The sequence below is a fragment of the Methylobacterium sp. A49B genome (genome assembly GCF_053346215.1).
This window is the reverse complement of the sequence record NZ_JBKFBO010000127.1, coordinates 110,732-158,116: the sequence shown is the minus strand read 5'-3', so window position 1 is coordinate 158,116 and position 47,385 is coordinate 110,732. Positions and strand designations below refer to the sequence as shown.

General features: G+C 69.8%; 46 protein-coding genes and 1 pseudogene (1 of these 47 running past the window's edge). 23 read left to right on the top strand and 24 right to left on the bottom strand.

All coding sequences use genetic code 11. The features are described 5' to 3' along the window. Positions 1-1,251 precede the first annotated feature (1,251 nt). Positions 1,252-1,416 (top strand): hypothetical protein, encoded by a 165-nt coding sequence (locus tag ACLBX9_RS26335; protein ID WP_447720978.1) that lies wholly within the window; start codon positions 1,252-1,254, stop codon positions 1,414-1,416. Between the two features lie 665 nt (positions 1,417-2,081). Continuing rightward, positions 2,082-2,255: pseudogene (locus ACLBX9_RS26330) on the top strand (IS630 family transposase); the annotation flags it as partial. A 119-nt stretch (positions 2,256-2,374) separates the two neighbouring features. On the opposite strand, the gene ACLBX9_RS26325 reads toward ACLBX9_RS26330, so the two are convergent. The 5 genes from ACLBX9_RS26325 to ACLBX9_RS26305 all read right to left on the bottom strand — a co-directional run bounded on the left by ACLBX9_RS26325 (position 2,375) and on the right by ACLBX9_RS26305 (position 7,078). Next, positions 2,375-2,749 (bottom strand): hypothetical protein, encoded by a 375-nt coding sequence (locus ACLBX9_RS26325; RefSeq protein WP_447720977.1) that lies wholly within the window; start codon positions 2,747-2,749, stop codon positions 2,375-2,377. Positions 2,750-2,871: 122 nt separating this feature from the next. Next, entirely contained in the window at positions 2,872-3,237 is a 366-nt protein-coding gene (locus ACLBX9_RS26320; protein ID WP_447720976.1) for a hypothetical protein, read from the bottom strand. A 161-nt stretch (positions 3,238-3,398) separates the two neighbouring features. Next, a complete protein-coding gene (locus ACLBX9_RS26315; RefSeq protein ID WP_447720975.1) occupies positions 3,399-4,607 on the bottom strand; it encodes a hypothetical protein in 1,209 nt (402 codons plus the stop codon). A gap of 564 nt (positions 4,608-5,171) precedes the next feature. Continuing rightward, positions 5,172-5,837, bottom strand: coding sequence for a hypothetical protein (locus ACLBX9_RS26310; protein WP_447720974.1), 666 nt, complete (start codon positions 5,835-5,837; stop codon positions 5,172-5,174). Further along, on the bottom strand, positions 5,834-7,078 hold the full coding sequence (locus ACLBX9_RS26305; RefSeq protein ID WP_447720973.1) for a tyrosine-type recombinase/integrase: 1,245 nt from the start codon (positions 7,076-7,078) through the stop codon (positions 5,834-5,836). The genes ACLBX9_RS26310 and ACLBX9_RS26305 overlap by 4 nt, the downstream gene beginning before the upstream one ends. A 632-nt stretch (positions 7,079-7,710) precedes the next feature. Between ACLBX9_RS26305 and ACLBX9_RS26300 the strand changes: the two genes are divergently transcribed. Together ACLBX9_RS26300 and ACLBX9_RS26295 are read left to right on the top strand one after the other, a co-directional pair. After that, positions 7,711-8,475 (top strand): histidine phosphatase family protein, encoded by a 765-nt coding sequence (locus tag ACLBX9_RS26300; protein WP_447720972.1) that lies wholly within the window; start codon positions 7,711-7,713, stop codon positions 8,473-8,475. Further along, a complete protein-coding gene (locus ACLBX9_RS26295) occupies positions 8,472-9,356 on the top strand; it encodes an NAD(P)H-hydrate dehydratase (RefSeq protein WP_447720971.1) in 885 nt (294 codons plus the stop codon). Before ACLBX9_RS26300 ends, ACLBX9_RS26295 begins: the two co-directional genes overlap by 4 nt. Before the next feature lie 111 nt (positions 9,357-9,467). Here ACLBX9_RS26295 and ACLBX9_RS26290 read toward each other — a convergent pair whose 3' ends face one another. Further along, the gene (locus tag ACLBX9_RS26290; protein ID WP_010684915.1) at positions 9,468-9,707 is read right to left on the bottom strand and encodes a hypothetical protein; all 240 of its coding nucleotides are present in this window, start codon (positions 9,705-9,707) and stop codon (positions 9,468-9,470) included. Between the two features lie 6 nt (positions 9,708-9,713). Beyond that, a complete protein-coding gene (locus ACLBX9_RS26285; protein ID WP_010684916.1) occupies positions 9,714-10,226 on the bottom strand; it encodes a DUF892 family protein in 513 nt (170 codons plus the stop codon). 311 nt (positions 10,227-10,537) lie between these two features. Here ACLBX9_RS26285 and ACLBX9_RS26280 point away from each other — a divergent pair, with 311 nt between their 5' ends. Both ACLBX9_RS26280 and ACLBX9_RS26275 read left to right on the top strand, forming a co-directional pair. Next, positions 10,538-11,623: a DHH family phosphoesterase gene (locus tag ACLBX9_RS26280; RefSeq protein WP_447720970.1), complete on the top strand. Its 1,086-nt coding sequence runs from the start codon at positions 10,538-10,540 to the stop codon at positions 11,621-11,623. Then, complete coding sequence (locus ACLBX9_RS26275; RefSeq protein ID WP_447720983.1) at positions 11,551-12,291, top strand: SDR family NAD(P)-dependent oxidoreductase; 741 nt, start codon at positions 11,551-11,553, stop codon at positions 12,289-12,291. Before ACLBX9_RS26280 ends, ACLBX9_RS26275 begins: the two co-directional genes overlap by 73 nt. 18 nt (positions 12,292-12,309) lie before the next feature. Here ACLBX9_RS26275 and ACLBX9_RS26270 read toward each other — a convergent pair whose 3' ends face one another. From ACLBX9_RS26270 to ACLBX9_RS26255, 4 genes are all read right to left on the bottom strand, one after another. Further along, complete coding sequence (locus ACLBX9_RS26270) at positions 12,310-12,984, bottom strand: L,D-transpeptidase family protein (protein ID WP_447720982.1); 675 nt, start codon at positions 12,982-12,984, stop codon at positions 12,310-12,312. A gap of 214 nt (positions 12,985-13,198) precedes the next feature. Beyond that, complete coding sequence (locus ACLBX9_RS26265; RefSeq protein ID WP_010684920.1) at positions 13,199-14,092, bottom strand: NAD(+)/NADH kinase; 894 nt, start codon at positions 14,090-14,092, stop codon at positions 13,199-13,201. 11 nt (positions 14,093-14,103) lie between these two features. Further along, on the bottom strand, positions 14,104-15,081 hold the full coding sequence (locus ACLBX9_RS26260) for an SPFH domain-containing protein (RefSeq protein ID WP_447720969.1): 978 nt from the start codon (positions 15,079-15,081) through the stop codon (positions 14,104-14,106). 10 nt (positions 15,082-15,091) lie between these two features. Then, the gene (locus tag ACLBX9_RS26255) at positions 15,092-15,823 is read right to left on the bottom strand and encodes an NUDIX hydrolase (RefSeq protein WP_447720968.1); all 732 of its coding nucleotides are present in this window, start codon (positions 15,821-15,823) and stop codon (positions 15,092-15,094) included. 251 nt (positions 15,824-16,074) lie between these two features. On the opposite strand from ACLBX9_RS26255, the gene ACLBX9_RS26250 reads away from it, so the two are divergent. The 4 genes from ACLBX9_RS26250 to ACLBX9_RS26235 all read left to right on the top strand — a co-directional run bounded on the left by ACLBX9_RS26250 (position 16,075) and on the right by ACLBX9_RS26235 (position 20,421). After that, complete coding sequence (locus ACLBX9_RS26250; RefSeq protein WP_447720967.1) at positions 16,075-18,264, top strand: marine proteobacterial sortase target protein; 2,190 nt, start codon at positions 16,075-16,077, stop codon at positions 18,262-18,264. Then, positions 18,261-18,851 (top strand): class GN sortase, encoded by a 591-nt coding sequence (locus ACLBX9_RS26245; RefSeq protein ID WP_447720966.1) that lies wholly within the window; start codon positions 18,261-18,263, stop codon positions 18,849-18,851. The genes ACLBX9_RS26250 and ACLBX9_RS26245 overlap by 4 nt, the downstream gene beginning before the upstream one ends. A 385-nt stretch (positions 18,852-19,236) precedes the next feature. Next, complete coding sequence (locus tag ACLBX9_RS26240; RefSeq protein WP_447720965.1) at positions 19,237-19,995, top strand: helix-turn-helix domain-containing protein; 759 nt, start codon at positions 19,237-19,239, stop codon at positions 19,993-19,995. Positions 19,996-20,262: 267 nt separating this feature from the next. Continuing rightward, a complete protein-coding gene (locus ACLBX9_RS26235) occupies positions 20,263-20,421 on the top strand; it encodes a hypothetical protein (protein ID WP_010684926.1) in 159 nt (52 codons plus the stop codon). A 27-nt stretch (positions 20,422-20,448) separates the two neighbouring features. Here ACLBX9_RS26235 and ACLBX9_RS26230 read toward each other — a convergent pair whose 3' ends face one another. Together ACLBX9_RS26230 and ACLBX9_RS26225 are read right to left on the bottom strand one after the other, a co-directional pair. Then, positions 20,449-20,754 carry a hypothetical protein gene (locus tag ACLBX9_RS26230; RefSeq protein ID WP_447720964.1) on the bottom strand — a complete coding sequence of 102 codons (306 nt, stop codon included), beginning with the start codon at positions 20,752-20,754 and terminating at the stop codon, positions 20,449-20,451. Positions 20,755-20,914: 160 nt separating this feature from the next. Beyond that, positions 20,915-21,202, bottom strand: coding sequence for a hypothetical protein (locus ACLBX9_RS26225; RefSeq protein ID WP_447720963.1), 288 nt, complete (start codon positions 21,200-21,202; stop codon positions 20,915-20,917). A gap of 381 nt (positions 21,203-21,583) precedes the next feature. Between ACLBX9_RS26225 and gpmI the strand changes: the two genes are divergently transcribed. From gpmI to ACLBX9_RS26210, 3 genes are all read left to right on the top strand, one after another. After that, positions 21,584-23,095 carry a 2,3-bisphosphoglycerate-independent phosphoglycerate mutase gene (gene gpmI / locus ACLBX9_RS26220; protein ID WP_039893791.1) on the top strand — a complete coding sequence of 504 codons (1,512 nt, stop codon included), beginning with the start codon at positions 21,584-21,586 and terminating at the stop codon, positions 23,093-23,095. A 326-nt stretch (positions 23,096-23,421) separates the two neighbouring features. Further along, positions 23,422-24,837, top strand: a complete 1,416-nt coding sequence (locus ACLBX9_RS26215; protein ID WP_010684930.1) for a lipopolysaccharide biosynthesis protein — start codon at positions 23,422-23,424, stop codon at positions 24,835-24,837. A 9-nt stretch (positions 24,838-24,846) separates the two neighbouring features. Further along, the gene (locus ACLBX9_RS26210) at positions 24,847-26,064 is read left to right on the top strand and encodes a GNAT family N-acetyltransferase (protein ID WP_447720962.1); all 1,218 of its coding nucleotides are present in this window, start codon (positions 24,847-24,849) and stop codon (positions 26,062-26,064) included. A 304-nt stretch (positions 26,065-26,368) separates the two neighbouring features. On the opposite strand, the gene ACLBX9_RS26205 is transcribed toward ACLBX9_RS26210, so the two are convergent. Both ACLBX9_RS26205 and ACLBX9_RS26200 read right to left on the bottom strand, forming a co-directional pair. Next, positions 26,369-26,596, bottom strand: a complete 228-nt coding sequence (locus ACLBX9_RS26205) for a hypothetical protein (RefSeq protein ID WP_447720981.1) — start codon at positions 26,594-26,596, stop codon at positions 26,369-26,371. 495 nt (positions 26,597-27,091) lie between these two features. Next, the gene (locus tag ACLBX9_RS26200) at positions 27,092-28,519 is read right to left on the bottom strand and encodes a protein adenylyltransferase SelO (protein WP_447720961.1); all 1,428 of its coding nucleotides are present in this window, start codon (positions 28,517-28,519) and stop codon (positions 27,092-27,094) included. 304 nt (positions 28,520-28,823) lie between these two features. Here ACLBX9_RS26200 and ACLBX9_RS26195 point away from each other — a divergent pair, with 304 nt between their 5' ends. From ACLBX9_RS26195 to ACLBX9_RS26185, 3 genes are all read left to right on the top strand, one after another. Next, positions 28,824-29,510, top strand: coding sequence for a collagen-like protein (locus tag ACLBX9_RS26195; protein ID WP_447720960.1), 687 nt, complete (start codon positions 28,824-28,826; stop codon positions 29,508-29,510). Between the two features lie 593 nt (positions 29,511-30,103). After that, on the top strand, positions 30,104-31,648 hold the full coding sequence (locus ACLBX9_RS26190) for an aspartate ammonia-lyase (protein ID WP_447720959.1): 1,545 nt from the start codon (positions 30,104-30,106) through the stop codon (positions 31,646-31,648). Between the two features lie 565 nt (positions 31,649-32,213). Further along, the gene (locus tag ACLBX9_RS26185) at positions 32,214-33,374 is read left to right on the top strand and encodes a FecR domain-containing protein (RefSeq protein ID WP_039893717.1); all 1,161 of its coding nucleotides are present in this window, start codon (positions 32,214-32,216) and stop codon (positions 33,372-33,374) included. 202 nt (positions 33,375-33,576) lie between these two features. On the opposite strand, the gene ACLBX9_RS26180 is transcribed toward ACLBX9_RS26185, so the two are convergent. Further along, positions 33,577-34,047, bottom strand: coding sequence for a tRNA (cytidine(34)-2'-O)-methyltransferase (locus ACLBX9_RS26180; RefSeq protein WP_010684938.1), 471 nt, complete (start codon positions 34,045-34,047; stop codon positions 33,577-33,579). Between the two features lie 189 nt (positions 34,048-34,236). Between ACLBX9_RS26180 and ACLBX9_RS26175 the strand changes: the two genes are divergently transcribed. Next, on the top strand, positions 34,237-34,740 hold the full coding sequence (locus ACLBX9_RS26175) for a PRC-barrel domain-containing protein (protein WP_010684939.1): 504 nt from the start codon (positions 34,237-34,239) through the stop codon (positions 34,738-34,740). Between the two features lie 96 nt (positions 34,741-34,836). Continuing rightward, positions 34,837-35,418 carry an SCO family protein gene (locus ACLBX9_RS26170; protein WP_010684940.1) on the top strand — a complete coding sequence of 194 codons (582 nt, stop codon included), beginning with the start codon at positions 34,837-34,839 and terminating at the stop codon, positions 35,416-35,418. Between the two features lie 36 nt (positions 35,419-35,454). Here the strand turns inward: ACLBX9_RS26170 and ACLBX9_RS26165 are convergent, their stop codons facing one another. Both ACLBX9_RS26165 and ACLBX9_RS26160 read right to left on the bottom strand, forming a co-directional pair. Beyond that, positions 35,455-36,093, bottom strand: coding sequence for a PilZ domain-containing protein (locus ACLBX9_RS26165; RefSeq protein ID WP_010684941.1), 639 nt, complete (start codon positions 36,091-36,093; stop codon positions 35,455-35,457). Positions 36,094-36,311: 218 nt separating this feature from the next. Then, positions 36,312-36,911, bottom strand: coding sequence for a PAS domain-containing protein (locus ACLBX9_RS26160; RefSeq protein ID WP_010684942.1), 600 nt, complete (start codon positions 36,909-36,911; stop codon positions 36,312-36,314). A gap of 365 nt (positions 36,912-37,276) precedes the next feature. Here ACLBX9_RS26160 and ACLBX9_RS26155 point away from each other — a divergent pair, with 365 nt between their 5' ends. Both ACLBX9_RS26155 and ACLBX9_RS26150 read left to right on the top strand, forming a co-directional pair. Beyond that, the gene (locus ACLBX9_RS26155; RefSeq protein WP_010684943.1) at positions 37,277-38,098 is read left to right on the top strand and encodes a rhomboid family intramembrane serine protease; all 822 of its coding nucleotides are present in this window, start codon (positions 37,277-37,279) and stop codon (positions 38,096-38,098) included. Between the two features lie 130 nt (positions 38,099-38,228). Beyond that, entirely contained in the window at positions 38,229-38,660 is a 432-nt protein-coding gene (locus tag ACLBX9_RS26150; protein WP_010684944.1) for a CBS domain-containing protein, read from the top strand. A gap of 282 nt (positions 38,661-38,942) precedes the next feature. On the opposite strand, the gene ACLBX9_RS26145 is transcribed toward ACLBX9_RS26150, so the two are convergent. The 4 genes from ACLBX9_RS26145 to folE all read right to left on the bottom strand — a co-directional run bounded on the left by ACLBX9_RS26145 (position 38,943) and on the right by folE (position 42,837). Continuing rightward, a complete protein-coding gene (locus ACLBX9_RS26145; protein ID WP_447720958.1) occupies positions 38,943-40,514 on the bottom strand; it encodes an alkaline phosphatase D family protein in 1,572 nt (523 codons plus the stop codon). A gap of 61 nt (positions 40,515-40,575) precedes the next feature. Then, complete coding sequence (locus ACLBX9_RS26140; protein ID WP_447720957.1) at positions 40,576-41,559, bottom strand: patatin-like phospholipase family protein; 984 nt, start codon at positions 41,557-41,559, stop codon at positions 40,576-40,578. Further along, the gene (hisI, locus tag ACLBX9_RS26135; RefSeq protein ID WP_010684947.1) at positions 41,556-41,978 is read right to left on the bottom strand and encodes a phosphoribosyl-AMP cyclohydrolase; all 423 of its coding nucleotides are present in this window, start codon (positions 41,976-41,978) and stop codon (positions 41,556-41,558) included. The genes ACLBX9_RS26140 and hisI overlap by 4 nt, the downstream gene beginning before the upstream one ends. 40 nt (positions 41,979-42,018) lie before the next feature. Beyond that, positions 42,019-42,837: a GTP cyclohydrolase I FolE gene (gene folE, locus ACLBX9_RS26130; protein ID WP_039893719.1), complete on the bottom strand. Its 819-nt coding sequence runs from the start codon at positions 42,835-42,837 to the stop codon at positions 42,019-42,021. Between the two features lie 260 nt (positions 42,838-43,097). Here folE and ACLBX9_RS26125 point away from each other — a divergent pair, with 260 nt between their 5' ends. Further along, entirely contained in the window at positions 43,098-43,541 is a 444-nt protein-coding gene (locus tag ACLBX9_RS26125) for an iron-sulfur cluster assembly scaffold protein (protein ID WP_447720956.1), read from the top strand. A gap of 4 nt (positions 43,542-43,545) precedes the next feature. Beyond that, on the top strand, positions 43,546-43,878 hold the full coding sequence (gene yidD, locus ACLBX9_RS26120; RefSeq protein ID WP_447720955.1) for a membrane protein insertion efficiency factor YidD: 333 nt from the start codon (positions 43,546-43,548) through the stop codon (positions 43,876-43,878). Between the two features lie 300 nt (positions 43,879-44,178). Here yidD and pdxA read toward each other — a convergent pair whose 3' ends face one another. Together pdxA and ACLBX9_RS26110 are read right to left on the bottom strand one after the other, a co-directional pair. Continuing rightward, positions 44,179-45,207 carry a 4-hydroxythreonine-4-phosphate dehydrogenase PdxA gene (pdxA, locus tag ACLBX9_RS26115; protein WP_447720954.1) on the bottom strand — a complete coding sequence of 343 codons (1,029 nt, stop codon included), beginning with the start codon at positions 45,205-45,207 and terminating at the stop codon, positions 44,179-44,181. Next, complete coding sequence (locus ACLBX9_RS26110) at positions 45,204-46,307, bottom strand: four-carbon acid sugar kinase family protein (RefSeq protein ID WP_010684952.1); 1,104 nt, start codon at positions 46,305-46,307, stop codon at positions 45,204-45,206. The genes pdxA and ACLBX9_RS26110 overlap by 4 nt, the downstream gene beginning before the upstream one ends. A gap of 274 nt (positions 46,308-46,581) precedes the next feature. Between ACLBX9_RS26110 and ACLBX9_RS26105 the strand changes: the two genes are divergently transcribed. After that, positions 46,582-47,385 carry the 5' portion of a 2-keto-3-deoxygluconate permease gene (locus tag ACLBX9_RS26105; protein WP_010684953.1) on the top strand. It continues 207 nt past the right edge of the window, so the window shows 804 of its 1,011 coding nt (coding positions 1-804); the start codon lies at positions 46,582-46,584; its stop codon lies beyond the right edge, outside the window.

Below are 47,385 nucleotides of genomic sequence, written 5' to 3'. Positions count from 1 at the left end.
GTTGGCAAAGGGCGTTGCTGAAAAGCTACGGTTTCAGACAATATGTTTCTGAGATTTTCTCAGTCGCTAGGTGGCTAATCACTTCGAACTATCTTCACGAAAACGTGAGCGCTCATATCAAAGGCTTTTTACGGTACGAATTGCTACAATACTAGGCAGTATGACGGCTTCGGCCATCAAACGAGAAGCCGCAATGCTTCAAAGTGCGGCGTCTTGAGCTCTCCTCAGCCTCGGCCGGGCGGCCATACCACTACGGCTCGCCCGGCCTTGCGCACCCCGACCGCGTCCGCGGCTGGTAGAAACCTAAATCGGCAGGACCGTGTAGGTACGGCTATGGCCCCAGCGTCGTCTATGTGGGCCGTGGCTGCGACTACGGCTTCCACTTCAGCAACTCCTGGGGACGCTGCATCCCGAACGACTGAACGCCGAACTGCACGTCACGCGATACGATCAGTTCAGATCTGATTTCTTTCGCTGACCCGCCGCTCGGTGAGCCCCTGATGGCGGAGGTCTGGATGGCCCCCGCAGAAACCCACATTGTTGCCGCAGTGTTGCTCAAGCTTGGCCATAAGCGTTGCCGTGTTTTCAACGTGTTGCGTAACGGGGGCGCCACACCCAGGAGAGCCAATGTTGGTCAACCACGAGCGCCGCCTGCTGAACAAAGCCGCGCAGTCCACCGACGGACGTATCTCCGTCAAACGTCAGCCGGACCGAGCATGGCCCGGTGATCACAGTCGGTTGCGCGGCCTCGAAAGCCGAGGCGACCTCGTGTGGGTTGGAGAGCAGGCGGGCCCTCATCTGGGTGGCACCTTCTCAACGTGGCAGATTACTGCAGCGGGGCTACAGCAGCTGGAAGTAATCGAAGGCCGAAGTGTCTGATGGCCTCGGTCAAGATCCGCATCTGCGACGACGGCACCTTCGCGGTTTACCGCAACGGGGCCGCTGTCGCTTCGGGCCTCACCCGCGACCAAGCTCAGCGTTGTGCAACCGTGCTTAGTTGGATCGCATAGCAAGCTTGGATCGTCGTCCGCGCCGGATACGCAAGCGGCGTTCGTGGGTGGTGCTGGATAGCAATAAAATTTCAGTCACAAAGAGTTGATCTCTGGTCGAAATCTGACTTTCGCGCTCTAAAGCATCTAGTATGCCACGCGTAAACTTGCGTTGATCAGATGCGCGTACCTCATTTGGGGGGAAGTCTGGTTACGCTTCCAGGAGTACAGTTTCCGCGCCCGCCAAAGAGGAGTGACGGAAATGGACAACGATGGTCCTCCAATCAAATTCGTCGCGATCTGGGGCATGTTCGCCCTCCTGATGTTGCTGGGGCAGGCGCAGCTCCTCGGCCGCGGCGTCAACATTGCGATGTCCTATCAGTTTGATCAGGGCGCCGAGCCTTTCATGGTGGCCGCGCTGAACTGACCTGCGAAGCTCCGGAAATGGAAGCAGTTTCCGTGGGCGGTCGTGGATGCCTCGCGCCGCTGTCGGCACGTGCCAATGGCGTTCCTGAGGGCACGGAAACGTGATCGAACGCTCTGACTGAGTGCAACATTGCGTGGCGGTCGACTTCGGTCGACCGCCACGCCCCTCCCTCCATCCTGGTGTGCCCCTCCAGCCACCGGAGGGCGGGCGTGGTTGCAACGGTAAGCGCCGCCGGTCCCGGCGGCTGCACCAGAGGAGAGGTTCCTTGCGCACATCGATGATCACCGCGGCTCTGCTGGCCGCGTTCGGCGCCGCCACTCTCACCACACCGGCTTCTGCGGCCCCGCTCAGCCCGGCTCCGGCCGCAACTGTCGCCGGCGCTCAGGCCAACATCACTGACGTTCGCTGGCACCCGATCCGCCGCATGCACCGCGCGGAACGTCGCTTCGTGCGTCGGCACTTCCGCCGCCACCGGTAACTGCCCGGCAGTCGCTACTAGCGACCCCGCTGAAGGCTCGGCCGCGGATGACACCGCAGTCGGGCTTTTCCTCTAGTCATGACCGGCCCGTGAGCCTTCGAGGGTGAGTCCCTCCAGGCCCAAACCAGGGCCTAAGCCGCTGATCTGACTAACTCTAGGTCCGAGTCCCTTCACGGCCGACTCACACTTCAACCCAATCGAACTCGCCTTCGCCAAGCTCAAGGCCATTCTCCGTGCTGAGGCCGCTCGCACGATCAGCGACCTCTGTGACACCATCCAACGAGCCTTCAGACACTTCACGTCAGCCGAATGCCGCCGCTATCTCGCCGCTGCAGGCTACGACGCATATGATCCAACATAATCGGATTCCACTCTAGCACCACCAAGAACAGCGCCGCTGCTTCAAGCGGGTCGGATATCGCTGATAGACCTGTGGGGATCGAAGCTCGAGCTTCATTTAGTGAAGCGCAGCACTGCTCATTAGTGAAGCGTCGTCTCGCCAAAATCTTCGTCGGGCAAGCACGTTCGCTCTCCAGCCTCTCTCAAGCGAACAACGAGATCGAGCGCCTTGTACTGCATAATAGGAAACTGATCGCCAAATATCTCCGTAGCGGCGCGTTGGAGGGCCATGGTGACGACTTTCAAGGCCCCTTCTGTTATGAACATGCCGCTCTCTTCGTCGATAAGTGTGTTTTTGATCTCGGAGAAGGCCTGGTATTCCTTCAGCATCAATTCCACCAAGCTACGCTCGTCTTCGGAGGAGCATTTGTTCGCGAAGTAGGCCAATGACTCTAATGCGGTTTGGATGATCTCACCGCATTCCATTGCCAAGTTGCTGCTGTTAGCGCTCGTCACAGCTGTATCTCTCTTCAAAGTGCATCACAGAGGGTGAAGTCAAATTGATCGCCAACAACGTCAGCGAGGTGAGCAGTCGCCATTGGTGTAAAGATTGGGCAGAGCACAGCTCGGTTGACTTCTTAGCGGCCACGGCAGCGAGCGAAACGCTCCTCCTTACGCATGAAGTACTCGCGCTGGAAATTAAGCATGAACTCGAACAGCTGTCGGTCACGACTGCGATCCAATTCCAGACGACGCCGCGCTGCGTTACGGATCTCTTGCGTAACTCGACCCGGTTCGGGAATCTGAGTGATGGCACACAGTTCATCGTCCGAACATTCAGAAAGCATACGCACGAACCTCACAGGAACAATACGCGTCAACTCGTCACGAAGTGTGGATAAGAGTTCATGATCGTCTGGAATTCGCAACGATACAGAATTGATGGCATCAGCCAGATCTTGACAGGCATTGATCTGGTTCCACCACTTATAAGCGTGCAGCATGGTCGCTCCGTTAATCAAGGATCCTTGGAAAATAGGCATAATGTACAAATGGCAGCCATAAGATATGTTACCTAGAGCGCCTATTAAAAAAAACAGAGGGGCGGATGAGGACAGACGGCGCTATCGATATTACCATATGTAATCCCGATTACGGCATATTGTCAGATAACAGCGAATGTGCCGAAGCGATCGGCCCAGGATTGCATCATCATGTCCTCTACGGTGCAGGCATACTGGCGCTGAACGATGAGCTCATCATGGATGGGCAAGCAAAGGATGCCTCGCTGACGTGCTAGCCTCATGACGGAGGTTAGGACTTCGGCTTCGTGATACTGGAGATGAACTCCTACGCCGGAGCAGAAACTGTCCGCAATGACGCGATGTCGGGCCTTGATCGCCCTGAGCACGTTCCCCGCCCGGATGCGGTATGGCCCTGGGGGGAAGCTGTCGGTCGGCAATCCATCCTTCAGGGCGAACTGACCGGCCAGAGCCATCATCGCCCTTCGGGGGCTAGCGGCGTTGATCGCAATCAGCAATCCGAGCTTAGCGTCGCTGCGCTCAATGCCAGGCACGTCATACGGGTCTCCGTCCAGCGGCACGCCGACCCAGGCGTAGAGAATACTCAGGTGAGATGCACCGAAGTCCAGCAACTCGACTGGGTCACCGCCGATAGTGATCTGCCGCCGCCGCTTCTTGTTCAGACCTTGGGACCAATGCCCATACCAGCGTCCACCCTGTTCAAATGACCTATTGTTGAAGATGCGCGACATGTGCTTGGCATCTGGGCGGAATGTCCGGGCCGCGACAGTCCCATCAGCGAGCTTCATCGCGTCAGGAACGCTGACGAAGCCGTCCTCCGCCCACACGACGTCGGGCGCTGTGAGGCGGATCTCGGTGCCGCCGATCGCCTCGTTCTGTTCTCGCAGGTCGCACCGCATAGCTTGCGTCCGATCCGTATCGACGTAAGAAACCAACTGCTTGGTCTCGTCCTTTAGGATGACCAGTTCCGTCGGCGCATTGCGGAGCAGCTGCGGTTCATCGCCAGCGAGTGACGCCAGCAGCGGGCTCGCCCGGAAGGAAGTCTGCCGCCCTCGACCAGCCGGCCAGCGGAGGCCTTTTTCGACCTGCAGCAGGACGCGTGCCTCGAGCTGAGCCAGCGCCCTCCTGACGATGGAATACCGCATCGCTGGGTGATAACGAGTTAAGCCTCTGTACTTGTTCTTATTCAGAGAAGCCGAGACTGCACATCCGTCGCGTTGGCCAAGCAACGCGTCGGCCACCATCGAAGTCATGGCTCCGTCGATCAGCGACCCAGAGCGAGGCGGAAGTCCGATACGCGCGGCAAGATCCGGGTCGAGATCGTGTCCCATTAAGAGCGGGCGATCACGGGTACGTACAGCCGAACCGTGTTGGACTTCGCTCAAGATAAAATGAGCGTTAGAATAGACAAGCACCTTCGTTCCCCTCAGATGTAATCTGCTGGAGCTTGATCAAGGCGAAAAATTGTGATGCTGGGGCAGTGTTTCGCGCTAGCGCGCGGCGATAACCGAGACGCAGCGCAATCGATCGGACGAGATCCGGCCCTTTTCCGCTTCAGAGACCCGCCTTGTCCTGCGCCGAGCGCAAGTTTTCACCTGCACGGCTCAGACGTCCTCCTTCTGCTTCGTGCCGAGACTCGAAGGCCTGCAGATCGGCGAGTCGCCAGTAGCGACGGCGTCTTATGCGGAGAGGCTGCGGAAAGCCGAGAGTTGGGTCGGCGAGCCACCTGAATATAGTCATGCTGGACACCCCGTAGCGGACGCGGACGGGTGTGGCTGGCAGTAAGTCGTCGTATGGCCTTGAGAGAGGATGTGGCATCACGTGATTCCCTGTTAGAGCACGCTTACCGTGCATCGCAGAGAAGGCTGCCGATATTTGTTATTGGATAAAGTTTGTCACCATTCTTTCGTCGTGTGCTCTGACAGAACCGCGTCTCTCGCTTTGGAGCATGTGCCGCGAGAAGCCTTGAATTCCTCGGCCATGGCGACTTGTTTAAGAGATCTGAGCCTTTCAGGATTCCATGCTTCCATTTCTCTTATGACTCTTTGAAGCTGCACAGGCCGTGGGCCACGAGTTGCTCGCGGGTGGCCTTCTTGTGACGCCGGTAGCAGGACGCGATTAAGGGCGCGTCGCTCGACTAATACGGTTGCAGTTCCGATATGATGTATGGCATTGCTGTACTGCCCATGATAAAGTATATCTTCGGCTGATCGACTGGCCCATTCTGCTTTAGATATGTAATAAGGATTTTCTGATCTAACTTGATCAGGAAAATAGAATGCTTTGATTTCTTCGTCGAAAAGTTTATCTCTAAACCTGCCAATGGTTTTCTCCCAAATGGGCCTTAGTTCGCGCAAGTCAAGATCGATTTTAAGCTTATTGAACTGCACTTCAATAAGATCATTGTGGGTCGATCCTGGATTTATTTCGGACTGCAGCCGTTCTGCTAGGGATTTTAGGCTTTTTTCATACTCAGCCAGTTCGGTCGAATACCAAATCTTCATAGCCATCGTGCAAGCATGCCGGATGCTGATGTAGCCCTTCGGAATGTAGTCGCTCATCCGATTACTCCAGCGATTGCTAGATGCCTCGCCCACTTCTCCAGGACGACACGTTTCTCATTGAAGTACTGGTAGCGATTATAAACAGCTGCGATGCCACTGACAGTGCCAGAGGCATGATTCAATACAGCCTCAGTGACCTGGATGGGGGATTCAAGGCGCGCCATTCCGGTGCTTACCGTCCGACGCAAATCGTGTAGGCGCCATGGCAACAACTCCACTGATCCAGGATCGCAGCCGGCGGCGGTCGCTTCTTTGCGAGCAATTGCTAGCATTCCCGTGTCAAGCTTCGCCTTGTTTTTCGCGAAGTTGCTCGACGCGGTAACGCCATCGGTGGTCAGAACGAAGCCGGCCCGGCCGGCGATGCGCGGTACGGACGCCAGAATCGAGCGCGCAGCGGAGGAGAGGGGCACCAAGTGTTCGCGGCTATTTTTCGTCCGCGCAGCCGGCAGCGTCCATAGGCCGTCCTCGTCGACTTCAGCCCACGTCATGCGGGCGACTTCGTCACGACGCTGGGCGGTAAGTAGCAAGAGCTGGACGAGCGTGCCGAAAGGGTAGCCGACTTGTTCCGCCGCCAGCCACACAAGGCGCACCTCGGCGTCACTCAGCACGCGTTCCCGGCTCACTTCGGCCAGCGGCGGCTTAAGCCGCAGGAATGGTGTCGTCTCGATAACCTCTCGTTCGAGCGCCCAGTTGAAGAGGGCTCGGGCCGCAGAGAACACCCGGTTGGCCCCAACGCCCATGCCGGCGTCCGTGAGCGCGTCGGTGAGCGCAATTGCGTCCTTGCGGGTGATCTCACCCATCCGCTGGTCGCCCCAGCGTACGACGACATGGTTGCGCAGCAGCGCCTCGGCCTCTGCGGCGTACCGAGGTTTTCGTTTCGGCTTCAGATGCCGCTCGACGTACTCCGCAGCGACCGCCCGCACGGTGTCACACTTGGCCTTCTGGGCGGCCTCCACGGCGGCTCGCTTCTCGAGGATCGGATCTCGGCCGCGCGCCGCCATCTGCAGCGCCTCGCGAGCCGCCTCGCGCGCTGCCGCCAGATCGAACATCGGGAAAGGGCCGATCGTGAACTTTCGGGTTTTGCCGCCGAATCGGTAGCGCACCGCCCAGGACTTCGCGCCGCTCGGTTGCACGACGAGGTAGAAGCCGGGCAGCGCGGCATCGGGGATCTCGACCCGGCCGCCGGGCTGCGGCTTGTGGCGTTCGACGCTCTGCACGGTCAGAACTTTCGCGACCATCAGGCTTCGCCCTCCGGGTAACACTGGGGTACCGCGAAACGCCGGTTAAGCAGCGTTCCAGGCTGTTAGCCATTGTGGGTCTATATGACTGGAAAGCCAAGCGGCGACAGCGCTTTAAGGCCGAAAAACTGTTCTAGATCGTTTGGGATTGTTATACCCGTCTACGAGACTACGAATCTGGGGGTCAGAGGTTCGAATCCTTTCGGGCGCGCCATAGGCTTCCACAATCACGTTCAGATCGTCGGCGCCGCTGCATCCCGTGATGGTGGCTGGCGAGCGGCACGACCGATTCAATCGCCGACCGCGATGGCGTGACCGCAGGGCGCCGCAGCCCCCAAGGCGGTGCCGTCGGCATTGCGAGCTGGGGGCGGTGCACGAGTCCTGGGCGAAAGTTCCTGATCCGCCCCTGCCCCCGCGCGGATCAAGCCTTGATCCCGCGCGCATCCTGTCGCCCGGCTGACGCCCAACGCGCCGGTGACGGCGCGAGCCGCGCGGCGGCTCCGGGTCCGGTTGATGGCTCCAACTGCCGCCAGTGGGTGCGGCGGATGACCCGGCAGGCCGAGGCCTTCAGTCCCGGTGCGAACCGGCGGGCCCGGCAGGCGTTGCCCGACACGACGGGGGGATGACGCCACATGCAGCAGCGCTGGCCGAGCCGGTTGTGGATCGTGCGGCACGGCGAGAGCGCCGGCAACGTCGCGGCGGAGGCCGCCTCCGGGGCGAGCCGCACCCACATCGACATCGCCGAGCGCGACGTGGACGTTCCCCTCAGTACGCGGGGCGAGCGCCAGGCCGACGCGGTCGGACGCTGGTTCGCGGGCCTGCCGGCGGACGACAGGCCCGAGATCGTGCTGACGTCGCCCTACCTCCGAGCCCGGCAGACGTCGGACCGCATCCGCGCCGCGGGCGGCCTGATGCAGGACGCCATGGACCCGCTCGCCGACGAGCGCCTGCGCGAGAAGGAGCTCGGCCTCCTCGACCGGCTGACACGGACCGGCGTCGAGCAACTGCACCCCGAGCAGGCCGAGATGCGCCGCCGCCTCGGCAAGTTCTACCATCGGCCGCCGTCCGGCGAGAGCTGGTGCGACGTCATCCTGCGCCTCAGGAGCGCCCTGGACACGGTCTCGCTGCATCACGGCGAGCGGCGGGTCCTCATCGTCGCGCATCAAGTCGTGGTGCTGTGCCTGCGCTACCTCATCGAGGACATGACCGAGGCGGAGATCCTGGCCATCGATGCCGCGGGCGACGTCGCCAACTGCTCGGTGACCGAGTACGCCTTCCGCAGCCAGGCGGGGAAGGACGGCGTCCTGGCGCTGGAGCGCTACAACTTCGTCGCCCCCATCGCCGAGGCGGGCGCGCCCGTCACGTCCGAGCCCGACGCAAACGTGGCAGCCCGATGACCCACTCGAGCCTCACCGCCGCCGCGCTCAAGGCGCATCCGCTCCCGGTTCCCCACGAGGGCAGCAAGGACGAGCGCGGCAGCGCCCTGGTGATCGGAGGCTCGGCCTCGGTCCCGGGGGCGGCCCTACTGGCCGGGGTCGCGGCCCTGCGGGCGGGTGCCGGGAAGCTGAAGATCGCCACCGTCGGGTGCGCGGCGACCGGCTTGGCGCTGGCGGTGCCCGAAGCCATGGTCGTCGGCCTTCCCGAGACCCCGGAGGGCGGCGTCGACGCTGCGCGCGCGGCGGAGGGTCTGCGCAGGATCGCGACAGGCTGCGATGCGCTCCTGGTCGGGCCCGGCATGGTGGAGGACGGGCCGACGGCGGCGCTGGCGCTCGAACTCCTGGATGCCCTGCCGTCCGCCACCTTCATCCTCGACGCGTCCGCGATCTGCGGGCTGGCCCCGCACGCCGCCGAGGTCGCGCGGCATCAGGGACGCGCGGTGATCACGCCCCATGCGGGCGAGATGGCGCAGCTGCTGGATCGGAGCCGCCAGGCCGTGGAGGCGGATCCCCTCGACGCCGCGCTCGCGGCGGCCGAGCTGCTGCGGGCCGTGGTCGTGATGAAGGGCGCGCGGACCTGGATCGTGGACCCGCAGGGCGAACGCTGGCTCTACGAGGGCGGCGGCGTCGGCCTCGCGACGTCGGGCTCCGGCGACGTCCTGGCTGGGATCGTCGTCGGCCTGCTGGCGCGCGGCGTGGGCCCGCTGCAGGCCGCCCTCTGGGGCGTGTTCCTGCACGGCGAGGCCGGCAGGCGCCTGACCGCCACGGTCGGTCCGGTCGGCTTCCTCGCCCGGGAGTTGCCGGGCGCGGTGCCGGGCCTGCTGCGCGAGGCGGCGGACTGAGCCTGTGTTTCCGGACGGCCTCCTGCCCTGACGCCTCCGGACTCCCGCGAGTCCAGAGGTCGATACCGGTCGGCGCACGGCCCATCGGCGGGGCGCCGACCCGACACGGTATCAGGCCGGGAACGCCGCCCCGAACGCATCCAGCGCGGCGCGGCCGGCCGCGTCCGCGTCCTGGGACGAGGCATAGGTTTCCGGCGACACCCGGATCGAGACGCCGTCGGCGTCCGTCAGGTGCCAGCGGAATCGGGCCCGGTCCTCGCCGCAGGCCTCGACCGTGACGGCTATGGGCGTGGGATCGTCCATCTCATCGGCTCCGGGGCGCAGGTGGATCAGGTCGTCGGGGCGGACCACCCCGTCTCAGCTGTCGGCCTTGGCGCCGCTCAGCGTCAGATCGAGGTAGGTCCGGGTCACCGGCTCGATCAGCGCCGCGATCTCCTCGGCACCCCTGGTCTCCTCTTCGACCGCGGCCCGGAAGTCGGACGCGTGGTCGGACTTGCCGGCCCGCTCGGCGATGACCGCCAGGGAGCGGTAGGCGGCGATCTGGTCGTACTGGTAGGCGTAGCCCGCGTAGAGATTCTTGAGCGTCTCGTCCTGGGCGGTCGCGTGGACGGCGGCACCGATCGAGCCGGCGACGCTCGTGACCGTCTCCTTCAGCGTCGACGGGCTCTCGCCGACCGCCGCCAGCGCCTTGTCGAGGCGGTCGAGCTGCGATCGCGTGGTCTCGACATGCCGGCGCAGGACGGCGGCATAATCCGGATAACGCCCGAGGCCAGACAGCTGACGCTCCATCTGCTCCAAGCCCTGCTTCTCCAGGGCACGGGTATTGCGGAGGGCGCTCGCGTAGATCGAAGCGATATCTGTGCTGGCCATGCAGTCGTAGCTCCAAGTTGTATTGGGTTCTGCCGGCAAACGCCACCATGATACTGCTGTTCCTGCTTCGGACTGCGACGTAACCGCCGCACCATGCGGGCGTTGCGCGCTCAAGATCTTTGGGTCGCGCTCGCGTCGCAGCCCGCCTGCGACAAGGGGCGCGGCAACCCGGCCGCGCGTAGGGCGGTTGCCGCCCGGAACCGACCCCGACATCCGAGGCGATGGATGCAGGCCCGAGAGCAGTCACAGCCGGTCCGCGCGGACGCAGCAGGCCGACGGGGTTTGAGCCGGATCGCACGGGGCCGGCCGTCGTGACCGCCCTCGCCGCGCACGGGGCCGCCTTCGCCCGGGCGGTTGCGGGCTTCGGACCCGGCGCTCCGGTGGTGCTCTGCCACGACGACGCGGATGGTCTTTCGGCGGGCGCCCTCCTGGGCCGGGCCCTGGCGCGCGCCGGGCGGTCGCCCGGCCCGGTCCGGGTGATCGGCCGCGGCGAGTCGCCCTGGTCGGATGCCCTCCGTCGCGAACTCGCGAGCCAGGGGCCCGGAGGCCTCGTGGTCACCGACCTGGGCGTGCAGGCCGGTGCCATCCTTCCCGGCGTGCCGACGGTGCTGGTGGATCACCACGTGCCGCGCTCCTGGCCCGACGCGTCCGAGGTCACCGTGATCAGCGGCCATGCCGACACGCCAATCCCCACTTCCAGCCTGCTGGCGCTCGCCTGCGCGGAAGCCCTGGGACCGGCGGACGACCTCGCGTGGCTCGCGGGAATCGGACTCGTCGGCGATCTCGGCGAGCGCGGCGCGGGCTGCGACTTCCCCGAGGTCATGGCCGCGCTGCGAAAATCCCATACCGCCAAGGCGCTGCGCGAGGCCGTGAGCCTCGTCAACGCGCCGCGGCGCTCGGCCTCGGGCGACGCGGGGCCGGCGCTGCGCCTGCTGCTCCGGGCATCCGGGCCGGCCGACATCCTCGCCGCCGCGGATCCGGAGGCCGAGGCGCTGCACGCGGCGCGCGCCGAGGTGAAGGCGGCGCTGGATGCCGCCCGCAAGCTGCCGCCCCATTTCGCCGGGCCCGTGGCGCTGGTCCGCTGCGACTCACCCTGCCAGATCCACCCGCTCGTCGCGCAGTCCTGGACCGGCCGCCTGCGCCGGCAGGTCGTGATCGGCGCCAACGCGGGCTTCCGGCCGGGCTTCGTGCATTTCGCGGTCCGCAGCGCCTCGGTGCCGGACCTGATCGCGTTCCTTCAGGACCGTGCGCCGCCGCTGGGCCCGGACGATCACTTCGCGCAGGGGCACAGGCGCGCCACCGGCGGCCAGGTGCGGGTCGAGACCTGGAACCGCTTCGCGTCCGGCCTCGGCTTCGGCGCGGAGGCCCGGGTCCCGCGAGCCGGCGCCGTGCCCTGATTGTCGGAGCCTCGCGCGGCCTCGGCCTCGGCCTCGTCGCCCGGTTCCTCGCGCAGGGCTGGGATGTGACCGCCACCGTGCGTCACCCCTCGGCGGCGCTGGCCGATCGCGCCCAGGCCGGTCCCCTGCGGATCGAGGCCGGCCTCGATATCGACGACGACGAGGCCGTGGCCCGTCTCGGAACCGCCCTGTCCGATGCGCCGGACTTCGACCTCATCTTCGTCGTCGCCGGCGTCGCGACGCAGGCCGGCACCCCGGCCGGCCTCATGCCCCGTGACGTCGCCGGGGCGGTGTTCCAGACGAACGCCCTGAGCCCGATCCGCTTCGCGCAGGCGTTCCACGCGCGCGTCGCCCGGGATGGCCTGATCGTGCTGATGACGTCGAAGCTGGGCTCGGTCTCCCTGAACCGCGGCGGCGGCTGGGGAAGTTACCGGGCCAGCAAGGCGGCGCTCAACACCCTGGCGCGGTCCTTCGCGGGCCAGCATGCCGGAGCGCCCTGGGGTGTCCTCCTCATGCATCCCGGCTGGGTGCGAACGGATCTCGGCGGCCGACGGGCGACGCTCGATGTCGAGACCAGCGCGCGCGGCATGGTGGCGGTGATCGAGGCGCGGCTGGGCCAGCGCGGCTGCGCGTTCCTCGACTACACGGGCGCGACGGTACCCTGGTAGCGGGCCGACGGCGCCTCCCTAGGCGGGCAGGACGACCACCTTCGTCTTCACCGGCGTCCGGGCGTAGAGGTGGATCATGTCCTGGGTCAGCAGGCCGACGCAGCCGCTGGTGATGCCCGACCCGATCGTGTCGGGCTCGCTGCTGGCGTAGATCGTGTACAGCGTATAGGCGCCGTTCTTGTAGAGGTGGAGGGTGCGGGCGCCCAGGGGGTTGTCGAGGCCGCCCGGCATGCCGCGGGCGTATTTCGCGGCCTCGGGCTGGCGCCGGATCATCTCCTTGGGCGGGGTCCAGGTCGCCCATTCGGACTTGCGGCCGACATAGGCGTCGCCGCTCCACAGGAACCCGTCGCGGCCGACATTGGCGCCGTAGCGCGTGGCCGTCCCGTCGCCCTCGACGCGGTAGACGTAGAACTTGCCGGGATCGACGATGATCGTGCCTGCGGCTTCCTTGGTCTCGTAGCTCACCGTCCGCCGGTAATACTTCGGATCGACCTTGCTGATGTCGACCGCCGGAATCGGGAACTTCTCGTTCGGCATGGGCCCGTAGGTCTTCGACGCCTCGGCGAGGAGCAGGCTGTCGGAGGTGCCGCAGCCGGCCAGGCCGAGCACGCCGACGCCGGCGGCCGAACCGGCCAGGAACGACCGGCGGTTGAGGAACGCCGCCCGGCGCCGGAACGCGGCGGTCCCGTCCATCGCGCCGCCGGCGGCCCTCTCATCGTCCCTGTTCATGAGCCCGGCCTTCCCACATCGTGCAGCCCAATGAGAATACGCTGCGGCCTGTACCGGTCGCCCGTACGGCTAAGCTGAGACTGACAAGCCTCGGCTCCCCTGGCAAGCTCGGCTTTTGCGTCGAGAGTGTGGCCGGACCTTCACGACATCCGGATCTGGCGAGCCCACCAACACCGCCTCAGGCGTCCACGAGGTTCAGGGTTCGCGCCGCGGGTGAGAGCTCCACGCGCCGTCCCCAGTCGAAGGCGATGAAGTCCTGCTCGATCCCGTCGGCGAACACCACGCCGCCCTCGTTCATCCGCGAGACCACGGTGAGGGGCGCGCCGGCGAACTTGCCCGCGCGCAGGTCCGTGCCCGTGGCGACGCTCGGGAATGGCTCGCGCACCCAGTAGCCGAAGGCCGCCTCCTCGACGCCCACCGCCAGCGTCAGGTGCGTCGCGTCGCTGATCGAGCGCGCCCACCCGGTCAGGCCGGTCCCCGTGGCCACGATCAGCCCGCTCGACGATTGATCCTCCGCCCGCGCGCCGTCGTCGATCCGGTAGCGCGCAGATTGATGGCTGCGGTGGCCGACGAAGATCTCGTTGAGGGCGAGCAGCCGCGCGCCGCCATCGAGCACGGCCTGCACCATGGTGCGCCGCTGGAGCGGGACGGCGCCGGCGGCGCTGGCCGGGAGAAGGGCGGGCAGATGCTCCACCCGGGCCCGGGCCAGGATGCCGTCGTAGAGGTCGGGCGCCGGATTGACGCCGACCACCGGCTGCCCGTCCAGGTACTTGGCGACGTTGGCCACCAGCCCGTCCTGCCCCACCGCCACCACGACGTCCTCGGGGGCGAAGAGGAAGCGGTCGAGATCGGGGCGCCGCACCAGCGCCTGACGCCACTCCGGGGGCACGGCCGTCCGCGCCTGGGCCAACGCAGCGTGGAACTGGGCGTGGCGCGCCTCGACCGCGTCGATCGCCTGCCCGCGGCTCTCCAGGAAGAACCGGACCTGTCCGCGGGTGGCGTGGCGGGCGAGAAGCAGCTCGTAGTCGGTGTCGCGGACCACGAAGACCGCGCGGGGCGTCACGGCGGGCATCGGGTGCTTCCTCAGCGCGGCGCGGGCAGCGCGTCGCGGACCTGACCCAGGAAAGCCGCGAGCAGGTCCGGCGTGACGTTGACGTGCTCGATCGTCTCCAGCTTGCCGGCGAGTTCCCGGGCCGCCAGCCCGAGCAGGACGGCGGGCGGCATGTCCCGGTAGACGGCGGCGCGGCGCTGCTCCGCCTCGGCGCGCGCCCCCTCGACCAGCCGGATCCGCTCGGCCTCCGCGGCCGCCTCCAGGCCCCGCGCCTCCGCGACGCCGGCGGCGCGGTCGCGGGCGTTCTCGGCTTCCTGCGCGATCAGCACGGTCTCGCGCCGGGCCAGCTCGGTCTTCGTGGCCAGCTCGTTCTCCGCGATGGCGCGCTCCTTCTCGACCGCCAGGGCGCGCCGCGCGAAGGTCGCCTCGTCGGCCTTCTGCTGCAGGGCCTCGAAGGTCGGCGTCTGCAGGGCGCGCTCCAGCTCGCTGGTCGGCGCGAGGTTGGTGAGCCGCACCGACACCGCCGCGACGCCGATCTCGGCCAGCGCCGGGGCGTCGGACAGCACCCGTTCCAGCACGGCGCGCAGCGGCTCCGGCCCCGCGTCGAGGAGGGCGCCGATCGGGCTCGCCCCGAGATACTGGAGGGCCGCCTGGCTGGCGATGCCGCCGAGGCGCGCCTCGATCCGCTCGATCGGCTCGCCCTGCAGGCGTCCGGTCCGGAGATTGATCGAGAAGTCGACCCGGCTCGCCAGCAGCTCCGGATCGACGACGTGCCAGCCGATCGTCCCCTGCACCACGACGGTCTGGAAGTCCCGGCTGCGGCCGCGGACGAACAGGGTCATCTCGCGGTCGTCCACCGGGACCTCGCTGACGCTGGCGGTCTCGGGCCGGAACCAGAAGACCAGCCCGCGCCCGCTCTGCCGGACGCGGCCGTTGCGGAAGCGGATGATGTGGCTGCTCGCCTCGCTCCGGAGCTGGGCGAGCACGCCGATGTTGCGGACCGTGGCCATGGTGGTCTCCTCAGAATGAACCCGACCTGTCGAAGCGGAAGAGTTCGGCGGGGCGGAACGCCGTCCCGGCCTCGCGGGCGCCCGTCGGCGCGATCCAGCCCCGGTCGCGCATGCGGCGGCGGAAGGCGGATTTGTTGTGGGGCGCGCCGCGGATCGCCGCGTGCACGTCCTGGAGCTGCCGGAGGGTGAAGTGCTCCGGGAGCAGCGCGAAGCCGACATCCGTGTAGTCGAGCTTGCCGCGCAGCCGCTTCACGGCGAGCGCCAGGATGTCGGCGTGGTCGAAGGCGAGGGTGAGGGGGGCGCCGTCCTCCGTGACCGCGGAGACCGGGCCGCCGGCCTCGCCCGCCCACGGCACGACCAGCGTCGCCGCCGCGAGCCCGGCGCCGCCCGCCAGGGCCTCGGCGAAGGCCGCCTCCGGCAGCAGCGCCAGGTAGGCGACCGAGACGATCCGCATCCGCGGATCCCGGTCCACGGCGCCGAAGGTGTAGAGCTGCTCGAGCCGCGCCCGCCCGATCCCGGCCTTGTCGCGCAGGACGCGCTCCGCGGCGGCGTCGAGGGTCTCGGCGATGCCCGCGAATCCGCCCGGCAGGGCCCAGAGGCCGGCCTGCGGCTGCTGGCTCCGCCGCAGCAGCAGGGCGGCGAGCCGGCCCTCATGGATTCCCAGCAGGACGAGGTCCACCGCCAGGGTGGGCCGCTCGTAGGCCGCAGGATCGTAGCCTGCCAGGAACTCGGATTCGGTCATCAATCTTTTCTGCTCACATTGAGCATAACTAAGACGCAGATTGCGCATATGTCAAGGCGGCGGCGCGTGCCGTCACGGGCCGCCGCCGGGCGCACAGCGCCGCACCGGCTCCGCACAGATCCGCCCGGGCGCGGCCGGCCCGTGCGGTCCGCGCCCGGAAAAGGGCGAAGCTTCTCGTGGCGGCGCGGCGGTGGGCGCGGGAGCTTCAGCGGCGAGCCGGCCTCGATCCGCCGGCGCAGGAGGTTTCCCCGATGCCGTTCTTCGCTCCACGATCCGCGGTCGAGCCCCCCCGCAACGCCGCGCTGCCGCCGCTCTTCCTCGCGTTGCTGGCGCTCGTCGTCACGCTCGCCTCGGCCCACGCGGCGCCTGGGCCGGCGCGAGTCGGCCTCACGCTGCGCGGGCCGGCCGGCACCGCGCCGGTCGAGGCCGTCCAGCTCGCGACCGACATCAGCGTCGACGTCAGCGGCCCGACCGCCCGGGCCACCGTCACCCAGGCCTTCCGCAACGTCACGGCGGACTGGGTCGAGGGCACCTACGTGTATCCCATGCCGGAGGACGCGGCCGTCGACGGGATGAAGCTCGTCGTCGGCGCCCGCGTGATCGTCGCCGACATCCGCGAGCGAGCGGCGGCCAAGCGCGCCTACGAGGCCGCGAAGGCGGCCGGGCAGTCGGCGGCGCTGACCGCGCAGGAGCGCCCCAACGTCTTCACCAACGCGGTCGCCAATATCGGCCCCGGCGAGACGGTGCTGGTCCAGATCACCTACCAGCAGACGATCCCCGTCTCCGGCGAGACGCGGACGCTGCGCCTGCCGCTGGTGGTCGCGCCCCGCTACAATCCCGCCCCCGCCCCGGTAGACGCGGTCTCCCTCGACGGCGCGGCCGAGGCGGCCCGCGACCCGGTTCCGGATCGCGCCCGGATCAGCCCGCCGGTGCTCGACCCAGCCCTGTCGTCGCCGACCAACCCGGTCGCCGTCATCGTGCGGCTCCGGGCGGGCTTCGCCGTCGGCGCCGTTCGGAGCGCCACCCACGCGATCCGCGTGACCGAGACCGGCCCGGAGGCACGCACCGTCACGCTCGCCGACGGCGTCGTGCCGGCCGACCGCGACCTCGAGTTGACCTGGGCGCCGGTCCCGAGCCGGGTGCCCGGCCTCGGCCTGTTCCGCGAGACCGTGGCGGGCCGGACCTACCTGCTGGCCGCCGTGAACCCGCCGGCGCTCTCGGCCGACGCGTCCGCCCGGCCGGCGCGCGACGTCACCTTCGTCATCGACAATTCCGGCTCGATGTCGGGCGCCTCGATGCGTCAGGCCAAGGCCGGGCTGCTGGAGGGCCTCGCCCGCCTGACCCCGCAGGACCGCGTCAACGTCATCCGCTTCGACGACACCTGGGACGCGCTGCATCCCGAGCCCGTTCCGGCGACGCCGGAGGCGTTGGCGGGGGCCGAAGCCTTCGTCGCCGCCCTGGAGGCCCGCGGCGGCACCGAGATGCTGGCGCCCCTCAAGGCGGCGCTCGCCGATCCGCATCCGGAGGACGGGCGCGTGCGCCAGGTCGTGTTCCTCACCGACGGTGCCGTGGGCGACGAGGAGCGGATCTTCGCGGCGATCCACGCCGGTCTCGGGCGCACGCGCCTGTTCATGGTCGGCATCGGCTCGGCGCCCAACGGCCACCTGATGCGCCACGCCGCCGAGATCGGCCGCGGCAGCTTCACCGAGATCCACGACCTCGCGCAGGTCGGCGAGCGGACCCGCGCGCTCTACGAGAAGCTGGAATCCCCCGCCGTCACCGATCTGACCGCGACCTTCTCGGTCCCGGGCGTCGCGGTCACGCCGGGCGCGCTGCCCGATCTGTATCGCGGCGAGCCGCTGGTCTTCGCCGCGCTACTGCCGCAGGCGGCCGCGGGCACGTCCCACGGCACCGTGACCGTCTCGGGACGGGTGGGCGGCCGGACCTGGACACGGACGCTTTCCCTCGCCGAGGCGGGCGCGGGCTCCGGCATCTCCAAGGTCTGGGCGCGCTCCCGGATCGGCGAGACCGAGACGGCGCGCATCACCGGGCGCCTCGGCGCGGACGCGGCCGACGCCGCCATCCTGGCTCTGGCTCTGGAGCACGGCCTGACGACGCGGCTGACCAGCCTCGTGGCCATCGACGCCACGCCGCGCCGCGCGCCCGGCACGCCCCTCGTCGCCGCCGACCTGCCGCTGAACCTGCCGGCGGGCTGGGATTTCGCCCAGGTGTTCGGCACGGACCGGCCCGGCGCCGCGCCCGCCGATGACGGGGCGGCCCGGATCGTGCCGATCCGCGCCGACGGCGCGGCAATCGACCTGCCGCAGACCGGGGCCGGGATCCTGGCGCAGCTCGGCCTGGGCCTGCTCCTCGCCCTACTGGGCCTCCTGCTGGGCACCGGCCTGACGATCGGCGGCCGGCGGACCGGGGCCGCGCGATGAGCCGCCGTCCGGCCATCCAAACGGGGAGGGCGCTGGCCGCCCTCCTCGCCCTCGCGGGGCTCGGGCTGGCGGCGCAGGCCGCCTGGATTCCCGCCAAGGCCGCCCTGGCCCAGGTGCTGCTCGAGCGCGCTTTCGCCCGTACCCTGGCCGGAGGACGGCCCGCCCGGCCCTGGCCCTGGGCCGACACCGAGCCGGTCGCTCGGCTCACCGTCGCGGGCCGCAGCTTCGTGGTGCTGCGGGGCGGGAGCGGCCAGGCCCTGGCCTTCGGCCCCGGCCACCTCGACGGCACCCCGGAGGCCGGCGCGCCCGGCACCGCGGTCATCGCTGCCCACCGCGACACGCAGTTCGCGGTGCTGGGGCAACTCGCTCCCGGCGATCTCGTCACGGTGACCGGCCGCGACGGCCGGACCCTGCGCTTCCGCGTCACCGGCACGCGGGTGGCGCACTGGGACGCCGCGGGCATCGATCCGCAAGCCCCCGGACGGCATCTCGACCTCGTCACCTGCTGGCCGCTGGAGGCGCTTCAGGCGGGTCCGCTGCGGCTGATCGTCGAGACCGACTTGGCCTCGGAGGCCATGCCGCCCTGACGGGTCGGCGTGGAGGGCCGGAGCAGGGCAATCGGTTCAGAGAATCTCGTGCGTCCTCGGGTTCGGGTGTGGCCTCGACGCGGAAGGGTTCGCCCCGTCATCCCGGGGCCGCCTGGCAGAGCCCGGGATCCATAAACGCAGCGGGATCAGAACCTTGCGCTGTCGGTGGATCTGGATTCCGGGCTCGCCTGCGGCGTCCCGGAATGACAGGTGTGGTCGCTTGGCCTGCAGACCGGAACTGGTGGCAGCATAAGCCTGAGATTTCGCGTCTGTGTTCGGAAATACCGTCGCTGAAGCGATGCCATGACGGTCGGCTTGGCCGTGCTTGCGCAAATGTGCGGTTTCGTGCGGATCTGTACGGGTCGAGCCCGTGCGAGCCGTGCCTGTGAGCGAGATCGAACTGTCGGAGGCGCAGAGTCGCGCCATTGCCCAGACCGTGCGCGAGGCGCTGGCCCGCCGGCGCATCTCCCGGCAGACGCTGGCCGAGGAGGCCAGGATCAGCATCTCGACCCTGGAGAAGGCGCTGGCCGGCCGCCGGCCCTTCACCCTGGCGACCACGATCCGGCTGGAGGAGGCGCTGGGGCAGTCCCTCCGGCAGCCGGCGGGGCAGGCCCCGCTTCCGGATCTGCCGCGGCACGCGCCCGACGAACTCGGGGCCTACGCGCGGGAAGGCGTGTCCTGGCTCGAGGGCCGCTATCTCACCCTGCGCCCGTCCTTCGAGGCCGCGGGGGCGATCTTCGCCTACCGCACCGAGATCGCCTGGGACGCGGCCAGCGCGCGCTTGGTGTTCCGCGAGGCCGAGCGGATCGACGCGCCGTTCGCCCAGTCCGGCAGCGTCGCCGTACCGAGCCAATCGGGCATGATCTACCTGGTGACCAACTGGCACGGGCAGCATCGTCTCGCCGTGCTGTGCCGTCCCAACATCCAGGGTGCGATGTACGGGATCCTCACCACGCTGCATGCCGGCCGCGGCACGCAGCTCACGCCGGCCGCGGCCCCGCTCGCGCTGCTGCCCGAGGATACGGCGGCGGAGCCGCGCTACGGACGCGTCGCTCCGCACGAGCCGCCTTTCGGTCCGTATCGAGCGCATCTCGACCGGGTCCATGAGGACGGCTACGCCACGTTCTTCATGGGCGCGCGCTAGGCGAAAGGTCCCCGAGGACACCGACGCGGCCGTTCTCGGTCCAATGCCCGAAGCGGATGATCGTTGGACAGGTCTCGTTCTCCGCGGCGGTCGTTGCGCATCTCCGGCCGGCGTTTGGTGCGGCCTGTGAGACGCGCCGCTCAGGATTGTCGCGCGCGGCGGATCCGTGCGGGTGGGGCATTCGTTAAGGGCTCTGCCTCAACCTCGGGCGTCTCGCCCGGGCGTGTCGGGCGAGACGAGCCCGGCCCGGGGCGTAGGAACACCGCGATGACCCTGCTGAGTCTGATCTGCCTGGCTTCGGGCACCGCGCTCGCCGGCATGGCGCCGCGGCGCTCGGTCCAGCAGGCGGCCCTCGAAAGCGCGGGCGGCGGCTTGGTCGTGCTCGGCCTCGTCATCATCGGGGCGGGCCTGCCCCTTTTCCATTGACCGTCCCGGCGTGCGCGCGGGCGAGGTTTACCGGTTGCGCTCGTCCTCGCTGAGCCGGACGGCCGCCACGTCGGTCCCGACATCGTCCAGCACGGTCCGGACGCGCTCCAGCGCCCGGGCGATCAACTCGGCCGTCTGCGGATCGGCGACCCCGTGCGACGTTCCCTGGCGGAAGCTGTCGAGCAGGTAGGGCATCATCTTGTCGTGGAGCGCCGTGTAGGCGCCCGGGCTCGCGAGCTCGTAGACCACCGCGAGGGCATGATAGGCCCGGACCAGGACCTCCAGCGCGACATCCGCGCTGCGCGTGACCTGGTGACAATCGTCGCTGCCCATCGTCCCGCTTATATTTTATTGCTACCCGACCGCCGGGTAACATGCCCGGTTAAGACTGTCGATGAAATCGGGGGGGACGATTATAGAACGCTCCAGAGTTCGACCAATTCTCGGAGTCTTATGGCTTGACGGCCACACTCGCCGACGGGGGAACGTCGTTTCAAGCAGTCGTTTCTCCGCGCAGATATCGTGAAGGCCTGATCATCGTAGCGATCTTGTGTTCGACCTCGGTGAGGACGCTGTTCACAAGATGGGAGGCGCCATCGACCGTCCCGAGACCGAGCGTTCCGGCCCGGCTTGTCTCCTGGATGATGCGGAAATTGTCCTCCACGTAGGTCCGGATCTTCTGCTGGACGTCGCCGAACTCGCCGGGATGTGCCGTTTCGTACAGAAGCGCCAGCGCCAGATAGGCGCGGCCGATCATGTCGAGCGCCAGAGTCGCGCTCATGTCGGTCTGCGGAGCTTCGGGCGGCAACACGGCGACTGGTTTCCCGTCACGTACAGTTTTACTGAATTAGCACGGTATTTGTCGGCCGTCACTCAATCAGGTTGCTTTTTATTCAGTTCCTTCGTTGAATTTTGCGCTGCGTCCGGCTCCCGCTTCCCTCAGGTTGCCCGAACCCGATCGGGGGGCTTGGCATGTCAGAATGCGGAGGCTCTCTCACGGCGGTCGCCTTTTACCCGCCCGCCGCGGTAGTCTCGCGTGGCCAAGCCGATTATCGACACGCGCACGGGGCCGGCCACGAGGCGCCCGGAAGGTCCGCCCGCACACGTCGTGCGGACGTGCAGGAGAATTGTGACCGTGCCCGACAGCACCCCGCGCCCCGTGATGCTCGTGATCCTCGACGGCTGGGGACTCCGGGACGAGGTCGCCGACAACGCCGTCCAGCAGGCCCGGACCCCGGTCTTCGACGGACTGATGCGGGATCGCCCCCGGGCGCAGCTGCGGACCTTCGGCGCCGATGTCGGCCTGCCCGAGGGGCAGATGGGCAATTCCGAGGTTGGGCATCTCAACATCGGCGCGGGCCGGGTGGTCCTGCAGGATCTGCCCCGCATCGACACCGCCATCGCGGACGGCTCGCTCGCGAAGAACCCGGCCCTCGTGCGGTTCATCGAGGCCTTGCGCGCCTCCGGCGGCACCTGCCACCTCGTCGGCCTCCTGTCCCCGGGCGGCGTCCACGCGCACCAGGACCACGCGGTTGCGCTGGCGCGCACGGTGGTGGCGGCCGGTGTGCCGGTCCGGCTCCACGGCTTCACGGACGGGCGGGACATGCCGCCCCGCTCCGCCGCCGCCTGCGTCGCCACGGTGGCGGCGGCGCTCCCGAGCGGGGCGCGGATCGCCACCCTGTGCGGGCGCTACTACGCGATGGACCGCGACACCCGCTGGGAGCGCGTCCAGCTCGCCTACGACGCCCTGACGGCGGCGCGCGGCACCCGCTTCGCCCGGGCCGGGCAGGCGGTGGCCGCCTCCTACGCCGAGGATGTCTCCGACGAGTTCATGCGGCCCGCGATCATCGGCGATTACGCCGGCATGCGGGACGGCGACGGCATCCTGAGCTTCAACTTCCGCGCGGACCGCACCCGGCAGATCCTGGAGGCGCTGCTCGATCCGGCCTTCGCGGGCTTCCCCCGCGCGCAGACCGTCCGGTTCGCGGCCGCGCTGGGCATCGTCCAGTACAGCGTCGAGATCGACGCCTTGGCCGACACCCTGTTCGGGCCCCTCGACCTGCCGAACGGCCTCGGCGAGACGGTGGCGCGGGCCGGGCTCCGGCAGCTGCGGATGGCCGAGACCGAGAAGTACCCGCACGTCACCTACTTCATGAACGGCGGCCGCGAGGAACCCTTCGAGGGGCAGGACGCGATCCTGGTGCCCTCGCCGAAGGTGGCGACCTACGACCTGCAGCCGGAGATGTCGGCGCCGGAGCTCACCGATCGCGCCGTGGAGGCGATCGGCGCGGGTCGCTACGACCTGATCATCCTGAACTTCGCCAATCCCGACATGGTAGGCCATACCGGCAGCCTCGCCGCCGCCGTGACGGCGGTGGAGACGGTCGATGCCTGCCTGGGCCGCGTCGTCGAAGCGGTGACGGCGCAGGGCGGGGCGCTTCTGGTCACCGCCGACCACGGCAATTGCGAGGTGATGCGCGATGCGAAGACCGGCGATCCCCACACCGCGCACACGCTCAACCCGGTGCCGGTGACGTTGGTGGGCGTCGGGGGCGTGTCGCTCGCCGACGGTCGTCTGGCCGACGTGGCGCCGACCCTCCTCGACCTGATGGGCCTCGACCGGCCGCCGGAGATGACCGGCACCTCGCTGATCCGGCGAGGCGGAGGGCGCTGAGGCGCCCCGGCATGGTGTCCGGCATAACGGCTGCACCGGGCAGGCCGTCATGCCCGAAACCCTCGCGCTCTGTCCCGCCGCGGGACCGATCCGTCCCGGGACGGAGTGGAATCTGTCCGCAATCGCCGGCGGGGTGGCCGTCTTCTTAAGGGACGTGGAGGAAGATCGGACGCGTGGGGTGCGGGTCTCGGCAAGGCCCTCGGACCGCTGGGACAGTGCTGCGTGCGCGGAGAGCCGGGTGAGGGATGTGACCTGTCCGGAAATGTCCCGTCCGTCGCCCCCATCCTCTCCCGCCGGGGGCCAAGTCCGGTGCTGATGCCCGACCGATGATCGCCCGGCACAGCCTGATCTATGTCGGCTCCCGCGGCTTCGCCGCCGGCCTGAACATGGCCTCGGTGGCGGTGTTCACGCGGCTCGCGCCGGTGGAGAGCTACGGCAGCTACCTGTACGTCGTGTCCTGGGCGCTGGTGCTCTACGGGGCGACCTGCCAGTGGCCGAAATTCGCGTTCTTCGCCCTCTACGACGAGGCCCGCGCGCCCGCGCAGGTCGGCACCGTGGTGCGGATCCTCGCCGGCACGCTGCTGCTCGCGGGCTTCGGCAGCGCCCTCGCGGTCGCGCTCGGCCTCGTGTCGGCCGGGACCGCCGCGGCGATCCTGGCGCTCGCCTTCGGCACGACCCTGTTCGAGGGCTCCACCGAGATCGCCCGCACGCGCCTGCAGGCCGGCGCGGTGGCGGCCTCGGTGATGAGCCGCGCCGTGCTGATCCTCGGCCTCGGCAGCCTCGCGCTGAAACTCTCGGAGGATCCGCTGCACCTCGCCTACGCCGTGGCCGCCGCCAACGCCCTGGCGGCCCTGCCAGCCGCCGCCACCACGGCGCCGATGATGCCCGGGCGCGGCAGCCGGGCCGAGGCCCTGCGCCTGTTCGCCTACGGCTGGCCGCTGGTGCTCTCCTTCGGGACGGCGGCTTTGGCCCAGAGCCTCGACCGGCTGATCATCGCCAAGACGGTGGGGCCGGCCGGGCTCGGTGCCTACGGGGCGCTCGCCGACTTCCTCCGGCAGAGCTTCATCGTGTTCGGGGAGGCGATCGCCCTGTCGCTGATCTCGATCGCCAAGCGCGAGGCCCGGGCGGGCGACATGGCCGGCGCCCTGGGCGTCCTGAGCGACGCCGCCCGCGCCATGACGCTGATCGCGGCCTTCGGGGCGGTGTTCTTCCTCGCCTTCGACGACGTCGTCGTCACGATCCTGCTCGGGCCGGACTACCGGGCAGAGGCGCGCCAGCTCGCCCCGGTGCTGATCCTGGCGAGCATCCTGATGATGTTCCGCGCCTACTATTTCGGGCAGGTGATCTACTTCACCCGCTCCAGCCGGCTCGAGGCGGCCGCCGCCTTCGCGACGCTCGTCGCGGTGGCGGCCCTGTCGCTGCTGCTGATCCCGCGGCTCGGCGCCGCCGGCGCGGCGCTCGCCTTCGCGGGCGGGCAGACGGCGGCCTGCCTCGTGCTGGTGCTCGGCGCCCGGCGGGCCGGCACGACGATGCCGCTGCCCCTGGCCGACATGGCCGGCATCGCCGGCATCGCCCTCGCGTGCGCCGCGGTGAATGCCGGGATCGGCCTCGTGCCGGGCGGACTCATGGTGCCGGGGCAGGTGCTGCGCCTCGTCCTCCTCGCCGTGGCGGCGGGCGCGGCCGCGTGGCGCTACGACGTGCTCGGCTTCGCCGGCGCGATCCGCCACCGGCTGGCCGCCTGAGGATCGCCCATGCGCACCACCGCCACGCTTGCCGGAGGCCTCGTGGCGGCGGTCCGGTCCCTCGACCCGGGGCAGCCCTGGATCCCGGCCTGGCGGGCCCTCGGCGCGGCCGCGATGGTGCGAAACCCGTTCTACGAGGCCGGCTACGCGCTGGCCGCCCGCGACGCGTTCGGGGCCGGCGTGCGGCTCCTGATCGTGGCCGACCGGTCCCCCGAGGCAGCGGGAGTCCGGCTCCGCGCCGCCTGGCCGTTCCGGGTGTCGTGGCGGCGCTGGGGCGTGCCGCTGCCGCTCCTGATGGGCTGGACCCACGGCTACTGCCCGTTCGGCGCGCCGCTCCTCGATCGCGCCGATCCGGCGGCCGCCCTGGCGGCCCTGCTCGCCGCCCCGCGGGCGCTCGGCCTGCCGCCGCGTCTCCTCCTGCCCAACGCGCCCGCCGGCGGGCCGCTGGCCGACCTTCTGACGGATCTGGGCCTGCGCCATGCCGGCTACTGGCCCCACGCGCGCGGGATGCTCGACCTGACCGCGCGCGCGCCGGAGGACCGGCCCGCCTATCTCGATCACCTGTCCGGCCAACGTCGGCGCAAGCTGCGCCGCGCCCGCGCGCTCCTGGAGGCGGACGGTCCAGTGGCGTTCGAGATCCTCGACGCGCCCGCCGCCATCGACGCCGCCCTGGACGCCTACGTCGCCCTCGAGGCGGCCGGCTGGAAGGACCGGGCGGGCACGGGGCTGGGGCACCGGCCGGAGGAGGTGGCGTTCCTGCGCGCGGCGCTGGCCGATCTCGGCGCCGAGGGCGGGGTGCGCGTCGCCCGCCTGCGCCGCGACGAGCGGACGCTCGCCGCCATGATCCTGCCGGTCACCGGCGCCGAGGCCTGGGTCCTGAAGATCGCGCACGACGAGACGCGGCCGGAGGCCGCGCCCGGCGTCCAGCTCGTCCACCGCCTGACCGAGGCGGTGGCCGCGGGCGATTGGCCGATCGACCGGATCGATTCCTGCGCGCCGCCGGACTTCGCCCTCGGCTCCGCCTTCTGGATGGAGCGGCGCGACATCGCCCATCTTCTGGTGGAGGCGGGGCGCGATCCGCTGTTCCCGCTGGCCCGGGCGCTGGAGCGGGCCAGGGAACGCGTTGCGAAGGCGCGGGCGGCCCGGGCGCGCGAGGCCCAGCTCACCAGCTCAACCGGGCGATCGGCTCCAGCCGCGCCCGCGCCGCCGCCGCATCCTGCCCCATGACGGCGATCCGGCCGGACAGGCCGTAGCAGGTCGCGCGGAAGGAGAATGGCATCAGCACGTACCCGTCGTCGCGCGCCCGGACGACGGAGGCGATCAGGCAGGGCAGGACCGGCTGATCCGCCGACCCGGCGAGGCAGTCGGCGCGGGGGCTGCCGGAGGCCGGGCGGTTGGGCCAGGTCAGCAGGAGCGTGGTGCCGCCCCTTCGGTCGGGCGCCCGGTGGCAGGGTCTAGCCGCGCAGGAACAGCGCGCCGGCCGGGAGGACGAGGGGGATCAGGCTCCAGCGCATCCGCGACCTCCCGGGCCTCAGTCGCCCTCGTCGAACCGCGTGCGATAGAAGACCTCGCGGCCGGCGCCGTCGATCACCCGGACGGCCTCGGCCGGCTCGCCCGCGCGCTGGGGTACCCGGGCCCGCGCGAACAGGCGCAGCGCCCGCTCCTGCGCGCTCTCCAGGCTGCCGACGCGCACGGAGATCCGGGTCTGGATCTCGTCCGGCTCCGGTCCGAGGACTTCGATGTGGAAGGTCTCGCGCAAGGGGATCGCCTGATCGGTGGGCCTCAACGGCCGGATCGGGTGGTCCGGCCGTGGCGCGGCATAGCATGATCCGGTGTCGTGTCGGCCCCCGGTTGCCCGCCCGGGCTTGCATACGGCCTTGCACACGGGCTTGCACACGGCCTTGCAGACCGACTTTGCAGGCAGCGCGAGGCAACGCGGAAGCGCCCCGAACTCACGAGGGCGCGGGGTCGGATCGCTCCGCTCGCACGGGTGCTCGGCCCTGCCGGATGACGGCTTCGAAATTGATCTCGGCACGAAGTCGAATTGCGTCCCGCGCCACGTCGGCTCTATGAGGACCGCGTCATCGGAGGGAGATCACCGGAGGAACCCCGTGGACCCGCTCAAGGCTGCCGCCGCGACGTTCGTCTGCCTCGCCCTGTTCTGGCTGGCCTTCCGGCTGACCCGGCGGCTGGTCGACCTCGCCATCGCGGGGGGCTACGCGGAGGAGCGCCGTCGCCTGGCGGAGGAGGCGGCTCAGGCCGATGCGGGCGCGGTGCCGCAGGCCTCGGCCATCCGGGCCACCGCGTCGAGCTTGGCGGTGAACTGGGACCAGTCGTCCGCCGCGGCGATCGGCGCCCACAACGCCTCCACCTCGTCGATCAGGAGCGTGCAGGGCGCCTCTGCGAAGTAGGGGTGGTCGAGCCGCGCCCCCGGCGCGGGCGCGAGCGGCCCCAGCGCGGTCCGCACCGGCGCGAAGGCCTCGGCGCGGTAATGGGTCGCGGACGGCCCGGCCTGCGCGCGATCAGCGCTCGCGAGGCCTCCGTACCAGTCGAAGAAGAACCGCTCGAAGGGGGCCCGCGTCTCGGCCAGGAACCGCCAGACCGCGGACACCAACCGGTCGGCCTCCGGCTGCGGCGCCGCGGCGAGGCCGAGCCGGCGGAACAGTGCCTGCGCGAAGGCCTCCTGCAGGGCCGGCCCGAAGCGCGAGAGCGCGGATTCCAGACGCGCCTGGGGTGCCAGGGTCAGCAGGCAGTCGGCGAGCCGGCAGAGGTTCCAGTACAAGGCCTCCGGCTGGCGGCCGAAGCTGTAGAGCCCTGTCTCGTCGAAATATGCCGCGGTGAAGTCCGGGTCGAAATGGGGCAGGAAGCGCCAGGGGCCGTAATCGAAGCTCTCGCCGGTGACGTTGATGTTGTCGCTGTTGAGGACTCCGTGGACGAAACCCGCGGCCGCCCACTGCGCCCCGAGGCGGCCCACGCGGGCGACGACGTCCTCCAGGAAGGCGACGCCTCTGTCCTCCAGGCGCTCCCGCCAGAGCTCCGGCCGGTGGGTCTCGATGGTGTGGTCGAGGAGCCGGGCGATGTTGTCGGTCTCGCCGAGCGCCAGGAAGCGCTGGAAGGTCCCGATGCGGATGTGCCCGTGGGACAGGCGCACCAGCACGGAGGAGCGGGCCGGCGAGGGCTCGTCGCCGCGCACGAGATCCTCCCCGGTCTCGATCAGGCTGAAGCTCTTCGAGGTGTAGACGCCCTGCGCCTCCAGGAGCGCTGTCGCCAGCACCTCGCGCACGCCGCCCTTCAGGGTGAGGCGCCCGTCGGCACCGCGCGACCAGGGCGTGGTGCCGCTGCCCTTGGTGCCGAGGTCGAGGAGGCGCCCGTCCGCCCGGTCGTGGAGCTGAGCGAACAGGAAGCCGCGGCCGTCCCCGAGCTCCGGATTGTAGGAGCGGAACTGGTGGCCGTGGTAGCGCAGCGCCAGCGGGCTCTCGAAGCTGCCGAGCAGGGGCTCGAACCGGGCGAAATGGGCGATCCAGTCCGCCTCGGAGAGGCCGCCGAGGCCGACCCGCTCCGCCCAGGCCTGGTTGCGGTAGCGCAGGATCGTCTGCGGGAACCGGGCCGGCGTCACGGCATCGAAGAAGGCGGCCCCGAGATCGGCGTGGCGCCGGGAGGGCCTGAAGGCGGGGTCTTCCACGGGGTGCGTCTCACGGTGGGCGGAGTCTATCGTACCAAGTGGGCGAGGCGGGATCCGTTGCCGCGTTCCGGCTCCCGTGCGCGGACCATCGCGCGTCGCCGCTACGCTGCGCTCCGCGCGTCGAGACTGCCGGCGACCCGACCTGGCGGCTCGCGCGCCTCCAGCGGCGTGGTCCGGCACAGGGTGCGCTGCAGCGCGGCGTGGAGGGTCCGTAATCCCCGGTGAAGTCCTCGGTCGACGCCTTGGATTATTGTTGTGCCACAATTTTTATGCATCTTGGGTTCGATATGCTTTGGATCGGCCGATGCTGCGACACGTCAAATATGGTTCGGCTGCGCTCGGCATCCTGGTGTTCTTCGCGCAGATTTCGCGCGCGACGGCAGAAATAAAGATCGAGGCGGCCAAGATCACCGGCGGTGAGCTTTGGATTTTGGGCCATTCCGACGAGCTCGACGCTGAAGTTCTCCTCGACGGACGCTTTTCCCAGAAATCCGACCGGCGCGGCTACTTCGAATTCCACGTCGTCTATCACCCCCCGACCTGCATCGTGGCGCTCCGCACGGCGAGCGAGGCGCGTGATGTGGTGGTCGGCGAGTGCGGCCAGCGCGGCCCGCAGGGACCCAGCCTCGCGGGTCCGGCCGGTCCGCCCGGTCCGCCCGGTCCGCCCGGTCCGCCCGGGCCGAAAGGTGAAGCTGGACCGATCGGCCAAACCGGGCCGGTGGGCGCGCCCGGGATCCAAGGTCCGCCCGGTCCGGAAGGGAAGCAGGGTGCCCGCGGTGCCCCGGGCAGCGATGGTCTGGCCGGCCCCCCTGGTCCGCGCGGACCGCAAGGACCGCCCGGAGCAACCCCGAAAGCGAAGCCGGCCCCCGCGCCGGCGGCTCCCATGAACAAGCCGCGCCGGCCCGCGCCACCGCGCGAGCCGGACGCCACAGTCGAAGCACCGCTCGAGCTCAACCCTGGCGCGGGAATTTCGGCGGAGGACCGCTATTAAAGCCGTGCCCGATCACGTTGCGCACGGGACACGACCCAAGCCAGGACGCCTCGGTTCGGCTGTCCAGTTCGCCCCCTCATCCTGAGGTGCCGGGGCGCAGCGAGGCCTCGAAGGAGCCCTCCAGCCAGCCGCGCGATCCCTGGAGGGTTCCTTCGAGGCGGCTGCGCCGCACCTCAGGATGAGGGGGATGGGTGGGATCCGCGGGAACACCGTCCGACTGGGTCCTGTCGCGTACCGTGCGCGTTGCCATCGGGCACAACTCCACGCCTCTGTCGTGACGCGCTCTCCGGCACCGATGCGGCGTCCCTTTCGGCAGAGAGCGCCCTGACCGCACAGGATCCGGCCACGCAGGAGCGGCAGCCCCGGAACGCCGACCGCAGGCTCGGCGCCGCGCGAGCGCCGACATCCGGCAGGTCTGGGGCGCCCCGGTCGTGGCCCGAGGCGCCGAGGGAGCCGCGCCAAGGCGCGACGCACATGCCGGTTCTGTCGCTGACGGCACGCGCGTCCGGATGCGGAGCACGGCCGGAACGACAATAATCGAGCGGGCGATCTCTGAAGACCGCAAGGCGAACACCTGAAACGGGGGCAGTCAGATGGCGCGGAAGCATCCCAGTGCGGGCCGGAGAACGGGAGCGGCGGCGCCGGCCGCGCCGGCCCAGGCAGCCCCATCCGCCGAGATCGCGGTCGCCACCGTGCGAACCGTGGAACTGGAGCCCGCCAGGACCCGCTCCGAGCACGATCTGCTCGGCGATGGTGAGGTCCCGGCGGACGCGCTCTGGGGCATCCACACCAAGCGCGCGGTGACCAACTTCCCGATCACGGGCGTGCCGGTCGGCCATTTCCCGGAATTCGTCCGGGCGCTCGCCCTGGTGAAACAGGCCGCCGCCCGCGCGAACCGACGCCTCGGCTACCTCGAGCCGGGCAAGGCCGACCTGATCGACCGGGCCTGCACCGTGGTCGCCGAGGACCGCAGCTACGACGCCGCCTTCGTGGTCGATGCCATCCAGGGCGGCGCCGGCACCTCGACCAACATGAACACCAACGAGGTCATCGCCAACGTGGCGCTCGGCCTGATGGGACGGAAGCCGGGCGACTACGCCGCGCTCCATCCCAATGACGACGTGAACATGGCGCAGAGCACCAACGACGCCTACCCGACCGCTCTCCGGCTGGCGGTGATTTTCGGGACGCAGCCGCTCATCAAGGCGCTCGATGACCTCGCCTACGCCTTCAAGGGCAAGGCGGTGGAGTTCGCCGACGTGCTCAAGATGGGGCGCACCCAGCTTCAGGACGCCGTGCCGATGACGCTCGGCCAGGAATTCGACGGCTTCCACGCCACCCTCAAGGAGGATGTGGCGCGCCTGGGCGAGATCGTCGGGCTGTTCCGCGAGGTGAACCTCGGGGCCACGGCGATCGGCACCGGGATCAACGCGGATCCGCGCTACGCCGCGCTCGCCGTCGAGGAACTCTCGCGCGTCTCCGGCCAGCCGATGGTGCTGGCCTCGAACCTGATCGAAGCGACGTCGGATCTCGGCGCCTTCGTGCTGTTTTCGGGGACGCTCAAGCGGGTGGCGGTCAAGCTGTCGAAGATCTGCAACGACCTGCGGCTGCTGTCGTCCGGCCCGCGGACGGGTTTTGGCGAGATCCGGCTTCCGGCCGTGCAGGCCGGCTCCTCGATCATGCCGGGCAAGGTCAACCCGGTGATCCCCGAGGTGGTGAACCAAGTCGCCTACATGGTCATCGGCCAGGATCTGACCGTGACGCTGTGCGCCGAGGGTGGGCAATTGCAGCTCAACGCCTTCGAGCCGACGATCGGCTACTGCGTGCTCTCCTCGCTGCGCATGCTCACGGCGGCGGTGGATACGCTCACGAAGCGCTGCGTGGACGGCATCGAGGCCGACCGGGAGCGTTGCCGCGCCCTCGTCCAGGGCTCGATCGGGCTGGTGACGGCGCTCGCCCCGACGCTGGGCTACGAGGCGAGTTCGCGCGTGGCGCAGCGCGCGCTGAAGGAGAACCGGCCGGTCGCCGACCTCGTTCTGGAGGAGGGCCTGCTGACCGAGGCGGAACTCAACAAGCTGCTGGAACTGGAGGCGATGATCCAGCCGACGCGACGGCAGCGGGCGGCCACAACCCTCTGACGTCCTGACCGCCCCTGGCGGGTCGGCCTCCCCTTGGCGCCACCAGGGTCTGGACCGGCCGGACTGAGGGCGCGGTCGAGGTCCCTCCGCGGTGCTCGTGGGAGCCGCACCGAAGACGCGCCCACCGAGCCGGAGGGCCGCGGATCAGGTCCGCTGCGATCGGCCGGGTCCGGCCGTCGCGCCGGCGTGCATGAAGGACCGAGGCGACCGGTTTCGCGACGGTCGGCCCTCTCGCGGCAATGCAACTTGCGACAGGCGTGCGCATTGATGGCCTGCACCGGCCCTGCGGAGAATGGACGGAGGTCTTCATGTCGGATCCTCCGCCCATCGCGTGGGACGGTGTCTGTCGCGCAGCCCGTGGGAAGCTTGGCTGATTGATTTGAGAGAAAGCCCATCCGGCTGAAAGCAGAAATGCAATCGCTGTGTCGCGATGGACACTGAGTACGCGCTGCTATACTGAACGGGAAGATTGTCTCTGCTGAGCAGAGATCGGCGACAAGAATCTCGACGCCCTTCGACCGGAGGCCCTGTGAAGCCCGCTGTTCGAGTCTGTTGCGCCACCGCCATGGCTGGTCTTCTGCTCGACGGCACCGCCTTCGGGAGGACGATGAATATCGGCAAGGCGGAACTCGTGGTGCCCGATGTCAAGAGCACGTCGGTCGAACAGGAGGAGCGACGTCTGCAGGTCGGGATTGATGTGTTCAAAGACGACGTCGTGCAGACCGGCGGCATCGGTGCTGTCATACTTCAGTTCACCGATAAGACGACGCTGAAGATTTTTCCGAACTCGACAGTCAAGCTCGATAATTACGTCTACGACGCGGACAAGACCGTGTTGCAGATCGGGCTGAGCCTTCTCTCCGGAGCGATGCGGATCGCGTCCGGCGGCCCGCACACGGCCGACAAATATCAGCTGCGGACCCCCCTGGCGACGATCGGCATCCGAGGCACCGTTGTCCACATCGTTTCTGAAAAGGACAGGACCGTCGTCGAGGCGCTGCACGGGACCTTCAACGCCTGCGCGACGACGAGTTCGGCGTGTCGAACCGTGCTGGCGACGGACGACATGAACGCCCTTCAACTCTGGAGCGACGGCCGACTCGAAAAGGCCCGTGCACGCCGGGATCTCGGGGTACGTTCGGCCCATGGAAGCAGCACCCTTTCGGCGGCGGGTGGATCCGCCACGACGGTAATATCGACCGGCTCGGATCCTTATGATCTGATCGGGCAATCTTACAGCTTGAATATTGGCGGTTATGTCTCGGGCGGAAATAATATATCCGTCGGCGGCTTCACCCGCGCAAATCCCGGCTATTCGCCGATCGGCAATGGAGGGAATGCTTTATATTACAGTGTCAGTAATTCGACCGCCAGTCCCAACGGGATTGGTGGACAGGCTTTCGGGAATGGCGCGGGCGAGTTTGGTCTCGCGCAGGGTACGGGGTCCTTGGAGGCTCTGTTCTCCTCGGCGCCAGGAGCCGGCAGTGGAGCCGGCAGTGGGTCCGGCAGCGCGCCCACGCTGGAGGCGAACGCCAATCTCCTGGAGGCTCTGCTCGCCGCGATCCCGAGTGGCGGTGGCGGTGGTGTCAGCAGCGGGTCCGGTGGCGGATCCGGTGGTGCGCCGTCGCCCGCGGTGAACACGGGCGTCGGTCTGCTGCTGGCTGGGGCGACCTTCGCTTTTCTCCGGCGCAAGGGCCGTGGCCGGCACGCGCGCGTCGCGGCCTGACGGCGCATCATCCAGCCGGCGTCGCGGGGCGTCCGGTTCCAGACATGGCCGCCCGCCTGCGGACGATCGCGCATGCGCGGTGCGCCGACGAAGGGCCGCGGCCGGTTCGTCACGGCCCGCGCAGACCCCACGATCTGCACCACACGACCGGGCAGGGTCGCGCGCCGCTGCGCGCACGGCCGGCCGATCCTGAAGGCGGATCCTAGACGTCAGGCCGCGCCGGCCCCGCCGTCTGCCGCAGGGCCTCGCCGGCGATCATCGCGGCCGCCACCGCGACGTTGAGGGAGCGCAGGCCCGGCCGGATCGGCACCACCACCCGGGCATCGGCCGCCGCGTGGACCGCCTCCGGCACGCCGGCGGATTCGCGCCCGACCATCAGGCAATCGTCCGGGCGGAAGGCGAAATCCGTGTAGGGCAGGGCACCCGACGTGGTGGCGAGGACGAGCCGGATCCCGGCCTCGGCCCGCCACGCCGCGAAGGCCGCGAAGGAGCGGTGCCGGGTGATCGCCACGTGGTCGAGGTAGTCGAGGCCGGAGCGGCGCAGGTGCCGGTCCGAGACGTCGAAGCCCGCCGGCTCCACGATCTCCACCGCCAGGCCCAGGCAGGCGGCCATGCGCAGCATCGTGCCGGTGTTCTGCGGGATGTCGGGCTGGTAGATCGCGAGGCGGAGCATGGCACCGGCCTTGTGGCGGCCGGACGCCCGACCGTCAAAGTCCGGCATCGCCGATGCGCAGCCGGCAAACCGCCGCGCCGGCCCCGAGACCCGCCGAAGTCCCGCGAGAATGCGCGGAACTTAAACCCCGCCGGAACCTTGAGGCGGCGCGACCCTCGTCCGCGGCTCCCGTCCGAAAGACCTGCTCCGATGCGCATCCCGCTCCTCGCCTCGGCCCTCCTGCTGGCCGGCCTCGCCACCGCCGCGGCGCAGAATGCCGGCCCCAACGCGGACGGCGGCAGCGCCGCGACCCCGGTGCCCGGCCAGCCCGCCACCATGGCCGACAGCCTGCGCCCGACCTTCGTGGCCCAGACCCCCGACGACATGGTGGCCAGCAAGCTGATCGGTTCGAGCGTCGTGAACGGCGCCAACGAGACGATCGGGCAGATCGCCGATTTCGTCCTGGACCAGAAGGGCGCCGTGAAGGCCTGGATCATCGGGGTCGGCGGCTTCCTGGGGATCGGCTCGAAATACGTCGCGGTCGATCCCTCCGTGCTCAAGCTCGACCGGACCGACGACAAGACCCTCCAGGCCCGGATCGACACGACCAAGGACCAGCTCCGCGCCGCGCCGGAATACGTCTATCTCGGCAAGGAGCCGCCGAAGGGCGCCGCCCCCGCCAGCCCCGCCGGGGAGACGGCGCGGAAGCCCTGACGGCAGCACGCCGAGGCAAGGCGGCACCGTGCCGGCTTGCCTCGACGCGCTGTTCTGTGCTGTGCCGGCCCCCGTCCGGAGGTCGGAACCCGTTCCATGCGCCGCGCCCTCGTCCCGCTTCTCGCCTTCTGCCTCGGCCTCGTCGGCCTGACCGGCGCGGCGGTGTTCGCCTTCCTGCCCGAGAAGGCGCCGGTGGGCGTGCCCGGTGTCGGCGGCCCGTTCACCCTGGTGGATCAGGACGGCCGCACGGTCACCGAGCGCGACTTCGCCGGGGCGACGCATCTCCTGTTCTTCGGCTTCACCCATTGTCCGGACGTGTGCCCGACAACCCTGCAGCAGATCTCCGACGTGCTGGCCGCCCTGGGGCCGAAGGGCAAGGGGATGCGGGTCGCCTTCATCACGGTTGACCCCGAGCGCGACGATCCGGCGAGCCTGAAGACCTACCTGTCGAGCTTCGACCCGCGCATCACCGGCCTCACCGGCAGCCCCGAGCAGGTCGCCGCCGCCGAGAAGGCCTACCGCGCCTATGCCCGCAAGGTCCCCGGCAAGGAGGGCGACTACACGATGGAGCACACCGCCCTGGTCTACGTGATGGACGCCCGGAACCGCTTCCTCGGCGCCCTGGACCTGTCGCGCCCGGCGGAGGACACCGCGGCGCAGCTCGCCAAGAAGATCTGAGGTCGGGCACCCGGGCGACGACCGGCCGGGGACGCCCTACAGCGTCATCCCGGCGTGGAAGCGGTCGGGGGAGAGCGGCAGCAGGAACTGGACGCCGAAGCCGCCCTCGAAGTAGCGGACCAGCCGCCCCGGGGTGCTGCCCACAGTCACGGCGGCGCCGAGCGGCAGCGTGGCCGGGCAGGCGATCGCGACGCCCGACATCGAGATGTCGATGAGCCGGGCCGGGATCTCGCGCCCCCCGTCGAGCCGCAGGAGCACCGCCGTGTGGGTCGGCACGAGGCGCTCGTGGGAGCGCCCCTCCGGCAGGCCCAGGATCTCCCGGTTGGCGAGCCACGTCAGCTGCGAGGCGAGCTTGTCGCGCTTGCGCGGCGTGGCGTTGAGCTGGACCGCGAACCCGTCCGCGCAGTGGCGGGCGATCGTGCCCTCGATCCGGCCGATATGCTCCAGGTACAGCACCACCCGCTCGCCGACCTCGCCCAGCACGGCGCAGGTCAGGCGCACGCCGCCCGGTGACATGTCCACCGTCTGGCACGGATATTCCCGGCGGTCGGCCAGCATGTAGCGGCCGAGGACGGCGACCCGCACCCGCTGGTGACGGCGCGCATCGGCGGCACCGCGCGCCGGCTCGGGGGCCGCGCGAAACTCTCGTCTGGCGGTGGCGTCGACCGCGATCATCCAGAAATTGGCCCTGCGCCGCGATAATCGAAGCTGCAGACTAGAATCCGACGGTTACGAAACCCTTTTCCTCCTTCAGTTCCGCGCCTTTTGCGCGGATATTTCGGCGATCAAGCACCACCGCAGACCGGCCGAGTGACTGCGATGCTGTGATCTCTGTTGTTCGTGTAAAATAGTCATAATCGGGGGTTCGAATTGATCTAGGTCAGGAATACTCCTCAAATCCGGCCGCCCGCGTGGACGAAGAGGTGGCCGCGGCGCACCGGTCCCGGATAGCCGGCCCCGGATCGGACCGCCGGCCGCGCAGGCGGTCCGGCCTCCGGCCTCCGGCTCGGCAGGATGCGCAGGGACGTGGTCTCCGCCTGAACCAGCGGGCGCAGGCCGATCCAGGGCGGCGCGCCGTCGAGGCTGAGGGTGCCGAGCGCCCGGACCTGGGTGCGGCCGCGGTGCCGCAGCGGCAGGAGCAGGAGTTCGAGGTCCGCGGCTTCGCCGGCCGTGTTGGTGGCGCGCAGGCCCGCCACGACGCCGAGCGTATCGGTTGCGACGATCTCCACGATGCGCCAGGGGTCGGGCGCCTGCGAGCCCCAGAGCCGGGCGAAGGGCGCGCCCTTCAGTTCCTGGCCGTAGAGGGCGCAGACCCGCGTCCCGGCGAGCCGGACAGTGGCGGCGCGCGCGGCCATGTCGAGCTCGAGGATCAGGCTGTCGGCGAGGAGGTGGCGGATCTCGCCCGGCTCGATCTCGGCCCGCTCCGGCGCGGAACGCTCGCCGCGCAGACGCTCCCAGTAGGCGTGAAGCATGCGGCTGGTGGGATTCTTCATCGGTGTCCCGACTCTAAACGCCTGTTGTTCATCCCTGGGTCGATCTGGCACATCCGCGAGGCTGTGGCCGGCCGAACCGGGCTCTCACGGCGTCGCCGCGCACGCCCCGTGCCGTTCGATTCGCGGACGCTGTCCGGGGGCGGCTTGTGGCTGAATCGGATTCCGGGCGCCACAAGGTTCTGGGCGCCGGCGTCGCCGGCATCGCGCATCCGAGCCGGCGGAGGCCGCGAAGCTGCTGAGTTCCAAGACAGCTTGGCTGTTAACCCTATATCGACTGAGAATTTGAGACGCGCCGTCTTCATCCGCGAGCGTCAATAGATCGCCGGGGCTTGCCCATCCGCCCCGAGCCCCGACATGGTGCCGCGATGGATGCCTCCCCCGAATTTCCGCGGCAGAGCCGCGTGCCCGTCTTCAACATGCCGGGGGTGGTGACGCTCTCGATCGGGCTGCTCCTGCTGATCCAGGCGGTGCGCGAGTTCCTGCTGCCGGATACGCTCGACATCCGCGTCGTCCTCGATCTCGCCCTCGTCCCCGCCCGCTGGACGGTGTGGTTCGATCCCGGCCGGGCCTCCGAGGTGATCCGCGCGGCGGCCGATGGCGGCGATGCCAGCCTGGACGCCGCGCGCGAAGCCTTCGCCCGCTACATCGTGGGCGAGCACGCGCTCCAGCCGTGGACGCTGGTCACCTACGCGTTGCTGCACGGCTCGTGGATGCACGTGATCTTCAACAGCGTCTGGCTCGCCGCCTTCGGATCGCCGGTGGCCCGGCGCTGCGGGGCCCTGCGCTTCGGCGCCCTGGCCCTGGCCGGCACGGCGGCCGGCGGCGTGCTGCACGTGCTGGTCGATCCCTTGAGCGCGGGGCCGCTGGTCGGCGCCTCGGCAGGCATCTCGGCCCTGATGGCCGCCGCCGCCCGGTTCGTGTTCCAGCCGCCGGCCTCGGGCTACCGGGGCCCGTCCTGGCAGCTGCCGCCGCACCGGGCCGCCGAGACGATCCCGGAGCTCCTGCGCAACCGGACCGCCGTGTCATTCCTGGCGATCTGGCTGCTGACCAACCTGCTGTTCGGCCTCGTCAGCGTGCCCCTCGTCGGCGAGAACGCCGCCATCGCGTGGGACGCGCATCTGGGCGGTTTCATCGTGGGCTTCCTGCTGTTCCCGCTGCTCGACCCGCGGGAGGCGCGGCCGCACTGAGCACCTTGCCAACGCGGCGGATCGGACACACACTCGCCACAATGTGAAGAAGCCGGGCTCACCCGGACACCAGCGTAACCAAGGCGCCGCGGGCTGACGGCGCACCGGCCGCGTCACAAGGGAGAGATCCATGACCGTCGCACGCATCCTCGCCGAGAAGGGCAGCTCCGTCGTCACCGTGAGCCCCGACAAGACCCTCGACGAGGTGATCCAGATCCTGGCCGACAAGCGGATCGGCGCCCTCGTGGTGGCGCATCCGGACGGGGCGGTGGCCGGCATCATCTCCGAGCGCGACATCATGCGGGCGCTGGCCCGGCACGGGGGCTCGGCCTTCGACGCGCCGGCCTCGACCCACATGACCGCGGACGTCACCACCTGCGGCAAGAGCACGACGATCGAGGAGGTCATGACGCTGATGACCGAGGGCCGCTTCCGCCACGTGCCGGTCTGCGAGGACGGCCGGCTGATCGGCCTCGTGTCGATCGGCGACGTGGTGGCCCGCAAGATCGCCACCGTCGAGGCCGAGCATCAGGCGCTGCGGGACTACATCACGATGGCGTAGGGGGACGTTCCCCCTCTCCCCGCTTGCGGGGAGAGGCCCGCGCGGACCTCGTCGTCCGCGCGGGAAGCGGAGGCGCAGCCGGAGCGGCGGTGAGGGGGCGCCTCAGGAAGAGGCTCGTCCTGAACCGCCCCCTCACCCTCGGCTGCCGCCTCGCCGCGCTCCCCAGCAAGGGGGGAGACGCGGCCCTCTCCCCGCGAGCGGGGCGCGGGGATTCCCGCCTCCAAGCCTTCGTTCGAGCTGCAAGGCGTCCTGTGAATTCGCACGCTTGCAGGGGTGCCCGCCTCACGCCTTCGCGGGATCGAGCGTGACATGCCAGAGGTCGGTGTCGGCGGCGTCCTTCAGCGTCACGGTCATCTGCTCGGTGGCGCCGTCCACCGCCACGTGGCCGAAGAACTGGTAGCCGGCGGCCGGCGACAGGTTCACCTGTCCCTTGTCGGGCGCCTTCACGTAGCGCAGCTGCGGCCCGAACGTGTTGTCGAGCGCGTTCGGCCCGAAGGTGCCGGCGTGCAGCGGCCCGGAGACGAACTCCCAGAACGGATCGAAATCCTGGAACTGCGCCTTGCCGGGGTCGTAGTAGTGGGCGGCCGTGTAGTGCACGTCGGCGGTGAGCCAGACCGTGTTGCGGATGCCCGCGCTCTTGATGAAGCGCAGCAGGTCGGCGATCTCCAGCTCGCGGCCCAGCGGCGGCCCGTCGCCCTGCGCCACCGCCTCCGAGCCGAAATTGCGGTCGGTGTCGTAGGTGACCACGAGGCCGAGCGGCATGTCGGCGGCGATCACCTTCCAGGTGGCGCGCGAGTCGAGCAGCGCCCGCTTCAGCCACGCGAGCTGCTGCGGCCCGAGGAAGTAGGACTCGGGCCCGTACGCCGTCTGCGTGTTGTCGCCGTTCGGGCCCCGGTAGGAGCGCATGTCGAGCATGAACACGTCGACCAGCGGCCCGTAGCCGATCTTCCGGTAGACCCGGCCGGGCTCGGCCGGCTCGAAGCGCATCGGCATGTATTCGTGGAAGGCGCGTGACGCCCGCAGCTGCAGGGCCAGCGCGTTCGGGTCGGCGTATTTCTTCTTGAGGTGCTCGGCGCGGGTGAGGGGCTCGCCCGGCCACCAGTTGTTGGTGACCTCGTGGTCGTCCCACTGCGCCAGGATCGGCACGGCGGCGTTCATCGCCAGCACGTTCCGGTCGGTGAGGTTGTACTTGTGGCGGCCCCGGAACTCCGCGAGGGTCTCGGCCGGCTTGGCGACGTCCTCGGTGACGCGGTTGCGCCAGAGGCTGCCGTCGGGGAGCTTCACCTCGGCCTGGATCGGCCCGTCGGCGTAGATCGTGTCGCCGGAATGGATGAAGAAGTCCGGCCGGTTCTTCAGGATGGCGGAATAGATCGTCATGCCGCCGCGGGCCTCGTCGATGCCCCAGCCCTGGCCGGCCGTATCGCCCGACCAGCAGAACGACACCGAGCGCCGGTCGGCCGGCGCGGTGCGGAACCGCCCGACCTGCCCCTGGCCGACGATGGTCGGCGCGGCGATATCCTGGAGGCGGACCCGGTAGAACACGTCCTGGCCGGCGGGCAGGCCGGTCAGCGCCACCTTCACGGTGCCGTCGGTCTCCGGAAGGGCGTCGGCGAAGACGCCGCCGCGGATCTCGGCAAAGCTCTCGGTGGTGGCCCACTCGATGATCGCGCGGGACGGCCGGTCGGCGCGGGCCCAGACCATTGCCGAGTCGGTGCCGACATCGCCCGATTGCAGGCCGTGGGTCAGGACCGGCCGGTCGGCGGCGCGGCTGAGGCCCGGGCGGGCGAGGCCGGTGGCCAGCCCGACGAGGCCGGCGCCTCCGGAGAGCAGGATCTGACGGCGGCTTGCGGACATTGGAAGGCCTCCAGTGTGTAAGGTGGCCTTGGCAGGCGGGCGCGACAGGGGGATGACGGCCTCACGCCCGCGCCGCTGCTCCCTCCACCACCGCCCGGATCTGCGGTACGGCGGCCCGCGCCGCCCGGTACCCCAGGGCGATCCCCTCCGCGGCCCGGTGGAAGTCGAACAGCCCGAAGGCCGCCAGATCCGGGCCGATGGCCACGTCCGGCGGGTCGCGCTCCAGCCGCGACCGGGAGATCCGGTCCTGCGTGGTGTTGAAGGCGTCGAGCACCACCCGGGCGATGCCCGGCACGGGGATCTCGGGCTCCGGCCGCTCAGCACCCGAGAGGCGCCCGCGGATCAGCTGCAGGACGCTGCGGCGCGGCGGCGGATGCGGCGCCTCGCGCACCACCGGGCCGCCGGTGTCGCCGTTGAGGTTCACGCAGATCACCAGATCGGCGCCGAGCGCCCGGGCGAGCGCCACCGGCACCGGGTTGACCAGCGTCCCGTCCATCAGCACCCGGCCGTCATGGGCCACCGGAGGGAACAGGCCGGGGATCGCGTAGGAGGCGCGCACCGCATCCACCGCCGGTCCCTCGGTCAGGCTGACCTCGTGGCCGGTGCCGTACTCGGTGGCGACGCAGCCGAAGCGGATCGGCAGGGTCTCGATGCGGCGCTCGCCGAGATCGGCGGCAAGCCGCTGGCGCAGGCGGTTGCCGGCGATCAGTCCGGACCCCGGCAGCCGCGGGTCGATGAGCCCGACCACCCGGCGCCGGGTCAGCGCCCGGGCGAAGGCTTCGAGCCGGTCGAGCCGCCCGGCCGCGTAGCAGGCGCCCACCACCGCGCCGATCGAGCAGCCCGCCACCACGGTCGGGTGGATGCCGGCCTCCTCCAGGGCGCGGATCACCCCGATATGCGCCCAGCCCCGGGCCGAGCCGCCGCCCAGTGCCAGCCCGATCCGCGGACCGGCCCTGGGCGGAGGCCGGACCGGCTCGACGGTGCCGGGCTGGAAATGGACGACGGCCGGACACTCTTGCCACCGGGTGGCAAGGGACGGGTTCATGCCCCGACGGGCTCCAGCCGGGCACGCCCGTCATGCCCGCGGACGACGCGGCGGTAGAAGCAGTCCCGCCGCCCGGTGTGGCAGCAGCCGCCGTCGCCGCCGACTTCCACGCGGATCAGCAGGGCGTCCTGGTCGCAATCGACCCGCATCTCGACGACGCGCTGGATCTGGCCGCTGGTGGCGCCCTTGTGCCAGAGCTCGCCCCGCGAGCGCGACCAGTACCACGCCTCGCCGGTCTCGATCGTGCGCGCCAGCGATTCGGCGTTCATGTGCGCGAGCATCAGCACCCGGCCGTCCACCGCGTCCACCGCGATGCAGGCGACGAGGCCGTCCCGGTCGAAGCGGGGCGTCAAGGCCGCGCCTTCCTCGACCGCGGCCCGGGTGCCGGGGGCGTCGAAAGCGGTGTCGCGCGCGGTCATGGCGTGAAGCGGCAATCCCCGAATCTGGGCGTGCTGTAGACTACTTGGCGCCGCCGCGCACCAGGGTCAGGAAGCGGACCTGCTCGTTGGCGTTGTCCTTGAACACGCCGCGGAACTGGCTGGTGATGGTCGAGACGCCGGCCTTCTGCACGCCCCGCATCGCCATGCAGAGATGCTCGGCCTCCACCATCACGGCGACGCCGCGGGGCTTGAGGATGCTCTCGATCACGTCGGCGATCTGGGCCGTCATGGTCTCCTGCGTCTGCAGGCGACGGGCGAAGGTGTCGACCACCCGGGCGAGCTTCGACAGGCCGACCACGCCCCGGGTCGGGTAATAGGCGATGTGCGCGAGTCCCATGAACGGCACCATGTGGTGCTCGCAGTGGGAATGGAACGGGATGTCGCGCACCAGAACGATGTCCGAATAGCCCTCGACCTCCTCGAAGACGCGCTCCAGCAGCTTCTCGGCGTCGACCGCGTAGCCGCCGAACAATTGCTCGTAGGCCTTGGCGACGCGGGCCGGGGTGTCGAGCAGGCCCTCGCGGGCCGGATCGTCGCCGGCCCAGCGCAGGAGCGTGCGCACCGCAGCCTCGGCCTCGGCGCGGCTCGGGCGGCCGGTCTCGATCCCGTCCGGGACCCGGGTGGCGGAGGCCGGCTCCGGGGCGATATCGACGGCGCGGCCGTCATCCGCCGGCCGATTGTCATTGCGCATGCCGTTCAGACCTTGCCCGTCGATCCCGTTCCGGTCGAAACCCTGGCCGTCGCCCTGATACGACAGGGATTTGAGCGCGGCATCCATGGCATCTCCGGCCCGCGCGATGCGGGACTTCATCGGGGTGCTGTCGGGCTTGGCGTACATCGTCGGATCGCGTCGGGCGTTCGAGGGAAGGTCCCGGGCTCGAAAAGGTTTCAAGCCGGCGCCCCGGGATGGACGAAAAGCCGTAGAATCCACCGTGGCCGTGGGCGCGACCCTGGTCAACGGCCCGCCTCCTCGCGAAGTGGCCGCAGGGGGCCTATATCATCGTTCGCGGGGCAACGCGCAATGCGCACACGATGCGCGTCCCGCGTGGCAGAGTCCCGAAGAACTTGAGGGCTCTGCGCCCCCCGGCCGAGGATCCGATGCTCGACGACATCTACAACCGCCGCATCCTCGAACTCGCCGCCGACATCCCGCGGCTCGGCCGCCTTGAGAACCCGGATGCGAGCGCGACCGCGCATTCCCGCCTGTGCGGCTCGACCGTGACGGTCGACCTCGTGCTCGGCGCGGACGGCCGGGTCGCCGACTTCGCCCACGAGGTCCGGGCCTGCGCCCTGGGTCAGGCCTCCTCGTCGCTGATGGGCCGGCACGTGGTCGGCGCCAGTGCAGAGGAGCTCCGCGGCGTCCGCGAGACCATGCGGGCGATGCTCAAGGAGAACGGCCCGGCGCCCGACGGCGCTTGGGCGGACCTTGCGGTGCTGGAGCCGGTGCGGGAGTTCAAGGCGCGCCACGCCTCGACGCTCCTGACCTTCGACGCGGTGGTGGACGCCCTCGACCAGATCGCCGCCAAGCGGCAGGCCGCGTGAGGGCATGCTCCGGCGCGCGGCGCATTGGGCGATCCGGGCCTATCAGCTCACCCTGTCGGGCCTGATCGGCCGCCACTGCCGTCACTGGCCGAGCTGCTCCGAATACACCGACACGGCCATCGCCCGGCATGGGCTGTGGCCCGGCGGCTGGATGGGCTTCGCGCGGATCTGCCGGTGCGGGCCGTTCGGCACCCACGGCATCGACCTCGTGCCGGAGCGCCTGCCCGACGACGCGGCCTGGTACCGGCCCTGGGCCTACGCGCGCTGGCGCGGCGTCGAGGCGCCGCCCTCGCCCTTCGCCTGCGAGGGGGTCGGGGAGGAGGTCGACGCGCGCTGACGCTTGTGTTCTGGTTTTGTTTCACGTGAAACACGTCTCGCCGAGCGAGCATTGCGCTGCATCGACGTGCCGGAAAGGTCCCGATCGCGTGGAGACACCCATCGGACCGGCATTCGCATCCGCGCCCTCATCCTGCGGTGCCCGCTTCAGCGGGCCTCGAAAGACGGCTCCAGGGAGCTCGGCGCGATCTGGAGAGCTTCGTCGACGCCCCCGCTCACGCTCCGGCACCTCAGGATGAGGGCGCGGCTTGGAGACTCGCGGTCGTCTCTATCCAACGGCCGACACCGCTTCCCTTGATCCTCAGGCAGTCTGCCGGTTGCCGGCCAGCCGCTCCGCGAACTCGATCGCCTCGATCAGGCTGCGCTCGTTGGCGAGCCCCTTGCCGGCGATGTCGAAGGCGGTGCCGTGATCGACCGAGGTCCGGATGATCGGCAGGCCCAGGGTGATGTTCACCCCCGACAGGTCCATCCATTTCCCCGTGGCCGGGTCGATCTCGAAGCCCAGGAGCTTGACCGGGATATGCCCCTGGTCGTGGTACATGGCCACCACCGCGTCGTACTGGCCGGCGCGCAGCTTCACGAACACCGTGTCGCCCGGCACTGGCCCGTGGATGTCGAGACCGTCGGCATTGGCCTGCGCGATCACTGGGGTACTCACGTCGATGTCCTGGCGCCCGAACAGGCCGCCCTCGCCGGCATGCGGGTTGAGCGCCGCCACGGCGATCTTGGGCCGGGCGAGGCCCAGGCCCTTCAGCGCCTTGTCGGTGAGGTCGATCACGAGGCGCAGGCGCTCCGGCGTCAGGCGCTTGGGCACGTCCTCCAGGGCGACGTGGGTGGTGACGTGGGAGACCCGCATGTTGCCGTGAGCCAGCATCATCACCGAGCCGCGCACGCCGGTCAGCTCCGCCAGCATCTCGGTGTGGCCGGCGTAGTGGTAGCCGGCCTTGTTGAGCGCCTCCTTGTTGAGCGGCGCCGTGACGATGCCGCCGATCCGGCCGGCCATGGCGAGGCGGACCCCGGCCTCGATCGCCTTGTAGGCGAAGCGCCCGCCATCGGCCGAGAGCCGGCCCGGCTCGATCGGCGCGCCCTCCGCGTCGGCTTGGAGGCAACACAGAGACGGCCAGTCGCCATCCTCCGACACCTCGGGGATGCGCCCGGGGAGGAGCCCCAGAGCCTCCTCCGCCCGGCGCAGGGCCGGGGCGCTGCCGATGACCATGAGCTTCAGGTCGCCCGCATCGATCCGATCCTTGAGCCGGGCGGCGGCCTTGACGATGATCTCCGGGCCGATGCCGGCCGGATCGCCCATGGTGATGGCCAGATGTGAGGTCACGCGTCGCTCCTGTCGGGCGGGAATCCGTTGCTGTGAAGTAGATCGCGCCAGACGCCCTCCGTTCCGAAGGCGCCGGATTTCGACACCACCGCAAGCCCGTCCCAGCGGCCGCCCCGCAGGGTCGAGCGCGGCAAGCCCGGGATGATCTGGCCGGTGACGTCGAGGCGCTCGACCCCGAGGGCGAGGCAGAGGGCCTTCAGCGTCTCCCCGCCGGCCACCAGCAGCGTGCCCGGCCTCGCGATCCGGCCGACCGCGCCCGCGTAGGTCTCGGCGATCCGCGCCGCCGCGGCCTCGCGGGCCGTGCCCCGGGGCAGCGCGAGACTCGCCAGCACGACCCCGTTCCGGTCGAGGGACGCCGCGAGCGATCCGGCATGGTCGGGATCGTCGGGCGCGAGGATCCGGTGGTGCGGGCCGCAGGCCGCGAGCTGCGCCGCGGTCTCGGGCCGGTCGGAGCCGAAGAGGCCGAGCACGGGACCGGCGAGGCGGTGGTCGCTCGGCGGCGCCGCGCCCCGCGCCAGGGCCGCCGCAAGGCCGCCGCTCCCGCACCACAGGACCGGACCGTCGTCGCCGAGTTCCGCGATCCGGGCGAGATCGTCGTCGCTCGCCGCATCGTAGATGGCCACGCCGGCCACGGGGCCGTCGGCCGCGGCGGCGCTGCGCGCCGGCAGACCCGCTGCGCGCAGGGCCTCGGCGATGTCGCCGGAGACCGCGTCCCAAACGCCGTCGCGCCGGGCGAGCTGTCGGCCGTCCACCGTGCGGCGGCCCTGATAGGGGAAGGCGGGCGCCACGACGCAGCGGCTCCAGGGACCCAGGCGCATCACCGCGGCGAGTTCCGCCGCCCAGGGGCCGCGCAGCAGGCTGTCGACCTTCTTGAACGCGACGTCGGCGCCGTGGAGCCGAGGGGCCAGATCACCGACGACCCGGGCGGCGACGTCCGCCGACAGCTCTCGGGTGCCGGAATCGATCGCCAGGCATCCGGGAGCCTCCGCCGACAGGAGTTCCGGCCACGCCACCGGGATCGGCCCGCACAGGCCGGTGAACCCGGCCGCGGTGTCCAGGGTACCGGTGAGATCGTCGGCGATGAGGCGCAGGCGGGTCATGACGGGGCTAAGGCAGGACGATCATCGGGAGGCGGATCCCCGATCTCCGATCCGCGCGTTCGGGCCGGCCCTGCCGGACGGCTTGCACAGCGGCGCGTATTGTCAGCTTGTTATCGCGCTTACAAGCGATGAACCCGCCGGCTTGTCAATGAAATCCCGGCACCTGCCAAGTGTTGTGTGCGTGTTGCGCGTGCTCGGCGAAAGGTTGTAGCAGGCGCGCCGGGGGGACGGCGGGTGTCAGACCTGGGATGCGGGCGACACCGGAGGACGGCCCATGCAGATTCCGATCAAGCGCTCCCTGGAGCGTATCCCCGGCGGCCTGATGGTGGTCCCGCTGTTCCTGGGCGCGATCCTTCACACGCTGTTCCCGAACACCGCGACGTTCTTCGGGTCCTTCACCGGCGCCCTGTTCAACGGCGCCCTCCCGATCCTGGCGGTCTTCTTCGTCTGCATGGGGGCGGGCATCGACTTCCGTGCCACTCCGGCGATCGCCCGCAAGGGCGGCGTCCTGCTGGCCGCCAAGGTCGGCATGGCGGCGATCATGGGCGTGGTGTTCGGGCACGTCCTCGGCGAGGCACCGGTGGTCGGCGGCGCCTTCGCGGGGATCTCGACGCTCGCGATCGTCGCCGCCATGAACGACACCAATGGCGGGCTCTACCTCGCCCTCATGGGTCAGTTCGGCCGTCCGAAGGATGCGGGCGCCTACGCCATCATGAGCCTGGAATCCGGCCCGTTCCTGACCATGGTGACCCTGGGCCTCGCCGGCCTCTCCGCCTTCCCGTGGCCGACCCTCGTGGGCAGCATCCTGCCGCTGCTCATCGGGATGGTGCTGGGCAACCTCGACCGCGACATGCGCGCCTTCCTGTCGGGGGCGGCGCCGGTGATGATCCCGTTCTTCGCCTTCGCGCTCGGCTTCGGGCTCGACCTCGCCAAGATCTGGCAGGCGGGCCTCCTGGGCATCGGGCTCGGCGTGGCGGTGGTGGCGGTGACCGGAGCGGCCCTGTTCGTGGCCGACCGGCTCACGGGCGGCAACGGCGTCGCCGGCGTGGCCGCCGCGTCAACGGCCGGCAACGCCGCC

Excerpts from the sequence above, each read along its gene's own strand:
- ACLBX9_RS26335 (WP_447720978.1), top strand. The coding sequence starts at position 1,252 with ATGGACAACGATGGTCCTCCAATCAAATTCGTCGCGATCTGGGGCATG.
- ACLBX9_RS26320 (WP_447720976.1), bottom strand. The coding sequence starts at position 3,237 with ATGCTGCACGCTTATAAGTGGTGGAACCAGATCAATGCCTGTCAAGAT.
- ACLBX9_RS26315 (WP_447720975.1), bottom strand. The coding sequence starts at position 4,607 with ATGGGACACGATCTCGACCCGGATCTTGCCGCGCGTATCGGACTTCCG.
- ACLBX9_RS26310 (WP_447720974.1), bottom strand. The coding sequence starts at position 5,837 with ATGAGCGACTACATTCCGAAGGGCTACATCAGCATCCGGCATGCTTGC.
- ACLBX9_RS26305 (WP_447720973.1), bottom strand. The coding sequence starts at position 7,078 with ATGGTCGCGAAAGTTCTGACCGTGCAGAGCGTCGAACGCCACAAGCCG.
- ACLBX9_RS26300 (WP_447720972.1), top strand. The coding sequence starts at position 7,711 with ATGCAGCAGCGCTGGCCGAGCCGGTTGTGGATCGTGCGGCACGGCGAG.
- ACLBX9_RS26295 (WP_447720971.1), top strand. The coding sequence starts at position 8,472 with ATGACCCACTCGAGCCTCACCGCCGCCGCGCTCAAGGCGCATCCGCTC.
- ACLBX9_RS26285 (WP_010684916.1), bottom strand. The coding sequence starts at position 10,226 with ATGGCCAGCACAGATATCGCTTCGATCTACGCGAGCGCCCTCCGCAAT.
- ACLBX9_RS26270 (WP_447720982.1), bottom strand. The coding sequence starts at position 12,984 with ATGGACGGGACCGCCGCGTTCCGGCGCCGGGCGGCGTTCCTCAACCGC.
- ACLBX9_RS26265 (WP_010684920.1), bottom strand. The coding sequence starts at position 14,092 with ATGCCCGCCGTGACGCCCCGCGCGGTCTTCGTGGTCCGCGACACCGAC.
- ACLBX9_RS26260 (WP_447720969.1), bottom strand. The coding sequence starts at position 15,081 with ATGGCCACGGTCCGCAACATCGGCGTGCTCGCCCAGCTCCGGAGCGAG.
- ACLBX9_RS26255 (WP_447720968.1), bottom strand. The coding sequence starts at position 15,823 with ATGACCGAATCCGAGTTCCTGGCAGGCTACGATCCTGCGGCCTACGAG.
- ACLBX9_RS26250 (WP_447720967.1), top strand. The coding sequence starts at position 16,075 with ATGCCGTTCTTCGCTCCACGATCCGCGGTCGAGCCCCCCCGCAACGCC.
- ACLBX9_RS26245 (WP_447720966.1), top strand. The coding sequence starts at position 18,261 with ATGAGCCGCCGTCCGGCCATCCAAACGGGGAGGGCGCTGGCCGCCCTC.
- ACLBX9_RS26235 (WP_010684926.1), top strand. The coding sequence starts at position 20,263 with ATGACCCTGCTGAGTCTGATCTGCCTGGCTTCGGGCACCGCGCTCGCC.
- ACLBX9_RS26230 (WP_447720964.1), bottom strand. The coding sequence starts at position 20,754 with ATGGGCAGCGACGATTGTCACCAGGTCACGCGCAGCGCGGATGTCGCG.
- ACLBX9_RS26225 (WP_447720963.1), bottom strand. The coding sequence starts at position 21,202 with ATGAGCGCGACTCTGGCGCTCGACATGATCGGCCGCGCCTATCTGGCG.
- gpmI (WP_039893791.1), top strand. The coding sequence starts at position 21,584 with ATGCTCGTGATCCTCGACGGCTGGGGACTCCGGGACGAGGTCGCCGAC.
- ACLBX9_RS26215 (WP_010684930.1), top strand. The coding sequence starts at position 23,422 with ATGATCGCCCGGCACAGCCTGATCTATGTCGGCTCCCGCGGCTTCGCC.
- ACLBX9_RS26210 (WP_447720962.1), top strand. The coding sequence starts at position 24,847 with ATGCGCACCACCGCCACGCTTGCCGGAGGCCTCGTGGCGGCGGTCCGG.
- ACLBX9_RS26195 (WP_447720960.1), top strand. The coding sequence starts at position 28,824 with ATGCTGCGACACGTCAAATATGGTTCGGCTGCGCTCGGCATCCTGGTG.
- ACLBX9_RS26190 (WP_447720959.1), top strand. The coding sequence starts at position 30,104 with ATGGCGCGGAAGCATCCCAGTGCGGGCCGGAGAACGGGAGCGGCGGCG.
- ACLBX9_RS26185 (WP_039893717.1), top strand. The coding sequence starts at position 32,214 with ATGGCTGGTCTTCTGCTCGACGGCACCGCCTTCGGGAGGACGATGAAT.
- ACLBX9_RS26180 (WP_010684938.1), bottom strand. The coding sequence starts at position 34,047 with ATGCTCCGCCTCGCGATCTACCAGCCCGACATCCCGCAGAACACCGGC.
- ACLBX9_RS26175 (WP_010684939.1), top strand. The coding sequence starts at position 34,237 with ATGCGCATCCCGCTCCTCGCCTCGGCCCTCCTGCTGGCCGGCCTCGCC.
- ACLBX9_RS26170 (WP_010684940.1), top strand. The coding sequence starts at position 34,837 with ATGCGCCGCGCCCTCGTCCCGCTTCTCGCCTTCTGCCTCGGCCTCGTC.
- ACLBX9_RS26165 (WP_010684941.1), bottom strand. The coding sequence starts at position 36,093 with ATGATCGCGGTCGACGCCACCGCCAGACGAGAGTTTCGCGCGGCCCCC.
- ACLBX9_RS26160 (WP_010684942.1), bottom strand. The coding sequence starts at position 36,911 with ATGAAGAATCCCACCAGCCGCATGCTTCACGCCTACTGGGAGCGTCTG.
- ACLBX9_RS26155 (WP_010684943.1), top strand. The coding sequence starts at position 37,277 with ATGGATGCCTCCCCCGAATTTCCGCGGCAGAGCCGCGTGCCCGTCTTC.
- ACLBX9_RS26150 (WP_010684944.1), top strand. The coding sequence starts at position 38,229 with ATGACCGTCGCACGCATCCTCGCCGAGAAGGGCAGCTCCGTCGTCACC.
- ACLBX9_RS26145 (WP_447720958.1), bottom strand. The coding sequence starts at position 40,514 with ATGTCCGCAAGCCGCCGTCAGATCCTGCTCTCCGGAGGCGCCGGCCTC.
- ACLBX9_RS26140 (WP_447720957.1), bottom strand. The coding sequence starts at position 41,559 with ATGAACCCGTCCCTTGCCACCCGGTGGCAAGAGTGTCCGGCCGTCGTC.
- hisI (WP_010684947.1), bottom strand. The coding sequence starts at position 41,978 with ATGACCGCGCGCGACACCGCTTTCGACGCCCCCGGCACCCGGGCCGCG.
- folE (WP_039893719.1), bottom strand. The coding sequence starts at position 42,837 with ATGTACGCCAAGCCCGACAGCACCCCGATGAAGTCCCGCATCGCGCGG.
- ACLBX9_RS26125 (WP_447720956.1), top strand. The coding sequence starts at position 43,098 with ATGCTCGACGACATCTACAACCGCCGCATCCTCGAACTCGCCGCCGAC.
- yidD (WP_447720955.1), top strand. The coding sequence starts at position 43,546 with ATGCTCCGGCGCGCGGCGCATTGGGCGATCCGGGCCTATCAGCTCACC.
- ACLBX9_RS26110 (WP_010684952.1), bottom strand. The coding sequence starts at position 46,307 with ATGACCCGCCTGCGCCTCATCGCCGACGATCTCACCGGTACCCTGGAC.